This is a genomic window from Nocardia ignorata NBRC 108230, assembly GCF_001612905.1.
Taxonomy (GTDB): Bacteria; Actinomycetota; Actinomycetes; order Mycobacteriales; family Mycobacteriaceae; genus Nocardia; species Nocardia ignorata.
This window is the reverse complement of sequence record NZ_BDBI01000005.1, coordinates 1-57,671: the sequence shown is the minus strand read 5'-3', so window position 1 is coordinate 57,671 and position 57,671 is coordinate 1. Positions and strand designations below refer to the sequence as shown.

Genomic DNA, 57,671 nt, shown 5'->3' with positions numbered 1-57,671 from the left:
ATCGAACGACGCAGCCGGACTCTGTCCTCGACGGACGAGGTCAACGGCTATTTCGCCGCCGATCCGATGGTGCTGCGGCTGCGCACGGCGATCAGCGACTTGCGCACCGCCGGCGAGGTGGTCGCCGCGGAAGAGCTCGACGGCCGGATCAAGACGGCGCGGCAGGAAGCCGGTCGGGTGCTGCGCGACCGGCACGACCTCTACTCCGACGGCGGTCGGACGATCCGCCTCGGCAGGCATCGGTTCGCGGTCACCACCGCGGAACCCGAGCTCGCGCTGGTCCCGCACGGTGACTCGCTGGTCTTCGCTGTCAACGGCACCGACTACCGGGAGCCGCTGGCCGCGGGTGAATTCGGGGCGGACGCCGCGGGTCTGTGGTCGCAGCTGCTGATGTCGGAGAACACACAGATGTATCGGGGCGAGTTCCTCGCGACCTCGATCCTGGCCGACGTGGAGGGAGCGCCGGCCTGGCTCGAGCGGCTACACGACGCGGCGGCGGGGGGCACCCTCGACGCGCTCGTGCGTGCGGTGGCGCGGCAACGCTATGACGAGGGCTACCAGCTCGGTGTGCACGATCACGACGCCACACTGATCCTGGACGCGCTGCTGCGGATGCGTGCGGGCGCGGGTCTGTTGCATTACCGGCCGGTCGACCGGGCCGCGGCGCAGTTGTGGTGGCAGTTCGGCGGCCCCGACTGGCAACCACACGATCCGCAGGCGCACGCGGGCTGGACAACCCGCATCCGCTCGACTGCACGTGCCGCCGAGTACTTCGCGGACCCGCGCGCACGAGCCGACACGATCGAGGAATTGGCCTGTGCCGTCGGCGAATTCGTGGAGCGACTCGCACTGGTCGACGTCGACCCGTCGCTGGCGGCCGGCTACCTGTTCCAGGAAATCGCCCGGACCCCCGCCGGCATCGTCACCGCCGCTCCCGCGCGACATTTCTGTGCCCGATTCCGGAAGCATCTCGATGCCGCCCATCCCACTGCCTACGCGGACCTACGTCGCGATATCGCGTCCTTCGACGACGACCTGCCGCGCAGATACCACCTCGTCCGCACCTGGCTGCGGGCGTTCGCCGAAAGTCGCGGCGACACAGAGCTGTTCGAGTATCTGGACGAAGCTGTCGCGATCGAGCTCGGTGGCGACGACATGCACCGCTACGACCACGAAGCCGAACTGACCACCAGCGTCGACGGACTGCTGGGCGAACACCCCACCCTCACCGGAGGATCACTACCGGTGCGGCTCGCCGAACTGACCGCGCGGGCACACCGTTTCCGCACCGAGACGGTCCCCGCCTTCCGCGAGCACCTGCGACGACGCGACGCGCTGCTCGCCGCCCAGCGGCAGCGGTTGCGCCTCGACGACTACAAACCGGCCGTGCTGAGCGGGTTCGTGCGCAACCGTTTGCTCGACGAGGTCTATCTGCCGTTGATCGGCGACAACCTGGCCCGCCAGCTCGGCACCCCGGCCGAGGTGGGTGGCGCGGTCCAGTCCGGGCTGCTGCTGCTCATCTCGCCGCCCGGCTACGGCAAGACCACGCTCATGGAGTACGTCGCCGCACGACTCGGCCTGATCTTCGTCAAGGTCGACGGGCCGGCCCTGGGTCATGCGGTGCGATCGCTCGATCCTGCGGCCGCCCCGAACGCCACCGCCCGGCGTGAGGTCGAGAAGATCGACTTCGCCCTCGAACTCGGCAACAACGTGCTGCTCTACCTGGACGATATCCAGCACACCTCGCCCGAACTCCTGCAGAAGTTCATTTCCCTCTGCGATGCCCAACGGCGCATGGAAGGCGTGTGGAACGGGGAGGCACGCACCTACGATCTGCGCGGCAAACGGTTCGCGGTCTGCATGGCCGGTAACCCCTACACCGAACAGGGCAAACGCTTCCGCGTTCCGGACATGCTCGCCAACCGTGCCGATGTCTGGAACCTCGGCGAGGTGCTGTCGGGCCGCGACGACCTGTTCGCGCTCAGCTACGTCGAGAACGCGCTCACGACCAATCCCGTCCTGGCGCCGCTGGCCGCGCGCGAACGCACCGATCTCGAACTGCTCATGCGTCTGGCCTCCGGTGACGACACCGCGCGGACCGACCAGCTCACCCACCCATACTCGCCCGCCGAATTGGCCGACATCCATTCGGTGCTGCGCAAAGTGCTGCACGTGCGTGCGGTCGTCCTGGCCGTCAACCGGGCCTACATCGCCTCGGCCGCCACCACCGACACCGCCCGCACCGAGCCGCCGTTCCGACTGCAGGGCTCCTACCGCGATATGAACGGACTCACCAGCCGCATCGTCTCGGTGATGAACGACGAAGAACTCGAGACCCTGATCGACGACCACTACCGCGGCGAGGCCCAAACCCTCGCCGCGGGTGCGGAGGCCAATCTGCTCAAACTGGCCGAACTCCGCGGTCGCTTCACGCCCGAGCAAGCCGTTCGCTGGGAGCAGGTCAAGTCCGCCTACGTGCGCGAGCTGGCACTCGGTGGCAGCGACGACGACCCCCTCGTACGGGCTGTCGGTGGCCTCGGCCTGCTGGCCGACCGCCTCGGCGCCGTGGAAACCGCCATCCGGGGAATCGCGGACAGCCAGCCGACGGGCAACCACGCAGCCCCCTGATCCTGGCACCGATCGTGATCGCCTTCGCTCGATCCGGATCGCTCGATGATGGCGGACATTCGCGACCCCTGCCGGGGTGGCTGTCGTGCGTCTCGCCGGTATGCCCCGGTTTGCGGTGGCAGCGGCTCTTGCGGCATCTTTACGGGTAGGTGCGCCGGGAAGTCTGGTCGGCAACCCGGTTCGAGCTCCGTCGAGTCGGGTTCGATCGGCGACGGGTAATGGTCTTGCTACGACTGCGCACCACGCACGACACCTCCGCACAGGTCATCGGCCACGGGTTTCCGGTAGGCGACCGATGAGTCCGTCGACACGACGTACCGTCCTGTCTCGCGGCAGCTGGCCGGAGTCACGCCGGATCGCCTCGGTACTGCGCAGCGAGACGGTCGGCGGCGTGTTGTTGATGGTTGCCGCCGTCATCGCGATCATCTGGGCCAACACGCCCTGGGCCGACGCCTACACTGCGTTGCGCGACTTCCACTTCGGTCCTTCGGCGCTGCATCTGAACCTGTCGGTGAGCGAATGGGCCGCCGATGGACTGCTGGCGATCTTCTTCTTCGTCGTCGGCCTCGAACTCAAACGCGAGTTCGTCGCGGGCGACCTACGTGACCCGCGCCGGGCGGCGCTCCCAGTAGTTGCCGCAGTCGGTGGCATGGCCGTCCCCGCGATCATCTACGTCATGATCAACCGGGGCGGCGCGCAAGGCGCACTCGACGGTTGGGCCATCCCCACCGCGACCGACATCGCCTTCGCCCTCGCCGTACTCGCGGTGATCACCACCCACCTGCCTACCGCGCTACGCACCTTCTTACTCACGCTCGCCGTGGTCGACGACCTGCTCGCCGTCACCGTGATCGCCGTCTTCTACACCAGTGAACTCGACCTGCCGTTCCTGCTGCTCGCGCTCGTACCGATCGCCCTGTTCGCACTGGCCGTGCAACGGCGCATCAGCTCACCGCTCCTGCTGATTCCACTCGCGCTGCTCGCATGGTGGCTGGTGCACCTGTCCGGTGTGCACGCCACGGTCGCCGGTGTGCTGCTCGGCTTCACCGTGCCGGTGCTGGCCCGATCCGGCACACCCGACGAACACGGACCGGCCGAACGATTCGAACACCGCATCCGGCCGCTGTCCGCCGGATTCGCCGTTCCCGTATTCGCGTTCTTCGCCGCCGGAGTCACCATCGGCGGACTGAATGGTCTCACCGACTCCCTGGGCGATCGGGTGACTATCGGCATCGTCGTCGGCTTGGTCGCGGGCAAGCTCATCGGAATCACGGGCACGACGTACCTCACCGCGAAATTCACCCGGGCCGAACTCGATTCCGAACTGTCCTGGATCGACGTCGCAGGCGTCGCGTTGCTGGGCGGAATCGGGTTCACGGTCTCGCTGCTCGTCGGCGAACTCGCGTTCGCGGGTGATCATCTGCGTGGTGATCATGTCCGCATCGGCGTGCTGTTCGGCACGGTCATCGCCGCCATACTCGCCACCATCGTATTGCGCGCGCGAAACCGGGTGTACCGCACGCTCGCCGAAGCGGAGGCACGAGACGAAGACGGCGACGGGATCCCCGACGTCTACCAACGGCCCCCGACCACCGACGCATAGTCCGGCCCGCCCGTCCGCCCGTCGACCGCTCACCGAGGAGCATCGTATGACCGGAGCACTCACCCTTGCCCTGCGAGAGCCGTTGCGCCACATCACCATCGGATTGGGCTGGGACACCGCCGCCGTGTCCGACCTACCTGGCTCCTCCGGCCAGGACATCAATGCCGCAGCGCTGTCCTATGTCGGGCACCGTTTCGTCGACGTCGCCTTCCGCGAACAACCGACATCACGTGACGGAGCGATCCGGCACCTCGACAACGACGTGACGGGCGACAAAGAGGCCATCGTTGTCGACCTGACCCGGCTGAAACCGATGGTCACCACAGTCATGTTCATCGTCACCTGTTACTCCGGTCAGGGATTCCATCGAATCGACAACGGCTTCTGTCGGGTCGTCGACACCCTCGCCGACCACGAACTGGCCCGCATCGAGTTGGCCAGCGCCCGCTCGCATACAGGTCTGATTCTCGGAAAGCTGTGCCGAGAGAACGAACAATGGGCGTTCCGCTGGATCGACGAACCGATCTGGGCCCAGCACGTTGTCACCGCTATCCCACAGCTCACCGGACATCTCGGCTGATGCGCCGCAACCTCTTCGACACCGCAGAGCGCACACCTGGTCAGGTCGTGAAGCTGGTGATGTGGCCGTTGGCCTTCATCACGGCGGCGGACATGGTCTTCACCAAGGCGCTACCGGGCCACCACACCAACGACTTCAAGCCGGTCTACGCCGCTATCGCCGCGTTCCTGCGCGGCGAACCCGTCTACACAGCGAACCTGTCTTCGGTGGATCCGCACTACCTGTATCCGCCCGGAGGCACCCTGCTCTTGACGCCGATCGGGCTGCTCGACGAGCCGACCGGCCGCACCATGTTCATATTCCTCAACCTGCTCGCGGCGATCGCGGCAGTCCATCTGCTGCTGCGAATGTTCGGCTACAGCTGGCACTCACCGCTGACACCGGTCGCGTACTTCGCCCTGTTCCTGTCGGAAGCGCTCGTCAATACCCTCACATTCGGCAACGTCAACGGTCTGTTCTTCTTCGCCGAAGTCGTCTTTCTGTTTCTGCTACTACGGCGTCGTGACATCCCAGCGGGGGTGGTTCTCGGCTTGACGATCGCGATCAAACCGATCCTCGTGCCGCTGCTGCTTCTGCCCGCTGTTCGCCGACAGTGGTCGACCGTCGCGATCGCGCTGGTGATGCCGGTGCTCACCACCGCGATCGCATGGCCGCTCGCCGCCGACCCCGGCCGCTACTTCGTGCACAACCTCCCCTACAGCCTGCAGGTTCGCGACTACTACAACTCCTCGATCTCCGGCTTCGGCGCCTACTACGGGCTGCCACCGACCGCGGTCCTGCTGACACGTGGGCTGCTCGCGGCCCTGGTCGCGATCAGTCTGTGGCTGTTGTGGCGCTACTACAGAAACCAGGAACTGCTCTTCGTCACCACCGCTTCCGGGGTCTTGCTCACCGCCGAGTACTCGCTCAGTTCGCTGGGCCAGCAGTACTATTCGATGTTCCTGTTTCCGTTCCTGTTCACCGTCGTCCTCGCCGGCTCCGTGCTTCGGAACTGGGTCGCCTGGCTCGCCATCTTCGGATTCACCAGCTACGAAACCTGGTTGCTGTTCCGATTGCCCGCCTTCGGGCGCAACCTCGAATACTCGCGGGCCACCTTCAGCTGGGCGCTGCTACTGATCGTCGTGTTCTGCGTTCTCGGTGACCGCTACCTGGCCGCACGACGCGAGAACCGGCTCGCTCACGGGATCGACCCGATCCGGTCGGCCCCGGACTTTCCGGTACCGGACATCGAACGGGCGGGCGCACCGGACGTCCACCGATAGGCGCGTCCGGTACTCGGCGATGCCAGAGCCGGTGGTGACGAACAACCGGCCAATCAATATCGGTGTCGACGGCCTTATTCGGGTAGTTGGTGAAGACATTCAGGGCGACACCGGCGATGACTTCGGCGATCTCACCGTCGGTCAGGCCCGCGGCCCTGGCAACTTTCACATCGGCCTCGTGGACGCCTCAACACTGCGTTGTGCGGGTCCGAGCCGTTCACCGACACGGAGAATGAGTAGCCCGGTCAGGCTCCCCCGCCCCTCCCGTTAACTCAGCCGTGAAGCAACATATCCGGGCTCTACCGCCCTTCTATCAGCTTGAAACCAAGTTGCGCTATCGCATTAAGGATAATTATATAGATAGCCATCGCGACCAGAACCGGCAGGGCAACATCATCGTTCTCGCGCGTTACGTAAGCCAAGTACGCTACCCACGGAAGATTCAGCGAGCAAACCGCAATAGACCACATAGCGGAAGATCGGTGAGCAGCTTTCACCCGACCAAGGTCGGAATCCGCCTCCCCCATCGCGGGCGCGTTGCCAGGCTGGTCGCCGGTTCTCGCAGCCCACAAATGTTGAACCGATTTGAATGCATAGGCAGCTGCTATCGAAGAAAAAACGATAAGGAGAATCATTTCTCTACTCACCGACGTTTCCCTCCTTCAACGAGTGACAGCGCAGTACTACCGCCGACCACGTAACACGGCGTCAAGAGTACGCGCATCTACTCTCCATCCTCGCTTTGATTTGCGCCCGCTATAGAGGCGCCAACGATCGAAGCAATAGCCGTATTTCGCGCATTTTTCGACAGAGCAGTCCACGCGGACCCGACACCCGCCCCGGACACGCATCCGAAAACGGCATCCTCCAGATAAGCCGGCGGCTCACCACCGTTGCGGAGTTGTTTATACAGGTCTACCGACAGGCCGGCCGTAGCGCCCTGAACACAGAGCACGATGCCATCGTTTACAAATTTTTTGATAGCGTCGGAACTTTCTTTCAGCTTCTGCGCCAGCTTCACTGTCAGATCCTTGATGCGGCTGATGGTTTGTTTTGTCTTCGCAGTGGCACGCGTGACGGTAACTGCGGTCTTCAGCTTCGCCGCTTTGATCGCGACCTTCATCAGGTCGACGAACTTGTCGATTATCTTGGCGACGGCAACTGCAGTTCTCGCAGCGACTGCGGCACCACCGACACCGAAGCTGACCGCAGAAGCAACCACAGTCAGGGTGAGGCTGACCGCAACCTCGATCGCGATCTCTTTGGCGAGCTCGTCACATAGCTGCCGCAGGTTTTCCCTCAGGTCTTCAATAGCTTTTTTCTGATCGCGGCAGGCTTGAGCGAGTTCCCCATAGGCGCCCGCGAGATCGCTCGCGGCGGCCTTGAGTTCACGGAGGTCTTCATCGATGTGGTTCGCATCAGGAGAGGTCACTTGCGTAAACAGAGCAGCCGCACGTTCAAGCTCACTCGGGGCGGCAATCACCGAAGCATTTTTGGACATGTTGTCCCACACATCGGCGGAACGTTGGAGCTTTTCTGTGTCGCCGTCGGGAATCGGTAGTCCGATTTTTGCGGCAAGCTCGAGCCCGTCGTCAGTGAGTCCGCGATTTTCCCCGCCGGCCGACGGTGGCACCAGGAGGGAGACCAGTTCTTGCGGCGACAGACTGAACGACGGGTTCATGTTGGGAACATCGGGCTCTGGCGTGCCACTGCCCGGGTCGTGATCGGCGAGCGCATGGTTATACCCGGCTTGTTTGAGCACCTGGGCGTAGCTGTCAAGAGCCAGCACCATGTCGATCGACATGTTGTAGACGTCAGTGCACTGCTGGTCATACGACTCAGCCCATTGTTTACCCTCGCCGACGCTACCGGCCATGTTGGTGGTGTCGCCGAATGACTGCATTCCGGTTTTAAACGCTTCGAAATACGCAGACGATGCTGCCCCGCATATCTCGGCCGCGTCATAGTAGGTCTGTGTGGATACATCGAGCACGGTCACGAGGGGTTCCCCGTCGTACGGCCGAGCATCTGCAGGTTCGTGGCGACAGCGGCGTTGTAGCGGTCCTTCGCGGACAACGCTGCGGTGCGCATCGTTTCGATTCCGTCGGCCACATCCTGGGCGCCAGCCAACCATTTGGTAAAGGCATCGTTCGCAGCGCTTGCCGACTCACCTGACCACTGGGATTGCAGTGCGCTCGTGCGTTGCTGTATGTTTGCGATGCTCTCGGTCAGAAATTGAACGAAGCCCTTGAGTTGAGCCGAAACGTCGTCCAGTTCGTCGAGATCTACTCGATATGAGTCAGTCACTTCATTCCCCCCGCCCTATGTCTACGGCAGATCCAGCGAGCTGGTCTCTGCGGCTCGCTCGGTGTCGAAATTGGTGTGGGTGTCGGCAACAACGCCGAGCAGTTCCGCCAAGGTTGCCAAAGAACTCAGGACGGCTTCCCCACCCTTGCGTGCTTCATCCCACCCTGAGCGATACCACGTAGCCGAATTACCGGTCCAGGTCTGCAACAGATTGTTCACATCGGAGTCGATTGCGCTGAGCCCGCTCGCCAATTCCTGGGCAGTCAACTGGATATAGCGGCCCGCGTCGGTGACCTCAGTGGGGACGACGTCAAATTTTCCATCCCATGACTGCACCAAAATCTCTCCTAGAAAATCAGATATCGCCGTAGAGCGTACCGCACCGGCACCGTTCTCTCTCGGGACGGTCGAGCCGACACGCGCTCAGTCGCTGAAACTGCCTGCTGTGCTGCATTTTTCGAAGATGCGTCAAATCCTCGGCACCGATGAATTCGGGATCTCGGGCGATCTCACGGGCCTCGGAGTGCGGGTGATTGTGGGCGAGCATGCCGCGATCCATCCCAGCTTGCCGAATCGATACACCGATCACCATCTGAACCGGCGTCGACCATCTCTACACCGGTTTCATCAAGCCGAGTTCGCCTGGCGTCTCAAGGAAGTATCCGGCCGCGAGACTTGGTATCTCAGTTGTCCTGGTCCGGGCCGAAGAGGTCGGCGACCGGGGTTTGGGCGTCTACGGCTACGCCGATGTCGGCCATGGTGACGGCGATCGTGTTGACGATCCAGCGTTGCAGGACGCGTGACAGTTCGTCGGCGGTGAGTGGTTGCATGCCGCGGCTGAGCCAGCGGTTGACCGAGTTGTCGACCATTCCGACGAGACCGAAGGCCAAGGGCTCGGCGACCTCGGTTGTGCCGCCGTGGCGGGCGATGCTGATCGCGAAGAGGCGTGCGGTCTGCACCGCGACGGCGGTGCGGGCGTCGGAGACCGACGGGGAGCTGCCGACGACCCGTTTCGACCCGGCGGCCAGGAATCGATGCAGGTGAGGATTGGTGACGATCCAGCCGATATAGGTTTCGACCGCCCTGGTGACCGCGTCGCCGACGGTGCCCTCCGGGCTGAGCACGGGGGTCAGTCGGGTCATCAGCTCGGAGATGATCCGGGTGCGGACCTGTTCGTCGAGGTCGTCGCGGTCGCCGAAGAGGCGATAAACCACCGAGCGTGGGACGCCTGCGCGTGCGGCGATGTCCTTGACGCCGACCCGCGCGCCGTCCTCGCGAATGGCGACGACGGCGGCGGCCAGGATCTGGTCGCGCCGTTCGGCCTTGTGCCCGTCCCACCGCTGCGATCGACCATCGGACGAGGTAGCGGGCGCGGCGGATTCCAGATTCGGCACAGTCGGACCCTACACCGCGAGGTCGGACGTGGATTTGCCCGCAAACAGGGCATCGATGCAGCGCGGGTGCTGCCCGGCCGTCACGTGATGACAGCCGGACAGCAGACCGATCGACATGGTTACGCGCTCGGCGCCGCGTCGCGCGGCAGCCCGAGCATGCGCTCGCCGATGACATTGAGCTGCACCTCGGTCGTGCCACCGTAGATGGTGGTGGCGCGACCGGCGATGAGCTGCTCCATCGCGTGATCGCTACGCTCGCCCGGCACCGAGACGACACCGGCGACACCGAGTTCGGCGACGATGAACTCCGAGATGGCTTGTCCCAGACCCATACCGAGCAGCTTGCCGACGCTCGAGGTGGTGGAGACATCGATGCCGGACAGCTGCTTGAGCACCACCCGGGAACCGATCACGTCCACCGCCCGGCTCTCGGCCATCAGCTCGCCGACCCGGTAGCGGGCCACCGGCGACAGGTCGCGGCCGATCGCGAACCGCAGCAGGTCGGTGTCGGTGGCGTAGGCCTCCATCTTCTGGCTCAGCGCCACCCGCTCGCCCGCCAGGGTCGTGCGGGCCACGTGCCAGCCGTCGTCGACGGCGCCGACCACGTTCTCGTCCGGGATGAACACGTCGTCGAGGAACACCTCGTTGAACAGCGCCGACCCGGTCATCTCCCGCAGCGGACGCACCGTGATACCCGGGCTCGACATGTCGAGCACGAAATAGGTGATGCCCTCGTGCTTCGGCTTGTCCGGGCTGGTGCGGGCGATCAGCATCGCCCACTGCGCGAACTGCGCGACCGTGGTCCAGATCTTCTGGCCGGTGACCCGCCAACCACCGTCGACCTTGACGGCCTTCGTGGTCAGGCTCGCCAGGTCGGACCCGGCGCCCGGTTCGCTGAACAACTGGCACCACACGAATTCACCGCGCAGCGTCGGCACGACCAGTTCGCGCTTCTGCCGTTCGTCACCGTGGGGCACGATGGCACCGACCGCCCAGGTGCCCATCAGCAACTGCGGCATCGCGATACCGGAGGCCTTGATCTCCTGCGAGATCACCACCTGCTCGAGCGGCGAGGCCGAACGGCCGTACGGGCGGGGCAGGTGCGGCAGGTTCCAGCCGCCGTCACCGAGGGCGACGAGCTGGTCGTCCTCGTCCTCGATCGCCGCGATCTCGGCCAGCTCGGCCCGGATACCCGCCCGGATCTGCTCGGCTTCCTCGGGCAATTCGAGTTCGTTGGAGAGCGTGACCCCCGACAGCGCGTACCCGGCGACAGCCTCGGCCCGTTCGTCGCGCCCGCCGAGCTGACCACGCAACGCGAGCGCGCGCCGGTAGTACAGGTGCGCGTCGTGTTCCCAGGTGAAGCCGATGCCGCCGTGCACCTGGATGCAGTCCTGGGCCACCTCGACGGCGGCGTCGGGAATGATCAGCGCGGCGATCGCGGCCGCGTAGTCGGCGGTGTCGTCGTCGCGATCCAGCGCATAGGCGGCGTCCCACAGCACGGCGCGCGCCTTCTCGAGCGCGATGCCCATGTGCGCGCACTTGTGCTTCACACCTTGGAACTGCCCGATCGGGCGACCGAACTGCACGCGGGTCTTGGCGTACTCCGCCGCGGTCGAGACACACCACGACATCACGCCGACGGCCTCGGCGCCGAGCACGACCGCCGCCACCGAGCGCACCCGGGTCGAGGTCACCGTGAGCACCCGCTCGGCGGGCACCTCGACGGCGTCCGCCTGCAACCGCCCGGCACCGCGCAGCACGTCGACGTTGTCCTGGGTGCTCACGCTCAGCTCGACATTGTCGAACGCGACCCACTGGCGGTCACCGTCGACGGTGACCGGTGCGATGAGCACATCCGCCGACAACGCCCCGATCACACCGTCGGCCGTGCCGTCGACGATCAGCACGCCGTCGCGCAGCACACCCGTCAGCGACGACGACAGCGCCACCGCACCGGTCCGCGAGCCGTCGGCGAGACCGGGCAGCTGGGCACGCGCCCACGCTCCCCCGTCCTGCGCGAGCACCGCGCTCGCCAGTGCCGTCGGCACGAACGGTCCGGTGTGCAGGCCGCGCCCGAGCGGCTCGAGGGCGACAGCCAGCGTCAGCAGGCCCGCGCCCTGTCCACCGAGGTCCTCGGCGATGTGCAGGCTCAGCAGGTCCTGCGCGACGAGGGAGTCCCAGTAGGGCAACTTGCCCGCGTCGGTGGATTCGACTGCCGCACGGACGGTTTCGCTGGTGATGGTGCGCTCGACGAATCCGCTCACCGCGTCGGCGAGGGCCAGGTGGTCCTCGCTGACGCCGACGCCGAGCTCATAGCTGTTGCGCGCCATGACTAGCTGGTCTCCTTCAGCTGTGCGGCGACCCCGTCGATGGTCCACGGGCCGTCGGTCTCGACGGTTCGCACGTCGTGCCAACCGCCGAGTTCGATGATGGCGCCGCCCTGCACCGCGAACACCTTGCCGGTGAGCGGGCAGTCGGCCTCGGCCAGGTGCGCGACCAGCGGGGAGATGTTGGCCGGGGAGAACGGGTCGAACTCGCCCTCGGGCACCTCGGCGGCGAACAGCGCGCCCATGCCGGGGGTGGCCAGGGTGAGCCGGGTTCGGGCGATCGGGGCGATCGCGTTCACCCGCACGCCGTAGCGCTCGAGCTCGTCGGCGGCGACCAGCGTCAGCGCGGCGATACCCGCCTTGGCGGCGCCGTAGTTGCCCTGGCCCGCGTTGGGCATGAAGGTGCCCGACGCCGAGGCGGTGTTGATCACCGACGCCGAGACCGGGTTACCGGCCTTGGTCTGCGCCTTCCAGTACGCGGCGGCGTGGTGCAGGGTGGCGGCGTGGCCCTTGAGGTGCACGGCGATGACCGCGTCCCACTGGGATTCGTCCATGCTCGCGATGAACGCGTCGCGCAGGATGCCCGCGTTGTTCACCAGTACGTCGAGCGAGCCGTACTCGCTGATCGCCTGGTCGACAAGGGCTTTCGCGCCCTCCCAGGTGGCGATGTTGTCGGTGTTGGCCACGGCCTGCCCGCCGGCGGCGACGATCTCGTCGACCACCTGCTGGGCGGGCCCGGCATCGGTGCCGGTGCCGTCGTTGGCGCCGCCGAGATCGTTGACCACGACCTTGGCGCCCTCGCGGGCGAACAGCAGCGCGTGTTCGCGACCGATACCGCGACCGGCACCGGTGATCACCGCGACGCGACCGTCAAGCTTTCCCATAAGTCTTGTCTCCTAATTGAATTCGACGCGGCCGTCGGTGATGGCGATCTGGCCCGCGGCTTCGGTCTCGAAGGCGTAGGCACGCACGCCGGAGTCGGCGGACCCGGTCGGCCAGAAGGTGGTGGTGATCTCCTGGCCCGGCAGGACAGGCTTCGCGAAGCGCACGGCCAGTCGGCGCAGGCGGGCGGTCTCGCTGTCGGCGAGTTCGGTCAGCGCCGCCCAAGAGGTGAAGGCCATGGTGCACAGACCGTGGTTGATGATGCCGGGAAGCCCGGCCATCTGCGCGATCTCGTCGTCGAGGTGGATGGGCATCGGATCGCCGGAGGCCGGCGAGTACCGGAAGGTCTGATCCTTGTCGATCTGCGCGGTGACCTGCGCGGCAGGCTCGCCCGCGCGATCGGCGTCGGTGATGCGGTGCTCCGGTGCGGCCTCGCCTTCGCCGGGGCCCGCGTCGACCTTGCGGAAGAACGCGGTCATCCACTGCTCGTTGACGAGTTCGCCCGCCGCGTCGCGGGTTTCGGCGTAGACGACGACGGTCGACCCGTTGGGCTTGCCGACGTACCCGATCGGCTTGGCGCGCACGACCAGTTCGTCGCCCGGCCGGATCGGGCGGTGGAACAGGAAGTCCTGCTCCCCGTGCACCAGCTTCATCAGCAATTCCACCGGGGCCACGGACAGCGCCGCGGGCGCCATCGAGGTGAACACCGGAACCACCGCGAACACCGGCGGCGCGACTTCACCGTTGCGGTGGGCCGCGATCGGGTCATTGGTGGCGGCAGCGTATTCGGCGATCCGCTCGGCGGTGACCGAGAAACGCTCCTCGTCGGTCCATTCCCCCAGGCCGGAGCCGTCGAAGACGACTCCGGCCGTGGTCGCGTCGGCGCTGCTCACGCCGCGGACCCGACGAGCTCGGTGAACTTGGCCATCGACTCCTTCAGGTCCGCCTCGGCGTTCTTGGCGACGGCCTTGCCGATCGGGCCGACGATCATGGTGCCCTTGAAGGAGGCGTCGAAGGCGGCCGAGGAACCGGTGGCGGTCGGCTCGACCTTCAGCACGAATTCCACGGAGACACCCGCCATGCCGGTGCCGGTGATCTTCAGGTACTTCTGCGGGTCGACCTCGGCCACGGTCCACTCGATCTTGTTGGCCATGTTCATCACCGAGACGACCTCGATGAACCGCGATCCGACGGTCAGCTCGGCGGGCAGGTCCGAACGCCAGCCCTGGTGGATGGTCAGCCACTCCTCCCACGTCGCGAGATCACTCAGCTTCGCCCAGGCGGCTTCGGGGGTGATGGGCAGTTCGGTGGAGACGGACACAGATGCCATGGGGATACTCCTCGGTGAGATTGGTGGAAATCAGCGGTCGGCCGGGCGGTAGGCGGTCACCACGACCGCGCCACCGAGTCCGATGTTGTGTTGCAGGGCGATACGCGCGCCGTCGACCTGACGGGCGTCGGCGGTGCCGCGCAGCTGCCAGGTGAGCTCGCTGCACTGGGCGAGACCGGTCGCACCGAGCGGGTGCCCCTTCGAGATGAGGCCACCGGAGGGGTTGACGACCCACTTGCCGCCGTAGGTGGTGGCGTTGTCGTCGACGAGGCGTCCACCCTCACCGGCCGCGCAGAGGCCGAGCGCCTCGTAGGTGAGCAGTTCGTTGGTGGAGAAGCAGTCGTGCAGCTCGATCACGTCCACGTCCTCGGGCCCGATCCCGGCCTGGGCGTAGACCGCTTCCGCGGCGGTGCGCGACATGTCGGCGCCGACCAGGTTGATCGCGCTCTTGGTGGAGAAGGTGGTCTCGAGGTCGGTGACCATCGACTGCCCGACCATCTCGATCGCCTGGTCGGCGAGGTTGTGCTTGTCGACGAACGACTCGCTCGCCAGGATCACCGCACCCGAACCGTCGGAGGTCGGTGAGCACTGCAGCTTGGTGAGCGGGCCGTAGATCTGCTTGGCCGCCAGCACTTCCTCCAGGCTGTATTCCTTCTGGAACTGCGCGTACGGGTTGTTCACCGAGTGGCGGTGGTTCTTCACGCCGATCTGGGCGAACTGCTCGGCGGTGGTGCCGTAGCGCTCCATGTGCTCCTTGCCCGCGGCGCCGAACATGTACGGCGCGGGCGGCATGGCGAACTCCTGCAGTTCGGCCAGCGCCAGCAGGTGCCGCATCATCGGCTGTTCGCGGTCGTCGTAGGTGGAGCCGAGCGAGCCCTTCTGCATCTTCTCGAAGCCCAGCGCCAGGGTGCAGTCGGCCAGGCCGCCGCGGATCGCCTGGGCGGCGAGGTAGAGCGCGGTCGAGCCGGTGGAACAGTTGTTGTTGACGTTGACCACCGGGATGCCGGTCATGCCGAGCTCGTAGACAGCGCGCTGTCCGGCGGTCGACTCGCCGTAGACGTAACCGACATAGGCCTGCTGGACCTGGTTGTAGTCGATTCCGGCATCGGTGAGCGCCTTGGTGCCCGCCTCGCGGGCCATGTCCGGGTAATCCCACTCCAGCGCGCCCGGCTTCTCGAACTTCGTCATGCCGACGCCGACGACGAACACCTTCTGTGTCATGTACGCACTCCTGTGTGTCGCGTATCCCAAGTACGTGGGACTACGTGTACCAGGAAGATATATTGGACATCGTGTCCCAGTCAATACCTTGACGTACGGAAAATCGCCGGTCACGCAAATATTCGAATCTGGGGAAGTTGCAACCTGTCGTGTAAGTGAGACACGATGTCCAGGTCAGCGCATACACAGTGATGGAGGGAAGACGATGGTCGGTTGGGGCACCGCGGTGCGCAACATCGGCGCCTTGTTCCGGGAGGGGATAGAGCCCTACACCCCGACACCGTCGGTCGACGTGTACAGCCACCCCCATCGGCGGCTGCGGTGCTACCGCCGCACCACACCGGCCGTCGGCAATCCGATCCTGCTTGTCCCGCCGCTGGCGGTCACGATCTCGTGCTACGACCTGCGGCCCGACCAGAGCCTGGTCGAGTTCCTCCTCGGCCTCGGCCGTGCGGTGTACGTCATCGATTACGGCGAGATCACCTACGCCGACCGTGATCTCGGCTTCGAGGAGTGGGTCGACGACATCGTGCCCGACGCGATCCGCCGGGTCAGCGCCGAGCACGCCTACGCCCCGGTCGAGGTGATCGGCTGGTCGTTCGGCGGCACCATCAGCCTGTTGACCACCGCGGCCGACCCCGAACTCCCCGTCGCGTCGGTGACGGCGGTCGGTACCCCCTTCGACCAACGACGCAACGGGCCGATGTCGCTGGCCAGATCGCTCGGCCGCCTCGCACCGACCGAGATCGTCACCACGCCGGTGCGCCTACTCGGCGGCATCCCGAAACAGGCCGTGCGGATCGGTTTCCGCGCCCAATCGCTCGACCGCGAGCTGACCAAACCGCTCTACATCGCGCGCCACGCCAACGATCCCGAATCCCTGGCCAGAATGCAGGCGGTCGACCGATTCATGGACACGATGCCGGGCTACCCGGCGCGCTTCTACTCGCAGGTGTACCGCCAGCTGATCATCCGTAACGAAATGTGCACCGGCACAGTGCATCTCAACGCCCAACACGCCGTCGACCTGACCGCGATCACCGTCCCGGTACTGCTGATCGGCGGAAACCGCGACACCCTCGCCTCCGCCGCGTCGGTGGCCGCCGGAATCGACGTTCTGACCGGAGCCCCCGTTACCTTTGTCGAAGTCGACGGCAGCCACCTCGGCATCATCGCCGGCCCCGACGCCCGCACCACCAGCTGGGCCACGATCGCCGACTTCCTCGCCGACACCACCGTCTACACGGACAAACTCTTGGCACGGAGTGCCACCACACACTGACAATCCGGCCCCCAGTGCCTGCGATGAGCCGGACCGATGCCGTGTCAAGAGCGGGCGACAGGTAATCTTGCCCTCCATGTGGATCATTCTCGCCATCTCTGTGGTCAGCTCGGTCGCCATCGCGATCCTGTTCGCGACGGGGTTCCCCAAGGACTGACAACGATCGGCGAACAACGCCGTTTTCGTCCTGATTCAGGGTTCTGCCGCCTAGAGTTGACTGATTGTGCGGGGCAATGCGGAGGGGGACGCGGGGATTGTTCTCGCGGTGCGCCGACGCAGGTGCCGACGGCGCGCACCAGGTACCGCCGGGGTGTATTGGACCCTGGTCCGGGCGGGTTTCAAGAGACAGGCGCAGTACAAGCTGGCGATGTTCGCCGGGCTGTTCACCAACTGCATCTTCGGGTTCGTCCGCGCCGCGGTGATGGTCGCGGCCGTGCGATCGGCCGGGGATTTCGGCGGGTACGACGAGGCGACCATCGCCGCGTACGTGTGGTTGTCACAGGCCCTGCTCGGGGCGACACAGTTCATGGGCCCGCCGATCGATCTGGTCGAGCGCATCAAGACCGGTGACGTCGCCATCGATTTCCTGCGCCCGGTCGACGTGCAACTCGGCTACCTCGCCACCGATATGGGCCGGGCGGCGTGCACGTTTCTTCCCCGCGCGGTGCCGAGCATCCTGATCGGTGCGACGATCTTCGGCCTGTCGATGCCGGACTCACCGCAGGCGTACCTGCTCGGCCTGCTGAGCGTGCTGCTCGCGGTCGCGCTGTCGTTCCTGTGCCTGTTCGCGGTCGCGCTGTGCGGTTTCTGGGTGGTGGAGATCCGGGGCATCCGGATGCTGTACCAGATCGTCGGCACGTTCCTCGCGGGCCTTTTCGTGCCGGTCCACATGTTTCCCGAGTGGTTGCGTCTGCTCGCGCACGCTACCCCGTTTCCCTCCATCCTCCAGTCCCCGATCGATACGCTGTCAGGGCGGGTCGTCGGAATGGAAGCCTTGTCAGTCGTTGCGGGACAAGCTTTCTGGGTACTGGCGATCGGACTGCTCGGCAGGGTGTTGTTGCGAGCGGGACAACGCAGGTTGGAGGTACAGGGTGGCTGAACCGGAGACCGCGCGCATTGTGTCCGGGACCTGGTTCACCCCCTACCTCGCAGTATTGCGTTCGCGTGTCAAAGCTCAGCGGGTCTACCGGGTTTCCTTCGCCATCGAGGTGTTCAGCGCGTTCCTGATCGGCCTGGTGGAGTTCGCCGAGGTGTGGGTGATCTTCCACAACGTCGGTACCCTCGGCGGGCTCGACGTCGACGCGGCACTGTTGCTGTTCGGCCTGTCCAACACCGCTTTCGCACTCGCCCAGGTGCTGGTCGGCCACCTCGACTCGCTCCCGGCGATGATCCGCATGGGCACCCTCGACGCGTATCACCTTCGCCCGCAACCACTGCTGCTCCAGTTGATCACCAGCGACATCTCGCTGCGCCGGATCGCCCGTGCCGCCGTCGCGGTGGTCGTGCTCGGCATCGGGCTGTGGCGCAACGAAATCGACTGGGGCATCGTCCCGGTTACCTTGATCGTGATCACCCTGCTGAGTGGAATCGCGCTGTTCTGTGGCCTTTTCGTATGTGCGGCGGGGCTACAGTTCTTCTTGATAGACGGTGCCGAGCTCACCAACAGCTTCACCTACGGCGGCTCGTTCGCCGCGATGCAGCCGGCCTCGGTGTTCCCGACACCGCTGAAACTGTTGTTCGGGTTCGCGATTCCGGTCGCGTTCACGGCGTACGTGCCGACCATCGCGCTGCTCGGCCTGCAGGGTCCGCCGCTGCTGCCCGCGTGGTCGGCGTGGCTGACCCCGCTGGCCGCCGCCTGGGTGTGGTTGCTCGCGGCGGCGGCGTGGCGGGTCGGGACGAGGCACTATCAGGGAGGAGGCGGATAACGATGGACGACAACGCCACATCGGATCCGATCATCGACATCGACGACCTCACCCGGCAATTCAGCGTGTACCGCAAGAACGGCAGCCGCTGGCGCAGACATCGCGACATCATCACCGCCGTCGACCGGATGAGTTTCCGGGTCGAACGCGGCTCGGCTGTGGGCTATATCGGCGCCAACGGCGCGGGCAAGTCGACCACGATCAAGATGCTCACCGGCATCCTCGTCCCCACCAAGGGCACGGTCCGCACGTGCGGTCTCGAACCCGTGCGCCAGCGGCGGGAACTGGCCTCGCGCATCGGTGTGGTGTTCGGGCAGCGGTCGCAGCTGTGGTGGGATCTGCCGCTGCACGAGTCGTTCTCGATCCTCGCCGCGATCCACCGGCTCGATCCGGAGGTCGCGGGCAAACGGACACACGAGCTCGTCGAGCAGCTGGAGATGGCCGACACCCTCGACACGCCGGTGCGTCAGCTCTCGCTCGGTCAGCGGATGCGTGCCGAGGTGGCCGCCGCCCTGCTGCATTCGCCGGAGCTGGTGATTCTCGACGAGCCGACGATCGGTCTCGACGTGTTGTCCAAGCAGCGATTACGCGAGTTCCTGCGCGCCGAGCGCATGGAACGCGGAACCACGTTGCTCCTCACCACCCACGACATGGGCGATATCGAACGACTCTGCGAACGGGTGCTCGTAGTGGATCACGGCACGCTCGTCTACGACGGTTCGCTCACCGGCCTCGGCGCCACCGTCGGCGCGCGCCGGGTGCTCGTCGTCGACCTGGCCGAGCCGACACCGGATCTCGACGATCTGCCGTGCGGCGCGCAACTGCTGTCGAGCGCGGCGGGCGGCATGCGTCAGCGCCTGGCCTTCGACGCCGAACACACCACCGCCGCGGCGTTGCTCGCGGCGGTCTCGGATCGGGCGAAGGTGCGCGATCTGTCCATCGAGGAACCGGGCATCGAAGACGTGGTGCGCCGAATCTACGAGTCCGCGCGCTGAATTCAAGCGTTCGGGTTACCGGAGTACATACTCACCTCGCCGCCCTCGCCGATGAAGGCGTTGACCAGCATGATCCGCTGCGCGCGCAACTCGTCGGCATCGGGGGCGGTGGTGGTGATGGCGATCTGCGGGATGGCGGCCCAGTTCACCACATAGCGCTGCGGTGGCCCTTCGTCGTCGGACAGCCGGGCGAGCCGGAACACCGACACCGCGCGGCGTTCCATCAGGTCGCGGACCACATCGGCGATTCGCTGCGGGTCTTCCAGCGCGAAGAGAAAGCCGAAGGTCAGCTCGGGCGAGGACACGTAAGCCGGCACATCTACCGAGGCTAGTGCATACGCGGGTCTTGTCGTCGGCGAGATTGCCATGAATGTGCCGCAGCGGTTTTCCCGGTCACCGCCCGGTGACCCGCCCGTCATCGGCACATAACAATTTCTGCCGACCCGGAGTTTTGTACACCATACTATTGCGCGTCGATCCCGGATCGCGCTTTCCTGAAAGGGTCCCGATATTTCCCGGGCCGTCATCCTCACCGCAGCGTCGCGGAATACGTCGGCGCCTGGGCGGGGCTACGCCGGTGCCGGGGCGCGTCCCGGCGATTCCCCGGCCCCGGCGTATCCACCCTCGCGAGCTTTTTCAGGGGCGTGCACCATGCCGATCGACTCCGGCCACCTGACACAACCACCGTCACCGTCGGCCTTGTTACGGGCATTCGTCCGGCCGATCGATCGGAACCGTCCCCATCACCGGGTACTCGACGCGGCCGCCGCCCTCGCCGAATGCCACGCACGCAGGCGGGCGGTGATCGAGGAGGCCCGCGACCCGGCCGTCTCGAGCGCGCGGATCCTGCGCCTGATCGACGAGATAGACCGCGAACGCACCACCCAGATGGCGCTCATCGACAACTGGGTGGCCACCAACCTGGCCCATCGCGCGGGGGCCTCGCTGCACACCGAGACCCTCGGCGCGGTGATCGATCGGATGGCACGAAAATGGATCGCCGCCCAGCATGCGCTGGACGGCGATCCGGAGGGTCGAACCCATCTGCACTGGTCCCGGCTGGCCGAACTGGCCGACGGCTACCGCGATCTCATCACCGATGTGATCGAGCACCGGCGCCGGTTGCCGGTGTGGTGATCAGTGCTGCTCGGGCACCGGCTTCGGCGAGACCACCTCGGTCTCGTCGACGATCTCGGCCTCGGTGACAGGCTGCTCGGGCGCCCGCACCTCGTCGTCGGTGGCGTCGTAGGCCGGTTCGGCCGCGGCCGCGTCACGGCGAGCCGCGGCGGCCGCTTCCTTCATCTCGATCGCGTCGGTGATGAACTCACCGATCTCCCGAGCCACCCCCGCGACGGTTCCGGTGATCAGCGCGGCGATATTGCCCACCCGCTGCGCGCCGGAGGTCGTCAATTCCTGGACGAGATCCTTGTTGGTTTCGAATTTGCCGACCATTACACGCCCACTTCGGTTGCCTTCCGATTACGCATAACGATAACACCGGGCTTGGGCGCCCTCTTGATGATGTTGTCGGGCAGCGCGAGCTGGAAGATCTTGACCCACACCGAACCGATCTGCTTGGAGAAACGGCCGGTGTTGTATGGCAGACCGTACTTCTCGCACAGCGCCCTCACCTCGGGCGCCATTTCCGGGTACCGGTTGGCCGGGATATCCGGGAACAGGTGGTGCTCGATCTGGTGCGAGAGGTTGCCCGACATGATGTGGAACAGTCGCGAACCGTTGATGTTGGCCGAGCCGAGCATCTGGCGCACGTACCACTCACCACGAGTCTCCTCCGCGGTCTCCTCCTTGGTGAACGTCTGCACGCCCGCCGGGAAGTGACCACAGAAGATGATGGAGAAGGTCCACAGGTTGCGCACCAGGTTCGCGGCCGCGTTGCCCGCCAGGGTGTGCAGGAACAGCGGGCCGGTCAGCGCCGGGAACACCACGTAGTCCTTGAGGACCTGCCTGCCCGCCTTCTTGAACTGCCCCTTGAGCAGCGGCTTGAGGTCGGACCACTTGCGCTTGCCCTTGATGATGTTGTCGGCCTCGAGGTCGTGCACCATCACGCCCCACTCGAACAGCACCATCAGCAGGAAGGCGTAGACGGGGTTGCCCAGGTAGTAGGGGTTCCACTTCTGGCCCTCGTCGATACGCAGGATGCCGTAACCGATGTCGCGGTCCATGTCGTGGATGTTGGTGTAGGTGTGGTGCATGTAGTTGTGCGAGTGCTTCCACTGATCGGCCGGGCACACGGTGTCCCAGTCGAATTCGCGGGAGTTCACGCCGCGCTCACGCATCCAGTCGTACTGGCCGTGCATCACGTTGTGGCCGATTTCCATGTTGTCGAGAATCTTCGACGCGCCGAGTGCGGCGACACCGGCCAGCCAGAACGGCGGGAGGAAGCCGAGGTACATCAGACCGCGGCCCGCCACCTCGAGACCGCGCTGGGTCTTGATGATCTTGTAGATGTATTCGCGGTCGCGTTCGCCGAGGTCGGCGACGACGCGGGCACGCAGGTCGTCGAGCGCCTTGCCGAGCTCTTCGACCTGGTCGGGGGTCAGGATGACCGGGCCGTCTGCGGTTTCGGTGAGGATCGTCATAGCAGTATCTCCCCTGGGTTGTTTCGCGGTGATCGGTTGACTAGAGGGCGATGTCGACGTCGCCGACGGGTGCGTTCACGCAGATCTGGATCTGCTTGTCGGGGTCGGCGTCGAGTTCGCCGGTGCGCAGGTTGCGGGTGCAGCCGGACACCTTGGTCGCGGTGCAGGAGAAGCAGATCCCCATGCGGCAGCCGTATTCCGGGGTGAGCCCGGCCGATTCGGCCTGTTCGAGCAGCGAGGAACCGTTGTTCTCGGCGGCGACGTCGCTGCCGGAGAAGGTGACGGTGCCGGTGGCCTCGGACGGGTCGACCGGAACGGTGGTGAGGGTGAACTCCTCGCTGTGCACCCGATCCGCGAGACCCTCGGCCTCGAAGATGTTCTTCACGGCGTTCATCAGCGGCGGCGGGCCACACACGAAGGTCTGCGCGTCGGCGAACCAGGGCGCCACGCGCTCGAGCTCGTCGTAGTCGAAAAAGCCGCTGCCGGTGGAGGTCTCACCGTTGACGACCGTGCCCGGCTCCACCGGGAAGCGGTATTCCACCCGGAAGTTGGGGCGCCGGTTGGCGATCGCGGCCAGTTCCGCGCGGTGCGGAATCATCTCCGGCTGACGCGCGTAGTGCAGGAAGGTGACCTCACCGGTGTATGCCTCGGCGTCGAGGGTGCGCAGCATCGACAGCACCGGAGTGATGCCGCTGCCGCCGCTGATGAGCAGCACCTTCGCGGGCCGCTGCTCGGGCAGCGCGAACACGCCGCTCGCCGGCTCGAGGTTGACGACCATGCCCGGTTCGGCGTGATCGTGCAGGTAGTTCGAGACCAGCCCGCCGGGGTGCGCCTTGACGGTGAGCTGCAGGAAACGGTCGCTGCCGCCCTCGGGGTCGATGGGCGAGTAGCAGCGGACGTGGCGCACGCCGTCGATCAGCACCCCGATCTGGATGTACTGCCCGGCCTTGTGTCCACGCCAGCGGCGCGAAGTACGCAGGGTCAGGGTCACCGAGCCGGGTACCGCGCGGGATACATGGGTGACCTCGGCACGCAGTTCCCGCGCGGTCAGCGCCGGGCTGACGAGTTCGAGGTACCGGTCCAGCGGATGCGGCGTCGTCAACGTCTGCACCAGGTCGATCAGTCCCACCATGTGTGTTGCCCCTCTGCGGATGTTCCGTGGACGTGCTGGCGAAAATTTCAGTGCACGCCTGTACACTCACTAGTGTGCCGGATGGACCCGGCCCACTGTCAACCGGCAACGATGTGAGCCGGACTACATTTCCAAGGAAGCGACTATGGTGAACGGATGTATGCTCACCGATGTGACTGAGCAGGCAGGAACCCGGAATGAGCGCAAAGCGCACACTCGGGCGGCTCTCCTCGACGGCACGCTGGCCCTGGCCGCGGAACGCGGTTTCGCCGCACTGAGCCTGCGCGAGGTCGCACGCTCGGCCGGGATCGTGCCGACGGCGTTCTACCGCCACTTCGCGTCGCTGGACGATCTGGGCGCCACCCTCGTCGACGAGGGTGTCACCGCGCTACGGCTGGCATTGCGCGAGGTCAGGCGCAAGCCAGACGCCCACCTCGCCGACACCGTGCGATTCGTCTTCGACCAGGTCGCCGCCAAGCGCGCGCTGTTCGGATTCCTCCTGCGCGAACGGCACGGCGGTTCGGCACCACTGCGTCAGGCCATCGCGATGGAGATGCAGCTGATCGTGCGCGAGATCGTCGCCGACCTGTCGCGGTTGCGTGCGCTCGACTCGTGGAGCACAACGGAACTCGAGATCGCCGCGGATCTGCTGGTCAGCACCGTCACCGATGGCATCGGATCATTCGTGTCGGCGACCCCGCGCGAAGAGGCGGCGGTCGTGGAGCGCACGGTGATGCAGATGCGCTTGATCGCCCTGGGTATCGCCGCATGGCGCACCCGCCTCCCCGAAAATTAAGGCCAGACTCAGGTGCGGTGAAACTTGGGTCGGCGGCCAGACACAGGTTCGTGGTTGCGTTTGTTCGTACCCGGTGAGTTACCCATGTTGTTGCGGATTTGCGGTTGAACCGGTTGGGAGTACATATGTTCACAAATTGGAACGGGGGAAATCGGTGACGCTACACAGGTTTGGCGTCCTGAACGGGTCTCGGTGCACGCACCGGGAGCAGGACCAGTAGACCGATGGTGAGCACGACGAGCAGGCCGATGATTCCGGCGCGGTCGTTGTGGAAGGCCCAGGCGAACAGGCCGAACAGGGCTGGCGCCAGGAACGAGACTGCGCGGCCGGTGGTGGTGTAGAGACCGAACAGCTGACCCTCGCGACCAGGTGGGGCGAGACGGGCCAGGAACGATCGGGCCGAGGCCTGCGCGGGGCCGACGAAGACGGTCAGGGCCAAGCCGAAGATCCAGAACATCAGCGAACCGGTCACCACCAGCAACACCGCGCCGCAGACGATCATCCCGATCAGCGAGCCGACGATCACCCGCTTGGGGCCGAGCCGGTCGTCGAAGCGGCCCGCCGCGATCGCCGCCGCGCCGGCCACCACGTTCGCGGCCACACCGAACAGCAGCACATCGGCGTCGGCGAAGCCGTACACGCCGACCGCGAGCACGGCACCGAAGGTGAACACCCCGGCCAGCCCGTCGCGGAAGATCGCGCTGGCCAGCAGGAACCACACGGTGTGCCGGTCGGTGCGCCACAGGTCGCGCACGTCACGCCACAGCACCCGATAGGAGCCCAGGAATCCGACGCGGTCGGCGCCGGGATCGGCACCGGTGCGTGGCAGTTCGGGCACGGTGAACAGCACCGGCAGCGCGAACACCGTGAACCAGACGGCGGCGAGCACGATCACCAGCCGCACATTGAGGCCCTGATCGGTCGGCATGTCGAGCAGGCCGCGGCGGTCGCCGTCACCGGCGAGGAAGCCCGCGTAGCAGGCGAGAAGCAACACGATGCCACCGAAATAGCCCATCGCCCAACCGAATCCGGACACCCGGCCGACCGTCGCCGGCGTCGACACCTGGCGCATCATCGCGTTGTAGGGCACCGTCGCCAATTCGAAGGTGGCCGAGGCGAAACCGAGCAGGACGAGCCCGAGCCACAGGTCGCGGTAGTCGGCGTGGACGAAGAACATCAACGCCATCGCACCGACGGTGAGCGCGGTCAACGTGGCCAGCGCGCGCTTGCGGGAGCCGACCGCGTCGAAGTACTGCCCGCACACCGGTGCCGTCAGCGCGACGACCAGACCCGCGCCCGCCAGCGCCCAACCGAGCCACGCGCTCGCGGAGATCGTGCCCGGCAGGTCCTTGCCGACCTTGTCGGTGAGATACACCGAGAACACGAAGGTGAGCGTCACGGCCTGGAACGCCGAGGACCCCCAATCCCACAGACCCCACGCCATCACCTGTCCGCGTCCGGCCGCCTCGCCGATGGTCGCGGACGCGCTCACCTCGGTCATGCACCGAGCGTAACGGCGTGTTCGGCGCCCGGCAGGGCATCGACGATCGCCGCGCCGTCAATTCATATGAACCTGGTTGCATAGAACCGTTGGTTGCGCATATCCTCGTCGCATGGCACTCGAGCACGCGCTCCTGGTCTCGCTGAGCGAGCGAGCAGGCTCCGGGTATGAACTCGCCCGCCGGTTCGACAAGTCGATCGGCTACTTCTGGAGCGCCACCCACCAGCAGATCTACCGCGTGCTCAAGCGGATGGAGGAAGCCGGCTGGGTCACCGTGAAATCGGTCGCCCAGCAGGGAAAACCCGACAAGAAGGTGTACTCGGTCGCCCCCGCCGGAGCCGAGGAATTGGCCCGCTGGATCGCCGAGCCCGCCGAATCGGTGCCAACCCGCGACGAACTCGGCGTCAAGGTGCGTGGCGCCGCGCACGGCGATATCGACGCCGTCTGCGCCGAGGTCGACCGCCACCGCGCCGAGCACGCGCAACGCCTCGAGGAGTACCAGCTCAGCGAGAAGAAATTCTTTCCGGCGCCGGACCAGCTCTCCGGCACCGCTCTGCACCAGTACCTGGTGCTGCGCGCGGGTATCCGCGCGGAGACCGGTTACGTCGAATGGTGCGACGAAGTACTGCAGGCCCTGCGACCGCGAAAAGGTGACCATCACCCATGACTGCCTATCCCCATCTGTTCGAGCCCCTCGACCTCGGCCACACCACCCTGCGTAACCGGGTGGTCATGGGTTCCATGCACACCGGCCTGGAAGACCGCGCCTGGGACACCAACAAGCTCGCCGCCTACTTCGCCGAGCGCGCACGCGGCGGTGTCGGGCTCATCATCACCGGCGGGTACGCACCCAACCGCACCGGCTGGCTCCTGCCGTTCGGCGGCAAGCTCACTACCAAGACCGAGGCCTACCGGCACCGGCGCATCACCAAGGCGGTGCACGACGAGGGCGGCAAGATCGCCATCCAGATTCTGCACGCGGGCCGCTATTCCTATATGCCGACCAGTGTTTCGGCCTCGGCGGTGAAGTCGGCGATCAACCCGTTCAAACCGCGTGCCCTCTCGGCCAAGGGCATCGAACGCACCATCGACGACTACGCCCGCTGCGCCGGGCTGGCCAAGTTCGCCGGGTACGACGGTTGCGAGATCATGGCGGGTGAAGGGTATTTCATCAACCAGTTCCTCGCGCCACGGGTGAACAAGCGCACCGACAAGTGGGGCGGTACCCCGGAGAACCGGCGGCGACTGCCCGTGGAGATCGCCCGCCGCATCCGCGCCGAGGTGGGCCCCGATTTCATCATCGTGTTCCGGTTGTCGATGGCCGAGCTCGTGGAAAAGGGTCAGACCTTCGACGAGATCGTCGCGCTCGCACAGGAATTGGAGGCCGTCGGCGTCGACATCCTCAACACCGACATCGGCTGGCACGAGGCTCGGGTGCCGACCATCGTCACCTCGGTGCCGCGTGCGGCGTTCGTGGAGTTCACCGCCAAGATCGCCCGCAAGGTGAACATCCCGGTGTGCGCGTCGAACCGGATCAACATGCCCGAGATCGCCGAGGAGATCCTCACCCGAGGCGACGCGGACCTGATTTCGCTCGCACGCCCCCTGCTCGCCGACGCCGAATGGGCGAACAAGGCGCGCGGCGACCGCGCCGACGAGATCAACACCTGCATCGCCTGCAACCAGGCCTGCCTCGACCACGCCTTCGGCAACAAGAAGGTGTCGTGCCTGGTGAACCCGCGCGCGGGCAGCGAGACCACCCTCAACCTGCTGCCCACCCGACGCACCAAACGCATCGCGGTGGTCGGTGCGGGCCCCGCAGGCCTCTCGGCGGCGGTGAACCTCGCCGAGCGCGGCCATCACGTCGACCTGTTCGAGGCCGACGACAAGATCGGCGGCCAGTTCGACATCGCCCGCCGCATCCCCGGCAAGGAGGAATTCGACGAGTCGATCCGCTACTTCCGCCGCAAGATCGAGCTCACCGGCGTCCGACTGCACCTCGAAAAGCGCGTCAGCGCAACCGAACTCATCGACGGCGGCTACGACTCGGTGGTGCTGGCAACCGGCGTACGTCCTCGCATCCCCAACATTCCCGGCATCGACCATCCGATGGTGCTGTCGTACGCGGAGCTGGTGAAGCAGGAGAAGCCGGTCGGCAAGAAGGTCGCGGTGATCGGTGCGGGCGGTATCGGTTACGACGTGAGCGAATATCTCACCGTCGAAGGGCATCCCACGCTCAAGCTCGACGAGTGGAAGGAAGAGTGGGGCGTCGACTCCGACAACGAGCAGGTCCCCGGCCAGCTCAAGAAGCCCAACCCCTCCCCCGCCGCCCGCGATGTCGTCCTGCTGCAGCGTAAGTCGACTCCGTTCGGCAAGGATCTCGGCAAGACGTCCGGGTGGGTCCACCGTGCTGCGCTCAAGGCCAAGGGGGTCGAGCAGATCGGTGGGGTGAATTACGAGCGCATCGACGATTCGGGTCTGCACATCAGCTTCGGGGAGAAGCGTGAGAACCCCCGGGTCATCGAGGTGGACAACGTGATCGTGTGTGCCGGGCAGGAATCGGTGCGTGAGCTCGAGGAACCGTTGCGGGCGGCCGGGGTCGAGTTGCATCTCATCGGTGGGGCCGAGCTGGCTGCTGAGCTCGATGCGAAGCGGGCCATCGACCAGGGGACGCGACTGGCTGCCCGCCTCTAGACCCGGTCGTCCGACGCGACGGACGGCCGTTGCGACACCCCCATCCACCGAACTCGCATCCGGTGGGTGGGGGTGTTGTCTTTGGCTGGGGGGTGCGGTAGGTGGCCGCTCCGAGTAGTACCGCACAGCTGAAGATGCGCGCAGGTCGGCAGTAAGTCCCTCAGCGGGCGGACAGGTCGTGGAGCAGTGTTCTGAGGTCGTGGCCTTCGGGCGTTTCGTACCAGCGCAGGTGACCCAGAAGCCAGTCGTGGTAGGCGATTTCGGCGTTGCGGGGTTCCTGGGGAATCGTGAGGAAGTAGTCGATTTCGGAGAGTTCGTAGCCGATGTGTGCCAGTGGGAGCAGATCCGGTAACAGTTGGCTTTCCGCGGGGTTCAGCGGACGGATGGACAGGTAGCCCTCGAACAGGGCCGTGATCTGGTCCGTGCGAACGTTGGCGGGGCCACCGTCGCGGAGCGAGATCCAGTCCACGGCAGTGCGTTCCACGGCGGTGGCGAGGTCGAAGACGGCGGTGGTGCGGTCGGACAGGCCGAAATCGATCACCGAGGTCGCCTCGTGGTCGCGCCAGAGGAAATTGGTCGGGTGCCAATCGCCATGCGTCCACAAGGGTTCGACGGTGGTGAGGTCGGCACGGAGGTCGGGGGCTTCTGTGCGCCAATCGCGGTCGGCGAGGAAGGCCGCGAGAGCGGGCCGGCGCGCGATATGCCATTCGAAGGCGCCGATGACGTCGCTGTGCATGCTGGCGAGCAATGGGCGGGCGGGACGTGTGGGTGCGTCGAAACCCTCGGCGGCCGAATGCAATCGGGCCAGCATCGTGCCTGCTGCGGCGGCGTCCTCGATATCGCGGAACGGTGTCCAGGAAAAGTCCGCGCGATACCGATCGTCCCCTTCTCCCGCCTGGTGCACCTCATAGACGAACGCATGACGATGATCGGCGTGGCCGTCACCTGCGCTGTCGAGCACGACGCCGAACCGGTGCTGGCCAAGCTGGTTGCAGGAGGCAGCCGCTCGCAACGCGGACCCGGTGACGGTGCGGACCTCCGGCACCGGAATCCCGCGTGCTCGCAGGTGTGCCATGAACCGGTGCTCCTCCGCCAGGGCACCCAGGTCACGCAGCGCACTCGGCAACCGTTTGACGACTAATCGCTCACTACCGGTACGCACCCCGACCGTCGCGGAAAGTGGTCGCGCACTGCGCCATTCGATCGTGGCCCCATCCAAGCCCCACGTAGCCGCGACGGCCGAGGCGGCTTCGGCTTCGGTGAGCGCGGGCCATGTCGGTGCGGCCAGCGGCTCGTCGCCCATTCCGAAAACGCGGTCCTCATCCATCGCTCGGACTCCGTCCGGCCGCCCGGAGCACCCCGCCGCGCCGCCGAATCACCGTCGCCGACCGACGACCACGACGACACCGGTCGCGGCACCGGCCGCGAGGAACGAGAAGAGCGATGCCGACGTCCACCAGGTCGGATGCACGCCGAGCGCGTCCTGGATCCCGGTCCACCGGTCGGCCCACCACAACACCGAGCCGGGGTTGCACAGCTGGTACACCGTGAAGCCGATCGCCCAGGGCAGCAGCATGATCGGGCGGGCGGGCGAGTTGTCGGACAGGTCCCAGCCGGTTCGGCCGCGCCCGAAGAAGTAGTCCACCACGAGCACGGCGGTGAGGGGAACGAACACCGAACCGATGAGCAGCAGGAAGTTCGCGTAAGAGCTGAAATCGCGCACATTCAGGGCGAAGACGGTGGCGAGCACGCCGACGACGGCGGCCAGGATGCGGCGATCCACGCGCGGCAGCAGGTTCTGCAACGACATGGCCGTGGAATACACGTTGGCGAAGGACTGGTCGGTCTCGCGCAGCACGAGCACCGCGAAGAACACCCAGCCCGCGGTGATCCCGAGGAACGAGTCGAACAGCTGGTTCAGGTCGCCGCCCACGTGCAGCAGGGCGACGATACCCAGCAGGTAGCACCAGATCTGGGCCACCGAATACCCGATCACGGTGGCACCGCCCGCCACCTTCACCGACCGCGAATGCCGCGTGTAGTCCGCGGCCAGCGGCACGAACGACACGGCGACGGCGAGCGCGGTGTCCACGGCGGGAAAGAACCCGGACCAGGACGTCTGTCCCAGATCGGGCAGCGGCTGCCGCAACATCTGCACGGTGAAATACAGCATCGCGATACCGACCGCCACGGTGACGTAGCGCCGCAGGATCCCCACCACGTGCATCGGCCAGATCGCCATCACCGTGCTCAGTACACCGGCCGCGATCACCGCCACCGCGTGCGGCACCCGGTCGCTGGTGAGCGCCGCGATACCCGCCGCGATCACGGTGAGCTCGTACACACCCCAGCCGATGCACTGCACCACATTGGCCACCGTCGGCAGCCCGGACAGCTTGGTGCCGAACAGCCCACGGAAATTGGCCATCGCGGGCGCACCGGTTCCGGCGCCGACCGCACCGGCGGCGGCCACCATCGACGTGCCGACGATCGTGCCGACCACGGTCGCCAGCACCGCCCCGAGCAGCGGCAACCGGTCGTACCCGGGCGGTTGCAGCACGTAGACGGCCCCGGTGAACCCGATCAGGCTCACCCCGAGATTGGTCCAGAAGGCAGCCTGGTCGGCGAACCCGAACGTGCGCGGCGGCTCGGTGGAAAGCAGCAGCGGCGCCTCCTGGGCGCGGGGCGAGGAGTCAGTCGTCATAGCAAGAGCCATGCTATGGCCGGGCGGGCGATCCCCTAAGCTTCGCCGTGTGAGCCTGCCCTCCCCCACTGCTGACAATCGTGCCGTCGTCACCGGCGCGTCCTCCGGTATCGGCACCGCACTGGCCGCCGAACTGGCCGGGCGCGGCTATTCGCTGATCCTGGTCGCCCGGCGCGGAGAGATCCTGACCGAACTGGCGCAGCGGCTGACGCTGGCGCACGGCATCACCGCCGAGGTCCGCGCCGTCGACCTCGCCGACCGCACCCAGCGCGCGAGCCTGGTCGACGAGCTGTCGGTGCGCGATATCGCCATCCTCTGCAACAACGCGGGCATCGCCACCTTCGGCCCTGTCGCCGAACTCGACTTCGCCTACGAACGCGCGCAGATGGAGCTCAACGCCACCGCCGTGCACGACCTGACCCTGGCCGTGCTGCCCGGCATGATCGAGCGCAAGGCGGGCGGGATCCTGATCAGCGGCTCGGCGGCGGGCAATATGCCCATCCCGAACAACGCCACCTACGCGGCGTCGAAGGCGTTCGCCAACACGTTCTCCGAGTCGCTGCGCGGCGAACTCAAGGGCAGCGGGGTCAATGTCACCCTGCTGGCGCCTGGTCCCGTGCGCACGGAAACGCCTGCGCCGGAAGAGGAGTCGATCGTCGACAAGATGGTCCCCGACTTCCTGTGGGTGTCGAGCGAATACACCGCGAAGGTGTCGATCGACGCCCTGGCCCGCAACAAGATGCGCATCGTCCCCGGCCTGATCAGCAAGGGTATGAGCGTCGCGGGCAACTACGGTCCGCGCGCGATGACGGCCCCGATCGCGGGCGCGTTCTACAAGAAGCTCGGCGGCTGACTGCTCACTCGACGGGCAGCAGGGCTTTCGCGGCGGCCGTGATGATGGCGTCGGCGACCGCGTTCAGCGCGGGCGAATCCAGCTTCCACTGCTGCCAGTAGAGCGGCACGTCGATCCGCGCCCGGCCGTTGATGTTCACCAAAGCCCCTGCGGCCCGGTCGGTTTCGGTCTGCAGGTCGGGCAGCATGCCCCAGCCCATGCCGAGCCGCACCGCCTCACGGAACGCGGTGGAGGACGGCACGAAATGTGTCGGCGGATCGGCGGGCTGCTGATTGGCGCCGCGCAGGTGGCGGGCTTGCAGGTCGTCGTTGCGGTCGAACTGGATCATCGGCACGTGGGTGTAGGAACCGGGTCGCGCGCCGTCGGGGAACCAGTAGTGCGCGAAGTCCGGCGTGGCGAGCGCTTGATAGCGCATGGCACCGAGCGGTCGCACCCGGCAGCCCTGCACCGGGGTGGCGGTGGAGGTGATCGCCGCCATCACCGTGCCGTCGCGCAGCAGCCGCGTGGTGTGTTCCTCGTCCTCGCGGTGCAGTTCAAGACAGGCGATGCCGGCGATCCGCGACACGGCGGGCAGCACCCACGTCTCGAGCGAGTCGGCGTTCACCGCGATCGGAATGCGGGCGGGGCGCCCGGCCGGCCGGTCCGGCTCGCCGAGTTCGCGCGCGGTATCGGCGGCGAGCACGTGCACCTGCCTGGCCAGTCGCAGCACGGCGAGTCCCGATTCGGTGGCCCGCACCGGTTTCGACCGCTGCACGAGGATGCGGCCCGCCGCGTCCTCCAGCGCCTTTATCCGCTGGCTGACGGCCGACGGCGTGAGGTTCAATCGGCGGGCCGCCGCGTCGAAGGTGCCTTCGGTGAGCACGGCGTCGAGCGCGCGTAGCTGGTCGAGCTGCAGATCCACATCAGCGATTCTAATGGTTCTGCAGAATTATTAGCTGGACTGAATGTAGCGAGGTTCCTAGCGTCGGGGATATGACGACATCGTCGGCCGCAGTGGCCGCACTCTCCGGGTTGGGTTTCGGGCTCTCGCTCATCGTCGCGATCGGCGCGCAGAACGCGTTCGTCCTGCGACAGGGCGTGCGCGGCCGACACATCCTCCCGGTGGTCGCGGTGTGCGCGCTCTCGGATGTGGTGCTGATCGCGGCCGGGGTGGCCGGGTTCGGCACCGTCGTCGAGTCGTTTCCGGCCGTCGTGACCATCGCGCGGTGGGCCGGGGCGGCCTTCCTGGTCTGCTACGCCCTGTTCGCCGCCCGGCGGGCGTTCGGGTCGTCGGCACTGCAAGCCGACCTCACGGGCACCTCGGCGGCACTGGGCGCCTCGGTGCTCACCTGTCTCGCGCTCACCTGGCTCAACCCACACGTCTACCTGGACACGCTCGTCCTGTTCGGCTCGTTCGCCAGCACCTGGGCGCCCTCGGAACGCTGGTTCCTCGCGGCCGGGGCCATGCTGGCCAGCGTGCTGTGGTTCTTCGGCCTCGGCTACGGCGCGAGCCGACTCGGCCCGCTGTTCGCGAAACCCCTGGCCTGGCGCATTCTCGACTCGCTGATCGCGGTGGTGATGCTCGCACTCGCGATCGGCCTCGTCCTCGGCTGACTCAGGACTGCGACGACCACGGTGTCACCGGTGGCTTGACCCACAGCAGCTTCTCGTCGGCACGGGTGCGGCGCGCGGCCTCGTGATCGGGGTTGCGGGCGGCCCAGGCGTCCTTCTGATCGAGCAGGTCGGCGACCACCCGCCACGTCTCGTCGGTACTCGGCGGATTGGTCTCGGCGGCACGGGCGAGCTTGCGCAGCGTCGGCGCGGGCAGGGCGAGCAATTCGGCGCTGCTGATGTCGCGAGCCCACAGGTAGGCCGCCAAGCGGCGGGCCTTGGCGACGCGGCTGGCTGTCGCCGCGTCGGAATGCGCGTGATCGGGTGCCTGATCGGCGCTGTCTGGCACGAGGGCATTCTAACGGCGAACGCCCGCGCCCCGGTCTTCCCCAAACCGGTGCGCGGGCGTTGCTGTGTTCTCCAGTGCGTATCAGTACGCGCTGTTGACGTTGTCCATCGAGCCGTAGCGGTCGGCGGCGTAGTTGCAGGCCGCGACGATGTTGGCCACAGGGTGCCACACGTCGAAGGGGGTGCCCTCCACGTGGTAGGCGGCGAAGGTCGGGTCGATCACCTGGAGCAGGCCCTTGGAGGGGATGCCCGCGGCGGCGTTGGAGTCCCACAGGTTGATGGCCTGGGGGTTACCGGTCGACTCGCGCATGATGTTGCGCATGATGCCCTCGTAGCTGCCGGGGATGCCCTTGGCGGCCATGATGTCGAGGGCCTCACGGATCCAGCCGTCGAGGTTGTTCGGGTACACCGGCGCCGCGGGGGCGGGCGCGGGCATGGGGGCGGGCGCCGGCTCGGGAGCCGGGGCGGGCAGCACCTCGGGGGCGGGGGCAGGCACGGCCTCCACGGCGGGGGCGGGGACGGCACCGACGGCCGGGATGGCCTCGGCCTGCTCGACGACCATGGCCGCACGCTGCGGGACGCTGTCGTCGGCGAAGGACACCGCCGAGGACGCGGCAACGGCCACCAGGCCGACCGCGGCGACCGCCACGGTGAACGCCTCGCGGCGGTGGCCGATCATGGAGTTGAGCTTGTCTTTGACGATCATGTTCTTCTCTGTTCCTTCATCTCTGTCTGGCGACCGCGAGGCCCCGGTGGGGGCGCGGTGGACCGCGCAGCGCGCGCAGCGGCGCACGCCGGTCAGGCGATGTGTTGTTTCTGTCGGTATGGGAATGTGCGACGCTGTGGTGACGGAGACGCTCGATGGCTGTCCCGCTCGTCGCACGGTGCTCCACAGCTGGCTGCGGGGAGACCACGCGCTGTTCGGTATCCGGGTTCCCGGTGGCTAACCAAACCACAGGTCTGTTTGTGACCTGATGACAGAATGGTCACGGTAGGTTAACGTGAGATGAACGAAATCTGAACGGCAGGTGCTGGCGATCTTGGTCGCTTCTACCGGTGGTTGCAGAATCGTTATGTATGCAGGGGGTTTAGAACCGCGACTACCGTGGTATGGGTCACAGAAAAAGTTTGCCCTAATCAGGTTTCCTGGCTGTTCGCGGTGGCAAAACGGGCGCGCGAGGCCCCGCAGATAACGATCGATGACGGGGCTGGCAGACCGCAAAAAGACCGCATCCCGGCAGTGGTAACTGCCGGGATGCGGTCTGCTGTGCGCCATCAGGGACTCGAACCCCGAACCCGCTGATTAAGAGTCAGCTGCTCTGCCAATTGAGCTAATGGCGCTTGTCTTCGCTCCGCTCCGCGGGGCGTTTGCTCCGCTCTGCGGTGCGGAAGAAACATTAACAGGCCCGAGGGCGAAAAGTGAAATCGGGCTCTGACCAGCGCCGATGCCGGACGGTTCGCAGTGTTAACAGATCGGGCCCCGGCACGTATCTAACGATTGCCCACTCGGGTCGTGTCGCCGCGCTTTCGACGTTGGTGGCGACCGGGCGGGCTGGCAGAATGGCGGGGCGTCGGTATGGAAACGGGGTTGGACATGGGTAAGAAGCGGGGGAAACCTCGGTCATTGCGGATGATCGTTCCGGTGGCACTGTTGGCGGTTTTCGCCCTCGGTGCTTCCGCGTGCTCGTCGGCCGAGGGTGCCGGGGTCGAGGTGGCGATCGACCGTAACCCGATCACCGAACTCATCAAGCCGAAACTGGTCTCCGAGATCAAGGACGGCCAGGTCGGCGTCTCGCCGGGGATGCCGCTGAAGTTCCAGGTGCAGGACGGCAAGTTCACCGAGGTGAAGCTGACCAACCAGCAGGGCACGCAGGTGTCGGGTCAGCTCGCGCCCGACGGGCGTTCGTGGGCCACCACCGAGGTGCTCGGTTACGGCAAGACCTATCAGCTCTCGGCCGCCGCGATCGGCCTCGGCGGCGCGAACTCCTCCACTCTGAGCTTCACCACGAGCTCACCGAACAACCAGACCAAGCCGTACCTGATGCCCGGCGAGGGCGAGGTGGTCGGTATCGGCCAGCCGGTGGCGATCCAGTTCGACGAGAACATCCCGGACCGTCGCGCCGCGCAGGACGCCATCAAGGTGACCACCGATCCGCCGGTGGAGGGCGCGTTCTACTGGGTGAACAATCGCGAAGTCCGATGGCGCCCAGAGCATTTCTGGAAGCCGGGTACGCGGGTGAACGTGGAGGTGAACGTCTACGGCAAGGACCTCGGCAAGGGTCTGTACGGCCAGGACAACATCACCTCGCACTTCACCATCGGTGACGCGGTGATCTTCACCGCCGACGACAACACCAAGCAGGTGACCGTCGAGCGCAACGGCGAGGTGATCATGACCATGCCGACCTCGATGGGCAAGGATTCCACGCCCACCGACAACGGCATCTACATCGTCGCCGACAAGCACGAGAAGATCATCATGGACTCGTCCACTTACGGTGTCGCGGTGAACTCCGCCGACGGCTACCGCACGCCGGTGGACTACGCCACGCGGATCTCCTACAGCGGCATCTTCTTCCACTCGGCGCCGTGGTCGGTGGGTCAGCAGGGTTACTCGAACGCCAGCCACGGCTGCCTGAACCTGAGCCCCGCCAATGCGCGCTGGGTGTACGAGAACGCCAAGCGCGGTGACATCACGATCATCAAGAACACGGTCGGCGGGACGCTGTCGGGCGTCGACGGGCTCGGTGACTGGAACATTCCGTGGGCGGAGTGGAAGGCGGGCAACGCCGACGTCTCCTGACCCATACAGCCCTAAAAGGCCGCCGGATGTCTCCGGCGGCCTTTTTCGTGTCCTGATCAGACCGGGGTGGGCAGATCGGCGCAGTCCATCATGGCCTCGCCCGCCACGGCCATGGCGCTGCCGAGGGCCCCGCAGAGGATGCGTCCACCGAACAGCAGGCGATCGAGGTTGGGCAGGCCTGCCGAGCCGGTGCCGGAGGAGCCGGTGGTCTCGAGGCCGCCGGTCGATCCGCTCTGCGCCGATCCCGTTTCGGGCGGTCCCGGCAGTTCCATGCCGCCCGACGGGGTGGCCGTGAAGTCGGTGAGGGGCAGGCCGGGGGTCTGCGCCGCCGAGGTGCCTGCGACGGGGCCGAGCACGGTGGCGGCCGCGAGGGCCACGACGACGGTGGAACGCTTCATCAAGGGTCTTTCCGGTCGAACGAGGATATGGCGACCCACACATTTGGGCAGCCGTCCAGAGTGTAGCGGTTCAAACGTGACCTGCGTCATGAAGCGGATGTGGGCTCCGACAACGAAGAAGGCCCCAATCCACAGGATCGGGGCCTTCTCTTCGGGGTGACCGACGGGACTCGAACCCGCGACAGCCAGGATCACAACCTGGTGCTCTACCAACTGAACTACGGTCACCATCACCGGCTTGCACCGGCGCGGTAAATACTAGCCTGTACCGGCCCCGATGCCCTAATCCGCTGGTCGGGACCCTGTTCCGGTGACGTCGACGGCCTCGGTGACCGCCGCCGCGATGCTCGCGATGTCGGCCGAGGACGGGCCGGGCGGCGCCACGAAGGCGGTGCGCCGGTAGTACTCCAGCTCGCGGATGGACTCCTTGATGTCGGCCAGCGCGCGGTGCGCGAGGCCCTTCTCCGGCTGACCGAAATAGATGCGCGGGTACCAGCGGCGGCACAGCTCCTTGATCGAGCTCACGTCGACCATCCGGTAGTGCAGGTGCGCGTCCAGCTCGGGCATATCGCGCGCGATGAAGCCGCGATCGGTGGCGATGGAGTTGCCGCACAGCGGCACCGTGCGCGCGGCGGGCGCGTACTGGCGCACGTAGTCGAGCACCTGCTCCTGGGCCTGCTCGAGGGTGACCGTCGAGCGCCGGACCTCCTCCGTGAGACCGGATTTCGCGTGCATGTCGGCGACGACGGGTGGCATGCAGGCCAGGGCGGCGTCATCGGCGTGGATGACGATGTCGACACCGTCACCGAGAATGTTCAGGTCGCTGTCGGTTACGAGCGCGGCGATCTCGATCAGCTTGTCGCTGTCGAGACGGAGCCCCGTCATCTCGCAATCCATCCAGACCAAGAGTTTGTCGGACACCCGAGCCACCCTAATGGGGTATCGGCGCGCCTCGCCGACAGGTGTGTCGCGCGGGCGCGGCGGAGGTGTTTGCCGACGACACCCGCCGAAGGCCACCACAGGGGTGACCGGCACGGATACAGTTTGCCTGAGATTGTCCGTTCATGCTCTTGCGATCGAGACGGAGGACGCGATGACCACCCCTCAGGAGAAGGCGGCAGCGGCTCGCCTGGCAGCCGAAGAGGCGGCGCGCGTCGCCGCCGAGGCAGCCGCCGCGGCGGAGGCCGCCGAGCGGGAGGCGGCGCAATCGGCTTCGGCGGCAACGTCACCCGACGCCTCGGCCGGGTCGGGCGCCGCCGCACAGATCGCGGCCGGTTACGCCTTCGACGGTCAGGCTCTGGAGCTGGGCACCGTTGTCGTCGACGGAACCACCGATCCCGCTGCGCGCGTGCGTATTCCGTTGCGCATGATGAACCGCCACGGGCTCGTCGCGGGGGCGACCGGCACGGGCAAGACCAAAACCCTGCAGGGCATCGCCGAACAGCTCTCGCGGGTGGGCGTTCCCGTGGTGCTCGCCGATGTGAAGGGCGATCTGTCGGGTCTGCGCGACCCCGGTGCCGACAACGACAAGATCCGCGCTCGCGCCGCCGAGACCGGCGCGAGCGACTGGGCGCCGAGCGGTTTCCCCACCGAGTTCGTCTCGCTCGGCACCGAGGGCATCGGCGTGCCGATCCGCGCCACGATCACCTCCTTCGGCCCGATCCTGCTCAGCAAGGTCCTCGGCCTCAACGACACCCAGGAGTCGACCCTCGGGCTGATCTTCCACTGGGCCGATCAGCGGGGCCTTGCCCTGCTCGACCTGAAGGACCTGCGGGCGGTCATCACTCACCTGACCAGCCCCGAGGGCAAGGAAGACCTCGAGGGAATCGGTGGGGTGTCCAGCCAGACCGCCGGGGTGATCCTGCGTTCGCTGGTGAATCTCGAGGCCGAGGGCGGTGACACGTTCTTCGGCGAGCCCGAACTCGATCCCGCCGATCTGGCCCGGGTCGTCGACGGGCAGGGCGTCATCACGCTGGTCGAACTGGGTCAGCAGGCGGCGCGGCCCGCGCTGTTCTCGACGTTCCTGATGTGGGTGCTCGCCGAGCTGTTCCAGACGCTGCCCGAAGTGGGTGACGTCGACAAACCCAAGCTCGTCTTCGTCTTCGACGAGGCGCATCTGCTCTTCGCCGACGCCTCCAAGGCGTTCCTGCGGCAGATCGAGCAGACCGTGAAGCTGATCCGCTCCAAGGGCGTCGGTGTGTTCTTCTGCACCCAGCTGCCCACCGACATCCCGAACGCGGTGCTGTCGCAGCTCGGCGCCCGCGTCCAGCACGCGCTGCGCGCCTTCACCCCCGACGATCAGAAGGCGCTGGCGAAAACGGTTCGCACGTATCCGAAGTCGGAGGTCTACGACCTCGAGGAGGCGCTCACCAGCCTCGGTACCGGTGAGGCGATCGTCACAGTGTTGTCGGAGAAGGGTGCCCCGACCCCGGTCGCCTGGACCAAGATCGTGCCGCCGCGGTCGCTGATGGACACCATCGGCGACGACGCCATCCGCTCCGCCGCGGGGTCGAGCTCGTTGCAGGGCAAGTACGGGCAGAGCATCGACCGCGAATCGGCCTACGAGATGCTGCTGGCCAGCGTGGCTGCCGCACCCGCACCGGAAACAGCCCCGCCGCCCGCCGGACCGGACGCGGATTCGGCGGCCGAACGGATCATGAAGAACCCGGCCGTGAAGAGCTTCCTGCGCTCGGCGGCCAGTGCGGCGGGGCGCGAGATCAGCCGCAGCCTGTTCGGCACCCGGCGACGCCGGTAGTCAGCTCTGCTCGACCGCCGAGGCCACCTTCTCCGAAAGCGACCGCAATGCCGCTGCTTCCTGACGGGTCATGTTGTCCACGAACAGCTTTCGCACCAGATCGACATGTTCGGGCGCGGCGGCGCGCAAGACCTCGCGCCCGTGGTCGGTCAGCGTGACGACGATGCCGCGTGCGTCGTCGGCGGCCGCGGCCCGGTCGACCAGCCCTCGCGCCGCCATCCTGGCCAGTTGCTTGGACAGCCGCGACTTGTCCCAGCACACCTCGGCGGCCAGATCCCTGGCACGCAGACAGCCCTCCGGCGCGGCCGAGAGCGGAACCATCAGCTCGTAGTCGGCCATCGACAGCCCGTGCCCGGCCAGCCCGGCCGACAGCGCCGCGTCCAGCCGCTGCCGCATCCGGATGAAGGCCTGCCAGGTCTGCTGCTCTTGCTCGGACAACCATCGGGTCACGGGAATGATCCTAGAGCCACATTGGTTGACATGGAAACCAAACAGGTTCCACTCCAGGAGGCGCTTCCCATGCCCGCGATCACCGTCGACGACATCATGGTGCTGCCCCGGCTCCCCCGCCCGGACGTCACCGAAACCCAGCGGCCGGTACGTCAGATCGTCACCGCCCACCGTCAGCGCGAGGGGGCGGGCTTCGAGGTGACGCGCCCGTTCCCCAGCGTCGACCTGCGCGCGGCCGACCCCTTCATCCTGCTCGACCAGATGGGCCCCGTGGCCTATGAGCCCTACGAGGCCAAGGGCGCGCCTTGGCATCCGCATCGCGGCTTCGAAACCGTCACCTACATGCTCGACGGCACCATGGTCCACCACGACTCCCAGGGTGGCGGCGGCGTGATCGGCGAGGGCGACACCCAGTGGATGACAGCGGGCTCGGGCATGCTGCACGACGAACTGCCCGAGGAGAAACTGGTGATCTCGGGCGGCCGGTTCCACGGCATCCAGCTGTGGGTGAACCTGCCACGCGCCCAGAAGTTCGCCACCCCGCGCTACCAGGACCTGCGCGGCAGCGAGCTCACCCTGGTCAGCTCGCACGACGGCGGCGCCCTGGTTCGGCTCATCGCGGGCGAGGTCGGCGGCTTCGCCGGGCCGGGTTCCACCTACACCCCGATCGCCTACGCGCACGCCTCGATCAGCCCCGGCGCGCAGCTGGAAACACCGTGGCCGCAGGACTTCACGGCCATGGCCTACGTGCTGTCGGGCAGCGGCACGGCGGGCACCGACCGTCGGCCGATCCACACCGGACAGCTGGTGATGTTCGGCAAGGGCGAGGCCATCACGCTCACCGCCGACACCACACAGGACTACGGCGACCTCGAAGTGCTGCTGCTCGGCGGAAAACCGTTGCGCGAACCCGTGATCCAGTACGGACCGTTCGTCATGAACACCCGCGCCGAGATCATCGAGGCACTCGAGGACTTCCAGGCCGGACGGATGGGCACCGTGCCCGCCGAGCACCTCACCGGGCGCAGGCTCGGCGAGTAACAGTCGAGGCACACGCGGTGCGGTTGACAAGCGGGGGCCCCGTCATGAAGGTTGACTTCGCCGCCCGAGGCGTGTGTCCGGGCCAACATCCGAACCGCAGCAGACATAGAGGAATTCATGAACGTTCGTCGGCTCACTGTCAGCCTCGCCGCCGTAGGCCTCGGCCTGCTCGTCGCCCCCGCCGCTCAGGCGAATCCGTTGGTGACGGGCTCCGCGGGCACCGGCTCGTCCAGCTTCGACTCCCTGCTCGGCGCCACCGGCTCGGCCAACCTGGTCCAGTCCGGTTCGGCCGGCGGTGCGTTCCGCAGCTGCGACGAGGCGATGGCCGCCGGTCGCGCCCCGCTGTTCCGCGGCGAGGCGGGCTACTCCCCCCACCTCGACCCCGACGGCGACGGCCTCGCCTGCCCCACGCAGTAGTTTTGGAGCGCTGGCGCGCTCGAGTTGGTGCGTTTGAATACAGAAACACCCGATGTGGCTTATGCCGCATCGGGTGTTCTGTGTTTGTGGACCGCTCAGCGGCGGAAGAGTTTGACCAGGACCAGGCCCGCTACGAGGGCACCCGCGCCGATCAGCGTGTATTTGACCTTGGGCTCGCTGAACTTGGCGACCACGATCGCCTTCGTGTCGTCGGCGATCCGCTGCGGATCGGCGCGCACCGCCAGTTCGTCGAGCGTGGTCGCCAACCGGGCGCGCGCGATCTCGATCTCGCGTTCGATCCGGTCGGTGTCGTCCTTGGCCACCGTCACCTCCAGGTATGTGTCTGTGCTCGCCCGAGTCTATCCATGCCGTCAGCGGACCCGGTCGGTTACCGTGCGGTGGTGACCGACAACCATCGCCTCTCCCCCGGAGACACCGCACCCGATTTCACGCTGCCCGACGCCGACGGCAAGGACGTGTCACTGTCGGACTACCGTGGCCGCAAGGTGATCGTCTACTTCTACCCGGCCGCCTCGACCCCCGGCTGCACCAAGCAGGCCTGCGACTTCCGCGACAACCTCGCCGAGCTGAACGAGGCCGGGATCGCCGTCCTCGGCATCTCCCCGGACAAGCCGGCCAAACTGGCCAAGTTCCGCGACGCCGAGGGCCTCACCTTCCCGCTGCTGTCCGACCCGGAACGCACCGTGCTGCAACAGTGGGGCGCGTTCGGCGAGAAGAAGATGTACGGCAAGACCGTCACCGGCGTGATCCGCTCGACCTTCCTCGTCGACGAGCAGGGTGCGATCGAGGTGGCCCAGTACAACGTGCGCGCCACCGGCCACGTGGCGAAGCTGCGCCGCGACCTGTCGGTGTAGCTACTCGGCGAAGGTGCGGATGAACACCTCGAAACCGTCGAGCATCCGCGCCAGCCCGAATTCGAAATCGGCACGGGCCCAATCGAAATGGACCTCGCTCTCGCCGTCGAACGCCGAACCCGACATGGCGGCCGTGACCGCGGGGAACCGCTGCGGGTCGAGTACGCGTGCCATCACCGACGCGAAATCGGCACCTTCGGCGGTCTGCAGATCACGCAGCATGCGGCGTTTGCCGATGACGTAGACCGACACATTCATCACCAGCTCCAGCTTCGTCGGCTCCGGCACGCCGGTCCCGGCGAGCGCGCCCAGCGCCACCTCGAGCCAGGCCATATTGTTCGGGCCCATCGGCGGGCGGGCCAGCGGGATGTCGATCCACCACGGATGCCTGCCGATCCGGTCGAACTCGGCGAACGCCCATTGCTCGAGACCTGCGCGCCAGGAGGTTCCGGCGGGGATATCCGGTGGCGCGCCGACCACGCGGTCCATCAGCAGGTCGAGCAGGGTGTCCTTGCTGTCGACGTAGCGGTACAGCGACATGGCGGTGAAGCCGAGCTGCTTGGCCACCCTGCTCATCGACAGCGCGGCGACGCCTTCCGCGTCGGCGACCTCGATCGCGGCATCGATGATCTGGTCGATGGTGAGCGCCCGCTTCGGTCCGCGACCGGCCGGCTGGGCCAGCCCCCACATCAGTTCCACCGCTCTGGGTAACGCCGCTTCGCCGGTCGTCATCGACTCGTCCGCCTCCTTCGCTCTGCCATGACTGTAACCGGCGGCCCACTTGTGCCGAATAACTGTTTAGCCTATAAACAATATAGGCCATAAACAGTGGCATCGATCGGAGAGAATCCCATGGCACCCGAACCACCCGCACTCTCGGTGCGGCAGCTACACAAGTCATTCGGCGCCCACGTCGTCCTCGACGACCTCGACCTCGAGGTCCGCGCGGGTACCGTCTTCGCCCTGCTCGGCCCCAACGGCGCGGGCAAGACCACCCTGGTCCGCATCCTCGCCACCCTCACCCGCCCGGATCGCGGCGAACTGCGCGTCCTCGGCCACGACCCGGTCACCGAGGCCGACGACGTGCGCGCGCTGATCGGCGTCACCGGCCAGTTCGCGGCCGTCGACGGTGTGCTCACCGGCCACGAGAACCTGCGCCTCACCGGCAAGCTGCTGCATCTGGACAAGCCTGAAATCGCCCGCCGCAGTGCCGCATTGCTCGACCGGTTCGATCTCGTCGATGCCGCGGCCAAACCGGTCGACACCTACTCGGGCGGCATGCGACGCCGACTCGACCTGGCCATGAGCCTGATGGGCCGCCCCCGGCTGGTCTTCCTCGACGAACCGACCACCGGCCTGGACCCACGCAGCCGCCGTGACCTGTGGACCGCCATCCGCGAACTCGCCGCCGAGGGCACCACCGTCTTCCTCACCACGCAATACCTGGAGGAGGCCGACCAACTCGCCGATCGCATCGCCGTCCTCGACGGCGGGCGCATCGTCGCCGACGGCACCCCGGAGGAACTCAAGCGGCTCGTCCCCGGCGGCCACCTCCGGTTCCGGTTCGCCGATCACCTTCTGCTCACCGCGGCGGCGAAGGCGGTGCCGAGCGCGCAGGTCGACGCCGAACAACTGAGCATGCAGGTGTCCTCGACAGGCAGCGCGGTGGAGATCAAACTGCTGCTCGACCGGTTCGCCGAACTCGGCATCGCCATCGAACAGCTCACCGTGCACACCCCCGACCTCGACGATGTGTTCTTCGCGTTGACCGGCCGGACGGCGGTGGCGGCATGAGCGCCCTGACCACCGTGCAGGATTCGGTCACCATGCTCGACCGCAATATCCGTCACACCCTGCGCAGCCCGGACACCATGATCATGACCATCGCGCTGCCGGTGATGATCCTGCTGATGTTCGTCTACGTCTTCGGCGGCGCGATGCGGGTCGACGGCGCCTACATCGAGTATGTGGTGCCCGGAATCATCCTGCTATGTGCGGGGTTCGGCGCCTCGACCACGGCGGTGGCACTGTCGACGGATCTGGCCGAGGGCATTGTCGACCGGTTCCGGGCGATGGCGATCGCCCGCTCGGCGGTCCTCACCGGGCATGTCGTGGAGAGCGTGTTGCGCAATCTGGTCACCTCGGCCGTCGTGATCGGCGTGGCCGTGGTGCTCGGCTTCCGGCCGACGACAGATCCGGTGCGCTGGCTCGGCGTGGCAGGCGTGCTGGCGATGTTCGTGTTCGCGTTGTCGTGGTTGTCGGCGGCACTGGGAATGGTGGCCCGTAATCCGGAGGCGGCCAACGGATTCACGTTCTTCTTCATGTTCCTGCCGTATGTGAGCAGCGCGTTCGTGCCGACCTCGACCATGCCGACCTGGCTGCACACTTTCGCCGAGAACCAGCCGGTGACGCCGGTGATCGAGACGATGCGCGGGCTGCTGATGGGCACGCCCATCGGCGACAGCGGGCTGCTCGCGGTGCTGTGGTGCGGCGGCATCGCGGTGGCCGGTTATCTGGCCGCACGGTGGATGTTCCAGCGCCGCACCAGTTCCTGAGTGGAAACGGCACGGGCCGCGCGATCATCTCGCGCGGCCCGTGTGCGGCTCAGTCGGCCGACTGTGACATTCCGCCCGGCGGCGTCATCGCCTGGGCGGGTTGCATGCTGAGCGGGATGCCGGTGCCCGGCACGGTCTGCACGGCGACCGGGATCTCCGGGACGACCGGCTGTACCGGCTCCAGCGGAAGCGGCTCGTCCTCGGCCGCGTCGCCGTAGAGCTGAGTCGGGTAATCCAACGGGAATACCCCGGGATTCACCAGTTGCGGGTTCGGTGACACCTTCTCGTAGGGCCAGATGTCGGTGGGCGGTGTCGGGTCGACCGCGAGGCCGCTACCCGAGCCGATCCCACCGGCCGAACCGGAATCGGCGGCGTCCTGCGCGTGCGGCGCCGGGGCCGGATGTGCCGGTGCCAGGCCGGGTTCGGACGACACGGCGGTGTTGTCGACCGCAGGCGTGCCACCGTCCATCAGCGCGTAGGAACCACCGACCACGAGCCCACCCGCCAGCACACTCGCCGCCGCGGCGGCCACCGCGGTGCCGCGACGGGAACGCGCGGGCCCGGTGATCGGCACTACCTTGGTGTCACCGAGCGCGACCAGTGCGGCACCGGCGGCGGGCGCGTAGCCGGCCAGCCGACACGGCAGCACCGGCACCCCGAAGCCCGCGGCGGCCTCGCGCACGGCGGGCGCGTCGGCCGACGAGCCGATGAGCACCACCGCGCCCGGGCGCACCGACGCCGCATCGAGCTGGTCGCCTGCCGCCGCCACCCCGGCACGCAGCGCCTCGGGTGTGGACGGACCGGTGTGTGAGCACGCGGCGAGCACGCGGTGCCTGCCCGGATCGAGCAGGGTCATCGCCTGGTAACCCGGCACCGCCTCGTAGACGAGCAGGGTGTCGAATTCGTCGAGCCAGGTCATCACACCGCCGACGAACAGGTGCGCCGACTTGGCCGACACCAGCGACGCCGTGCTCCACGACGTGGTCGCAAGATGGGTGACGATGGCGCGGCGATCGGCGGCGTCGCGGTATCCGACAGCCGCACCGGCGATCTCGTAGTCGTCGCCGAGTTCGGAGGCGAGGGCGTCGAGCGCCACACGCACCGCTTCGGCCGTCTCCGGTCTGCTGTCACCGGCGGTACGGACGGTGCGCCGCAGCACCATCCGGTCGGTGAGGGTACTGCCCGTCTCGGCGAGCGCGACCGCGTGCACGGCTCCACGCTCGGTGCTCACGCCGAGGGTTACCACTGATACTGCTGCCACCAGTCTTGCCTTCCCCTGTAGCGAAACGATGCCCCTGTGCGACGCGGTGCGGTACCAACCGCGAATCAGCGTGCGGATGCACGCACGCTCATCTGATGATTCGTCACCGGTCACGGGACGGATGGGTGGGAATCACACCGGTTCCTGACACGCTTCGGGTATGCGGATGTCGTATAGGTCCCTCTAGCGCTAGCCTGGATGGGTGGAAGTACATGCGCAGGCCCGGTCCAAGCAGCACCGCCCGGACCCCGCGCTGGAATTGCAGGACGATCCACAGGAATTGATGCCGCGCAAGCGGCCCACCCAGGAGCGCAGCAAGCGCAAGTTCGACGCATTGCTGCAGGCCTCGCGAGAACTGCTGGTCGAGGTGGGTTTCGAATCGTTCACCTGTGAAGAGGTCGCCCAGCGCGCCGAGGTGCCGATCGGCACGCTCTATCAGTTCTTCGCCAACAAGTACGTGATCGTCTGTGAGCTGAATCGGCAAGACCTCGTCGCGGTTTCGCGCGAGCTCGCCGATTTCCACGGCGAGGTGCCGTCGCTGGACTGGTTGCGGCACATGAACCAGTTCGTCGATCACCTGGCGAATCTGTGGACCACCGACCCGTCGCGGCGCGAGGTGTGGCTGGCGATGCAGTCCACCCCGTCCACCCGGGCGACGGGCGCGTTGCACGAGAAGGAGTTCGCCGAGGTCGTGTCGCAGATGCTGCGGCCGCTCACCCCGCGCACCCCGCGCGCCCGGCGCACGATGATGGCCGAGGTGCTGGTGCACGTCGTCTATTCGATGCTCAACTTCTCGGTGCAGGACGAGCAGTCCAACGCCGACGCCGTCGCCGAACTCAAGCGGCTGATGGTGGCGTATCTGCTCGTCGCCGAAAAAGAGTCCAGGCACGCGAAAGGACCCGGGTCGAAGGAGTGACCTCGACCCGGGCCCGGAACGTCTGTAGCGCTAGGAGTTTCCTACCCGCCCCTCGATGAGGTCGGCGAGCTCGCCCGGATCCTCGAGGACGACCATGGCCGCCGCGGTGTCGCCGTCGTGGGTCAGCGACAGGTGCACGCGCACGCGGGGCAGGAACTCCGCGGCCAAGCCGTGCAGTTTGATACTCGGCCTGCCCCACGCGTCGTTGACCACTTCGATCAGCGGATACGGGTTGTCCCCGATCTGCGGGCTGCGCGCGAAACGCGACGACGCCCAGGCTTTGAGCACCGCCTCCTTCGCGGCCCAGCGGGCGGCGAAGCTGCGGGCCGGGTCGGTCTGCTTGCTCTGGCAGTAGCGGCGTTCACCGGCGGTGAACGTCTCCCTGAGCATGGCCGACCCGGGCCGCTGCAGCTGTTCGGCGAACTCGGAAATGGTGACCAGGTCCAAGCCGATACCGAGAATCGTCACGAAGCGGCAGCCTACGACGCTTCGCTGGTCTGCGGAGCGGAACCGAGCAGCCCGGCCTCGCAACCGATTCCGTTGGCCCGGTACAGCCCCTGGTCGAGGCGGGCCGTCGGCGAGAGCAGCATGTCGGCCTCGAGCTGCCGGACCTGCTTGGCCGGGGTGCCGTCGGCGCCGAGGCGACGATCGGCCGGCTTCTCGTACAGTGCCGCGCCGCCGCACATGGCCTCGGCGAAACGCTGCCTGCCCGCCAGCTGACGCGCCTGCGCCCGCTCCTGGTACTCCGCGCGCGCACCCGGTTCGATCGCGGCCAGGAACGCCTGCGGATGCACCACCGCGAGCAGACCCGATACGTGCCCGAAGCCGAGCGAGGTCACCAGACCGGCCTTGAGCGCGAACTTCTCGCCGAAGCGCAGCGGTTCGCGGACCCACACCAGGTGCGGGTAGGCCCGCATCTTCTCGTCGACACAGTCCAGGCTCCGGTTCGGCGGCACCACACCGTTTTCCAGCACCTGGCACAGGCCGATGAGCTGGAAGGCCGCCGCGCCGCCCTTGGCGTGGCCGGTGAGGCTCTTCTGCGACACCACGAACAGCGGTGCGCCCTCGCTGCGACCCAGTGCGCCCGCGAGCCGCTCGTGCAGCTCGGACTCGTTGGGATCGTTGGCGGCGGTTGAGGTGTCGTGCTTGGAGATCACCGCGATGTCGTCCGGGGTGACACCGAGCTTGCGCAACTCGGCGGCGAGTCGCGAACCGCTGCCGCCACGCCCCGCACCCAGCGCACCGAGACCCGGTGCCGGGATGGAGGTGTGCACGCCGTCGGCGAAGGACTGCGCGAAGGCCAGTACGCCCAGCACCGGCAGACCCATCTCCACGGCCACGTCACCGCGGGCCAGCAGCACGGTGCCGCCACCCTGGGATTCCACGAAGCCGCCGCGACGGCGGTCGTTGGCGCGGGAGAAGTACCGGTCGCTGATGCCCTTGGCGCGCATGGCCGCCGAGTCGGCGGTGGCCGACATGTCACCGAAGCCGACGATGCCCTCGATACCGAGATCGTCGTAACCACCGGCGACCACGACCTCGGCCTTGCCGAGCCGGATCTTGTCGACGCCTTCCTCCACCGACACCGCCGCCGTGGCGCACGCCGCGACCGGGTGCACCATGGCGCCGTAGCTGCCGACGTAGGACTGGACCACATGCGCCAGTGCGACGTTGGGCAGCGCCTCCTGCAGGATGTCGTTCGGGCGCGGCTCGCCGAGCAGGTTGTCGACGTAGAGCGAGCGCATCGAGGACATGCCGCCCATGCCGGTGCCCTGGGTGTTGGCCACCAGGCTCGGGTGCACCCAGCTCATCAGCTCGTCGGGGCTGAAGCCCGCCGAGACGAACGCGTCGACGGTGCAGACGATGTTCCACAGCGCCACCCGGTCGATCGAGGCCGCCATGTCGGCGGAGATGCCCCAGATGGTCGGGTCCCAGCCGGTGGGGATCTGACCGCCGACCACGCGCGACAGCTTCGCCTTACGCGGCACCCGGATCTCGGTGCCCGCCTTGCGGGTGACGGTCCAGTCGCCGGAATCGGCGACCGGGGTGATCACCGTGTGCTCGGGATCGGCGGTGTGGAACGCGCGGGCCTCGGCCTCGCTCGCCACCGTGAACGACAGGTCCTGGTCGAGGAACACCGAGGTGAGCAGCGGCGCGGCATTGTCGAGCATGGCGCCGTCGTCTTCATAGCGGCGCACACCGCAGCGTTCCACGACGGTGTCGTGGTAGCGCTCGGCCACCTCTTCCTCGGGCACGAAATCACCGGATTCGGTGTCGTACCAGCCCGGCTTCGGCTCGTTCTCCCAGCGGATCAGACCGGTGGTCCAGGCCAGCTCGAGCACGCCGGCGGCCGACAGCTCGTCCTCGACCTCCATCTCGAAACGCGTGCGCGCGGAGCCGTACGGACCGAGCTCGCCCGCGCCGACGATGACGACCATCTCGCTGAGATCGGCGGTCACCTCGCCCCATTCGGGCACCGGCAGCGCCGAGCTCATGGTCGGCGGTGCGGGCAGCGCGGCGATGGTCGCGGCGATGGTCGCTTCCTCCTCGGCCGCGGCGGCCGCTTCCTGTGCCTGCTTGGCCAGCGCGGGCAGGTCGAGCTTGGCGCGGGCCAGGCCGCCGGTCAGGTCGATCTGCTGCGGGCCGGTGACCGTCACCTGACGGGCACGCGAGGTGCACCACTTCAGCAGTTCGTCGGCCATCTCGGCGGTCGACCAAGTGTGCACGCCCGCCGCCTCGACGGCCTCGACCATCGGGTCGTTGTGCCCCATCAGCCCGGTGCCGCGCACCCAGCCGATCAGCGCGTGCACCAGGGTGACCCGCGCGGCCCACGACTTCTCGGCCCGCCACTTGGCGACCACGGCGTCGAGCGCGGCCTTGGACTCGCCGTAGGCACCGTCACCGCCGAAGAGGCCACGGTTGGGCGAACCCGGAAGCACCACATGCAGTTTCGCGTCGACATCGTGGTCGGCGCCGAGGGCGGACAGGCCGCCGATCAGCCGCTCCACCGACCACAGCAGCACCCGCATCTCCATCTCGGCACGCGCACCGGCGTCGGCGAGATCGCCCGCGACGCGCGGCGCCGCGAACGGCAGCAGCAGCGTCGGGGTCATGGCGTCCTTGACCTTGATCTTGGCGCCACCGGCGTTGTCGACCTGCTCGGACCCGACCCACTCGATGAGTGCGTCCAGGTCCTGGTAGGAGGCCATGTTCGCGGGCACCACCCACAGCGCCGCGCCGTGGCGGGCGTTGTCGCGGTACAGCGAACGGTAGAACCGCAGCCGTTCGTCGTTCAGGCTCGAGGTGGTCACCACCACGGTGGCACCGCCGGCGAGCAGCTTGCCGGTGACGGCGGCGGCGATGGAACCCTTGCTGGCACCGGTGATCACGGCGACGTCGTCGGACCACAACCCTGGTTCGCTGGTGTCGAGGGCGACCTGCGCGATCTGCGCGTACACCCCGGCCAGCACCGAACGGGCCTCGTGCATGGCCCGCTGACGCCACCAGTTCGCCTGTGCGGCAACCGCTTCCCCGGCACCGTAGTAGCCGTCGATCGACAGCTGGGCGGTCTCGGCGTCGTTGCCGAGCCACATCTTGGCGAGGTCCTCGCGGGCGGTGGCCCAGCGATCGTCGATGAGGACGGCCTTGCGGGCGTCGAACGCGGGAGCGACCAGACGCGGCCAGTCCGAACCCAGTTCGGCCGACACGAGCTCGACGAGGGTGTCGGGGGTGGCTTCGGGCGCGCTCACCTGCTCGCTGAGGCCGAGCTGCTCGAGCACCACCCGGGCCGCCGTGGCGAGCACGCCGTCGCGGCCGGTGATCTGCTCGGTGAACTCACCGAGCGCGGCCGCGTCGACGGTACCGCCGGACGCGCCACCGGCCGAGGGCAGCGAGACCGCGACCCCGCGCCGGGCGGCGACGGCCTGCACGGCCGCGTCGATGGCGGCATCGACGGAGGCGGCGTCGGTGAGAGCGCCACCGACGAGTCCGCCGAGGTCCCCGCCGCGCACGCTGGCACCCTCGCGGGTGCCGAGCGAGACCTCGGCGGTGACGTGGCTGGCCCAGCCGTCACCCAGTTCCCAGACCTTCTTGACCCGGTCCGCGATGGCGGCGGGCCGCTTGCCCGACGGCCCGAAGACCTTGCGCAGGTGGTCACCGATGGCGTCGGTGAGCACGGTGCCGAACGGCTTGTAGGTGCGGGCCAGGCGTTCGACGGTGGCCGCGAGCGCGCCCATGTCGGCGTCGGCGGCGCCGTCGATGGCACCGAGCGAGAGCTCCGCGCCGAGGTCGACCAGCAGCTGGTTGCGTCGCGAGGACACACCGTCGCAGAGGCCCTCGATGGTGTCGACCGGACCGATCTGGTCCAGGCGCAGCTTGGTCCACAGCGCGATGAGCACGCGGGTGGCGTCGGCGGCGGTGAAGGCGATGTCGTCGGGGCGCGGTCCGCCGGTCGCCACCGGTGCGGCGGCCACGGCAGCGGGTGCGGCAGCGGGGGTTTCGGCGGCCGGGGTCTCCTCGATGTCGTCCTCGACCGGCGCGGGATCGGTGTCGGTGGAGTAGACGACCGCGGCGTCGCGCTCGACATTGACCACCTCGACGGTCGCCCCACCGAACGCGGGCAGCTTCAGCGTCTGGCTCGCCAGGTTCGCCACGGTCGGCGTGGCACCGAGACCGATCTCGACGAAACGCTCCACGCCCAGACCACCGTGGGCGGTGTCGGTGAACAGCAGATCCTGGGTCTCGATCCAGCGGACCGGGCTGGCGAACTGCCAGGCCAGCAGCTCGATCAGCACCACGCGGCACAGTTCGGCATCGCGCTCGGCCCAACTGTCGAAGTCGGCGAGCACCGCTTGCAGCGGCTCCGACGGCACGAGTTCGGCGATCTCGGTGAGGAATTCCCGCTCCAGCGAGAACGGCCGCGGCACCAGGTTCGGGATGTAGCGCCCGACCAGCACCTCCGGGTGCACCTCGGTGGGCAGCAGCTGTTCGAGCTTGTGCCGGAACTCCGGCACGCCGTCGCGCAGCACCGAGGAGTGGAACGGCACGTCGATACCGGGGACCAGGATGAACGCCCGCTTGCCACCGAACTCGGCGCGGCGACGGTCGATCTCGGTCTCCAGGGCCTCGAGCCCGGCGACTGTGCCCGCGATGGCGTACTGCGAGCCGCGCAGGTTCAGGTTCACGACCTCGAGGAACTCGCCGGTCGCTTCGCCGATGCCGGTGACGAAGTCGATGACCTCGTCGTCGGGCAGGCCGATCTGCGACGGGCGGATGGCGGCCATCCGGTAGTCGCTGCGGCCCTGCGCGTCACGCGGGACCAGCTCGTGCATGGCCGAACCACGCTGGAACACCACCTCGAGCACGGCTTCCAGCGGCAGCACACCGGCGACGGCGGCCAGCGCGTTGTACTCACCGACCGAGTGCCCGGCCAGCATGGCGCCTTCCACGAAGGCACCGGCCTCGCGCAGCTCGGCGACCTGGGCGACGCCGAGGGTCGCCATGGCGACCTGGGTGAACTGGGTCAGGTGCAGCACACCGTCGGGGTGGCGGTGTTCGACACCACGCGCCTTGAGGTAGGTGGGGTTGTCGCGCACCACCGCCAGGATCGAGAAACCGAGTGCTTCGCGGGTGTGCGCGTCGGCACGCTCCCACACCTGCTTGGCCGCCTTCGAGCGGGTCAGTGCGTCCAGGCCCATCCCCTTGCGCTGGATGCCCTGCCCGGGGAAGGCGTACACGGTCTTCGGGGCGGCGGTGCGCCCGGTCGCGGTCATGACCAGGTCACCCTCGACGCGGCAGGAGACCTCGACGATCTCGGCGCCCGCGTCCACCGCGATCCGCTCCACCCGCACGTCCACGGTCGCGCCGGGGCGCACCATGCCGAGGAACCGGGTGGTCCATGCCGTGAGAGTGCGTGCGGGAACGGAGCTTTCGGGATCCACCGCCACCACGGCGTGCTGGGCGGCGGCCGAGAGCCACATGCCGTGCACGATCGGGCTGCCCAGGCCGGCCAGCTTGGCGGCGGCCTCACTGGTGTGGATCGGGTTGTGGTCGCCCGAGACGGCGGCGAAGGCGTGCATGGCGCGCGGGGCGGCCATGCTCACATCGCGACGGCGGCGACGCGGGGTGTCGGTGGCCGCGCCGGACACGGAACCGGCGGCCCGCGGCGGGTCGGTGAGCTCACCGGCGCCGTTGCGGCCACGGATGGCGAACCGTTCGACCAACCGGGCCAGCGGAGTCGCGTCGAGGCCCTGATCGAGGATGACGCCGATACTCACGGCCACCTCGACCACGCGGCCCATATCGGTGTCGACCACCTCGCCGCCGTCGGCGCGGACGACGAGAATCGCTGTCTCCGAGGGAAGTTCGGCGAGCAGTTCGATCTGGTGGTCCAGGTGGACCAGATCCAGCATGCCCTCGATCACCGAACCACCGGCGGGCGTGCGGGCGGCGCCGAGCACCGCGAAGACGGCGGGCCAGCAGGCGCCGACGAGCACGTCGGGCGCGGTCCGGCCGAGGGTGCTGAGCGTCTCGGGCAGGCCCGAGCCGGTGACGCCCGCGTGGTCGGCGATCAGATCCGGCCGCCAGGCCAGGTTCAGGTGCGCCACACCGGATTTCACCTCGGGCAGCGACGCACCGGCGGCCACGCCGAGCAGTGCGGACATGGCGGCTTCGGCATCAGCTTCGGTGATGACCGGTGCCCCACCGGAATACACGCTCGTCGGGACGGTGATCCGGATGCGCACCGCGTCCTTGCCGAGCAACGGAACGACCAGTTCGACGTAGCTGAATTCGGCTTCCGGGCCGGTCGTTTCGGTCAGGGTGGCACCGGTACCGGTGTGCACCGCGCTGCCCTGCTCGACGACCCACTCCGACACCGCGCCGAGGCGATGCACCGGGTTGACGGTGGTGCGCCCGGCCCACTGCACATCGGGGGCCGCCAGCACCGTGTCGATCGGACCCGCGACCACACCGGCCACCCGACGCGCGTCGACCGGCGCCGGGGTGACACCCGAACGGACCAGGCTGAACGCGGCGTCCTGCTCGAAGCGGTCGAGCAGTTCGCCCACCGGCTCGTCGACCCGGGTGATGCCCGCGACGGCGACGGTGCCGGGGATCACGCACACCTGGTCGGCCGAGTAGCGCGGATCATGTGCCTGCCACAGCGAATCCGAGCGCCACCAGCGGCGCACGTCGGCGTCGATGACGGGCACGAAGTTCACCGGCTTGCCCGGCGTCTTGCACAGCGACACGAAGAACGGCACGTCGGCCGGGTGCAGCACGGTCTCGGCGACGGCCGGGTACTGCTTCTTCAGCGCGCACAGCGCCTGCACGGGGTGTTCGAAGTCGGCGTCGTCGGCGAAGAGGGTTTCGATCTCACCGCGGTCGGCCGGGTGCAGCCGGGCCTCGGTGCGGCGCATCATCTCCGCGAACCGGTCGCGCCAGCTGATGTCGAGCCAGTCCGAGCGGGTGGCGTCGCGAATGGCGTCACCGATATCACTGCCGCAATCGAAGGAGATCGGGACATCGCTGGAAACGGCCAGGGAGACATAACGTTCCAGCCACTGCTGGTAGGTCATGGTCGCCACGTCGCCGAAGTACGGCTTGGCGGTGGCATCGAGCGCGGCGATGATCTCGTCGCGGCGCGCGGCCACGGCGTCGGCGTCACCGGCGACCTCGTCGAGCAGGCGGCCGGTGCGCGAGGCGGCGTTGTCGATCTCGTGGATGTCGGCGCCGAGCTGGCTGCGGCCCGAGGCCATGCCGCCGCTCGCGGTGCCCGCACCCACCCAGTCGGGGGTGCCGGGGGTGTCGACGAGGAGCTGCTTCACCTCGGGTGCGGTGGTCGCCTCGAGGGTGGCCATCGCCGCGGTGCCGACCAGCACGCCGTCGAGCGGCATCACCGGGTAGCCGTGGTCGGTGGCCCAGGTGCCCGTGAGGTAGTCGGTGGCGCGCTCGGGGGTGCCGATGCCGCCGCCGACGCAGACGACCACGTTGGCGCGGGCGCGCAGTTCGGCGTAGGTGGCCAGCAGCAGGTCGTCCAGGTCTTCCCAGGAGTGGTGCCCGCCCGCTTTGCCACCTTCGATGTGCATGATCACCGGGTAGTACGGCACCTCGTCGGCGATCCGCAGCACGGCCCGGATCTGCGCGACGGTGCCCGGCTTGAAGGCGACGTGGCTGATACCGACCTCGGTGAGTTCGGCGATGAGCGCGACGGCTTCGTCGAGTTCGGGGATACCAGCGGTGACGATCACGCCGTCCAGCGGCGCACCGGCCGCACGTGCCTTCTGGACGAGCCGCTTGCCACCGAGCTGCAGCTTCCACAGGTACGGGTCGAGGAACAGCGAGTTGAACTGCACCGCGCGACCCGGCTGCAGCAGCTGACGCAGCTCGGTCATCCGGTCGGCGAAGATCTGTTCGGTGACCTGTCCACCACCGGCCAGCTCCGCCCAGTGCCCCGCATTGGCCGCCGCCGCGACGATTTTCGCGTCGACCGTGGTCGGCGTCATCCCGGCGAGCAGGATCGGCGAACGGCCGGTGAGGCGGGTGAACGCGGTCTCCACGACGATGCGGCCGTTGGGCAGGCGCACCGGCTTGGGCGCGAACGCCGACCACGGCACCGACGGTTCGGGTGCCGCACCCGGGGTGAGCAGGCTGCGCTGACCCGCGCGCGTGGCCGCAGCGACGACACCGACACCGGTGCCCTTGAGCGAACCACCGGTGAGGCGCGAGAGCAGGTCGCCGGGGCCGAGGTCGAGGATCCACTGGGTGCCCGCCTCGACGGCGGAGTCGACGATGGCGACCCAGTCGATCGGGTCGACCAGGATCTGCTGGGCGAGGGAGGCGGCGAGGTCCACGTCGAGCTCGCACTGACGGGCCCAGCCCGCGACCACGTCGACGGTCTCGGCCAGTGCCGGATGATGGAAGGCGACGTCGACGGTCACGTCTTCGAAGACGGGCGAGAACACCGCGCCACCACGGATCTTCGCCTCGCGCTCACGGTTCTGTTCCTCGTGCAGCTGCGCGCAGCGCGCCCGCACCCGGTCGATCTGCGCGGGCGCACCCGACAGCACAACGCGCCTGCGGCCGTTGCGGATCGACACCACCGCGGCCTGCGCCGGGTCGACCCCTTCGCTCACCTCGGCGACGATCGCGCGCAACTGCTCCGGATCGACATTCGACACCGCGACCATCGGCGAGCGCTCCCCTACCGGCATCAGCCCGCGCCTGCGCGCGATCAGACCGGCGGCCGCACCGACGAGCTGGGCAATCGCCAGCAGCTCCGCGTCGCGGGCCCCACCGGCGCGCACGGCCTCGGCGGCGAACAGCCCCTGGGAGTGCCCGATGACGGCGACCGGCGCGTGCTCGGCCGGGTCGAGACCCTGCAACCGCAGTGCGCGAATCGCCGCGAGCTGGGTGAGCAGCACGCCGGGCATCGATACGGCCGCCGACCGCAGTACCGCGTCGGCCGGCGCCGAGGACGGCTCCTCCGGTTCGTCGAGTTCGCTCTCGAGTACCCAGCCCATCGGGTCGAACCCACCGGGTCGCACCATCAGCAACTGGGTGGCAACCGGCTCGACCAACGCCGCGGCCTCACCCACCAGCGCCGTGAGCTCCGATTCCAGGGCGCTGTCGCGCCCGATCTCCTCGAGCTCACGCAACCACTGCGCGCCCTGCCCACCGAAGGCCAACGCGTACCCCGCGCCACCGCGCAACTGCTCGAGCAGCGACACCCGGACACCCGTTGCCCGGCCACGACCTTCGGCTTTCGCGGTCGATCCCGTGCCCATCTCGGTGCTCTCGTTGATCGTCAAGTCGCTCGACTTCCTTCTCCTGGCGCTCCGCCCACCGACGGCACGCACACGTATCCGGCAGCCCCTCGGGCCTGTTAGAAGCCACGATCGCACAAAATCATGAGGAAAGCCTCACGTTTGCCGCCCCCACGGCAGCTACCACCCAGTATTTCCGCACGCCCGTACCACTTTATTCTGAAACATGACCCCGCCTCATGTTTGAACGCGCAGGTGAGGCCCTACTGTCCGTTTGCAAAACATGAGTGCCCCTCATATTGACCTTTATCGAATCGTTATAATCCCAGGTCGTGTTACCCACCAGTACGCCACGCCGCCCCAACGCTTGGGAGAGCCCGATTCGCCCGGTAGAGTTTGGACGGTCGTACACATCCAGCGCGAGTGGCGAAATTGGCAGACGCGCCAGATTTAGGTTCTGGTGTCCACGGACGTAGGGGTTC

At 67.4% G+C, this 57,671-nt stretch carries 50 protein-coding genes and 2 tRNA genes (1 of these 52 running past the window's edge); 22 read left to right on the top strand and 30 right to left on the bottom strand.

Features of this window, described 5'->3' with window-relative positions; translation table 11 throughout:
• The 4 genes from NI2_RS04005 to NI2_RS03990 form a co-directional block, all read left to right on the top strand.
• A protein-coding gene (locus NI2_RS04005) for a DNA repair ATPase (protein ID WP_243749886.1) crosses the window boundary here: on the top strand, nucleotides 1-2,628 show its 3' portion. Its footprint begins 2,385 nt before the window's first position; only the last 2,628 of its 5,013 coding nucleotides appear in the window; its start codon lies beyond the left edge, outside the window; its stop codon occupies nucleotides 2,626-2,628.
• Between the two features lie 295 nt (nucleotides 2,629-2,923).
• A complete protein-coding gene (nhaA, locus tag NI2_RS04000) occupies nucleotides 2,924-4,231 on the top strand; it encodes a Na+/H+ antiporter NhaA (protein WP_067486132.1) in 1,308 nt (435 codons plus the stop codon).
• 46 nt (nucleotides 4,232-4,277) lie between these two features.
• Nucleotides 4,278-4,811: a TerD family protein gene (locus NI2_RS03995; RefSeq protein WP_067486130.1), complete on the top strand. Its 534-nt coding sequence runs from the start codon at nucleotides 4,278-4,280 to the stop codon at nucleotides 4,809-4,811.
• Nucleotides 4,811-6,073: a glycosyltransferase family 87 protein gene (locus tag NI2_RS03990; RefSeq protein ID WP_084475880.1), complete on the top strand. Its 1,263-nt coding sequence runs from the start codon at nucleotides 4,811-4,813 to the stop codon at nucleotides 6,071-6,073. The genes NI2_RS03995 and NI2_RS03990 overlap by 1 nt, the downstream gene beginning before the upstream one ends.
• Before the next feature lie 299 nt (nucleotides 6,074-6,372).
• Here the strand turns inward: NI2_RS03990 and NI2_RS33515 are convergent, their stop codons facing one another.
• From NI2_RS33515 to NI2_RS03945, 10 genes are all read right to left on the bottom strand, one after another.
• The gene (locus NI2_RS33515; protein ID WP_133734011.1) at nucleotides 6,373-6,720 is read right to left on the bottom strand and encodes a hypothetical protein; all 348 of its coding nucleotides are present in this window, start codon (nucleotides 6,718-6,720) and stop codon (nucleotides 6,373-6,375) included.
• Nucleotides 6,721-6,797: 77 nt separating this feature from the next.
• Entirely contained in the window at nucleotides 6,798-8,072 is a 1,275-nt protein-coding gene (locus NI2_RS03985; protein WP_133734010.1) for a WXG100-like domain-containing protein, read from the bottom strand.
• Nucleotides 8,069-8,380: a WXG100 family type VII secretion target gene (locus tag NI2_RS32730; RefSeq protein WP_084475878.1), complete on the bottom strand. Its 312-nt coding sequence runs from the start codon at nucleotides 8,378-8,380 to the stop codon at nucleotides 8,069-8,071. The genes NI2_RS03985 and NI2_RS32730 overlap by 4 nt, the downstream gene beginning before the upstream one ends.
• Nucleotides 8,381-8,401: 21 nt before the next feature.
• Nucleotides 8,402-8,716 (bottom strand): WXG100 family type VII secretion target, encoded by a 315-nt coding sequence (locus NI2_RS03980; RefSeq protein WP_166655767.1) that lies wholly within the window; start codon nucleotides 8,714-8,716, stop codon nucleotides 8,402-8,404.
• Nucleotides 8,717-9,063: 347 nt separating this feature from the next.
• Nucleotides 9,064-9,774, bottom strand: coding sequence for a TetR/AcrR family transcriptional regulator (locus NI2_RS03970; protein ID WP_243749884.1), 711 nt, complete (start codon nucleotides 9,772-9,774; stop codon nucleotides 9,064-9,066).
• A 119-nt stretch (nucleotides 9,775-9,893) separates the two neighbouring features.
• Nucleotides 9,894-12,104, bottom strand: a complete 2,211-nt coding sequence (locus NI2_RS03965; protein ID WP_067486122.1) for an acyl-CoA dehydrogenase family protein — start codon at nucleotides 12,102-12,104, stop codon at nucleotides 9,894-9,896.
• A gap of 2 nt (nucleotides 12,105-12,106) precedes the next feature.
• Complete coding sequence (locus NI2_RS03960; RefSeq protein WP_067486121.1) at nucleotides 12,107-12,985, bottom strand: SDR family oxidoreductase; 879 nt, start codon at nucleotides 12,983-12,985, stop codon at nucleotides 12,107-12,109.
• Nucleotides 12,986-12,997: 12 nt separating this feature from the next.
• Nucleotides 12,998-13,876: a MaoC/PaaZ C-terminal domain-containing protein gene (locus tag NI2_RS03955; RefSeq protein WP_067486119.1), complete on the bottom strand. Its 879-nt coding sequence runs from the start codon at nucleotides 13,874-13,876 to the stop codon at nucleotides 12,998-13,000.
• Nucleotides 13,873-14,313, bottom strand: a complete 441-nt coding sequence (locus tag NI2_RS03950; RefSeq protein ID WP_067486118.1) for a type II toxin-antitoxin system Rv0910 family toxin — start codon at nucleotides 14,311-14,313, stop codon at nucleotides 13,873-13,875. The genes NI2_RS03955 and NI2_RS03950 overlap by 4 nt, the downstream gene beginning before the upstream one ends.
• A 30-nt stretch (nucleotides 14,314-14,343) precedes the next feature.
• On the bottom strand, nucleotides 14,344-15,534 hold the full coding sequence (locus NI2_RS03945) for a lipid-transfer protein (RefSeq protein ID WP_067486117.1): 1,191 nt from the start codon (nucleotides 15,532-15,534) through the stop codon (nucleotides 14,344-14,346).
• Between the two features lie 205 nt (nucleotides 15,535-15,739).
• Here NI2_RS03945 and NI2_RS03940 point away from each other — a divergent pair, with 205 nt between their 5' ends.
• From NI2_RS03940 to NI2_RS03925, 4 genes are all read left to right on the top strand, one after another.
• Nucleotides 15,740-16,816 (top strand): serine aminopeptidase domain-containing protein, encoded by a 1,077-nt coding sequence (locus NI2_RS03940; protein ID WP_067486116.1) that lies wholly within the window; start codon nucleotides 15,740-15,742, stop codon nucleotides 16,814-16,816.
• 310 nt (nucleotides 16,817-17,126) lie between these two features.
• Nucleotides 17,127-17,915: an ABC transporter permease gene (locus NI2_RS03935; RefSeq protein ID WP_084475874.1), complete on the top strand. Its 789-nt coding sequence runs from the start codon at nucleotides 17,127-17,129 to the stop codon at nucleotides 17,913-17,915.
• Nucleotides 17,908-18,741: an ABC transporter permease gene (locus NI2_RS03930; RefSeq protein ID WP_067486112.1), complete on the top strand. Its 834-nt coding sequence runs from the start codon at nucleotides 17,908-17,910 to the stop codon at nucleotides 18,739-18,741. The genes NI2_RS03935 and NI2_RS03930 overlap by 8 nt, the downstream gene beginning before the upstream one ends.
• A gap of 2 nt (nucleotides 18,742-18,743) precedes the next feature.
• Nucleotides 18,744-19,736: an ABC transporter ATP-binding protein gene (locus NI2_RS03925; RefSeq protein ID WP_067486110.1), complete on the top strand. Its 993-nt coding sequence runs from the start codon at nucleotides 18,744-18,746 to the stop codon at nucleotides 19,734-19,736.
• 2 nt (nucleotides 19,737-19,738) lie between these two features.
• On the opposite strand, the gene NI2_RS03920 is transcribed toward NI2_RS03925, so the two are convergent.
• On the bottom strand, nucleotides 19,739-20,053 hold the full coding sequence (locus NI2_RS03920) for a hypothetical protein (protein ID WP_067486108.1): 315 nt from the start codon (nucleotides 20,051-20,053) through the stop codon (nucleotides 19,739-19,741).
• Nucleotides 20,054-20,387: 334 nt separating this feature from the next.
• On the opposite strand from NI2_RS03920, the gene NI2_RS03915 reads away from it, so the two are divergent.
• A complete protein-coding gene (locus NI2_RS03915; protein ID WP_084457441.1) occupies nucleotides 20,388-20,873 on the top strand; it encodes a DUF4254 domain-containing protein in 486 nt (161 codons plus the stop codon).
• On the opposite strand, the gene NI2_RS03910 is transcribed toward NI2_RS03915, so the two are convergent.
• The 3 genes from NI2_RS03910 to NI2_RS03900 are packed head-to-tail and all read right to left on the bottom strand — an operon-like array spanning nucleotide 20,874 to nucleotide 23,468.
• A complete protein-coding gene (locus tag NI2_RS03910) occupies nucleotides 20,874-21,188 on the bottom strand; it encodes a hypothetical protein (protein WP_067486107.1) in 315 nt (104 codons plus the stop codon).
• Nucleotides 21,188-22,336, bottom strand: coding sequence for a fatty acid desaturase family protein (locus tag NI2_RS03905; RefSeq protein ID WP_067486106.1), 1,149 nt, complete (start codon nucleotides 22,334-22,336; stop codon nucleotides 21,188-21,190). The genes NI2_RS03910 and NI2_RS03905 overlap by 1 nt, the downstream gene beginning before the upstream one ends.
• Nucleotides 22,337-22,376: 40 nt before the next feature.
• A complete protein-coding gene (locus tag NI2_RS03900) occupies nucleotides 22,377-23,468 on the bottom strand; it encodes a ferredoxin reductase (protein WP_067486105.1) in 1,092 nt (363 codons plus the stop codon).
• Between the two features lie 145 nt (nucleotides 23,469-23,613).
• On the opposite strand from NI2_RS03900, the gene NI2_RS03895 reads away from it, so the two are divergent.
• Nucleotides 23,614-24,264 (top strand): TetR family transcriptional regulator, encoded by a 651-nt coding sequence (locus tag NI2_RS03895; protein ID WP_067486103.1) that lies wholly within the window; start codon nucleotides 23,614-23,616, stop codon nucleotides 24,262-24,264.
• A 160-nt stretch (nucleotides 24,265-24,424) separates the two neighbouring features.
• Here the strand turns inward: NI2_RS03895 and NI2_RS03890 are convergent, their stop codons facing one another.
• Nucleotides 24,425-25,765 carry an MFS transporter gene (locus NI2_RS03890; RefSeq protein ID WP_067486101.1) on the bottom strand — a complete coding sequence of 447 codons (1,341 nt, stop codon included), beginning with the start codon at nucleotides 25,763-25,765 and terminating at the stop codon, nucleotides 24,425-24,427.
• Between the two features lie 112 nt (nucleotides 25,766-25,877).
• On the opposite strand from NI2_RS03890, the gene NI2_RS03885 reads away from it, so the two are divergent.
• Both NI2_RS03885 and NI2_RS03880 read left to right on the top strand, forming a co-directional pair.
• Nucleotides 25,878-26,432, top strand: coding sequence for a PadR family transcriptional regulator (locus tag NI2_RS03885; protein ID WP_067486099.1), 555 nt, complete (start codon nucleotides 25,878-25,880; stop codon nucleotides 26,430-26,432).
• A complete protein-coding gene (locus NI2_RS03880; protein WP_067486098.1) occupies nucleotides 26,429-28,459 on the top strand; it encodes an NADPH-dependent 2,4-dienoyl-CoA reductase in 2,031 nt (676 codons plus the stop codon). Before NI2_RS03885 ends, NI2_RS03880 begins: the two co-directional genes overlap by 4 nt.
• Before the next feature lie 160 nt (nucleotides 28,460-28,619).
• Here NI2_RS03880 and NI2_RS03875 read toward each other — a convergent pair whose 3' ends face one another.
• Both NI2_RS03875 and NI2_RS03870 read right to left on the bottom strand, forming a co-directional pair.
• A complete protein-coding gene (locus NI2_RS03875) occupies nucleotides 28,620-29,786 on the bottom strand; it encodes a phosphotransferase enzyme family protein (protein ID WP_208115346.1) in 1,167 nt (388 codons plus the stop codon).
• Between the two features lie 48 nt (nucleotides 29,787-29,834).
• Entirely contained in the window at nucleotides 29,835-31,163 is a 1,329-nt protein-coding gene (locus NI2_RS03870; RefSeq protein ID WP_067486093.1) for a purine-cytosine permease family protein, read from the bottom strand.
• A 49-nt stretch (nucleotides 31,164-31,212) separates the two neighbouring features.
• Here NI2_RS03870 and cmrA point away from each other — a divergent pair, with 49 nt between their 5' ends.
• A complete protein-coding gene (gene cmrA / locus NI2_RS03865) occupies nucleotides 31,213-32,016 on the top strand; it encodes a mycolate reductase (RefSeq protein ID WP_067486092.1) in 804 nt (267 codons plus the stop codon).
• Between the two features lie 4 nt (nucleotides 32,017-32,020).
• Here the strand turns inward: cmrA and NI2_RS03860 are convergent, their stop codons facing one another.
• The gene (locus tag NI2_RS03860) at nucleotides 32,021-32,917 is read right to left on the bottom strand and encodes a LysR family transcriptional regulator ArgP (RefSeq protein WP_067486091.1); all 897 of its coding nucleotides are present in this window, start codon (nucleotides 32,915-32,917) and stop codon (nucleotides 32,021-32,023) included.
• Nucleotides 32,918-32,988: 71 nt separating this feature from the next.
• Between NI2_RS03860 and NI2_RS03855 the strand changes: the two genes are divergently transcribed.
• Entirely contained in the window at nucleotides 32,989-33,609 is a 621-nt protein-coding gene (locus NI2_RS03855; RefSeq protein WP_067486088.1) for a LysE/ArgO family amino acid transporter, read from the top strand.
• A 1-nt stretch (nucleotide 33,610) separates the two neighbouring features.
• On the opposite strand, the gene NI2_RS03850 is transcribed toward NI2_RS03855, so the two are convergent.
• The 3 genes from NI2_RS03850 to NI2_RS03840 all read right to left on the bottom strand — a co-directional run bounded on the left by NI2_RS03850 (nucleotide 33,611) and on the right by NI2_RS03840 (nucleotide 35,295).
• A complete protein-coding gene (locus NI2_RS03850) occupies nucleotides 33,611-33,955 on the bottom strand; it encodes a hypothetical protein (protein WP_067486086.1) in 345 nt (114 codons plus the stop codon).
• 81 nt (nucleotides 33,956-34,036) lie between these two features.
• Nucleotides 34,037-34,660, bottom strand: a complete 624-nt coding sequence (locus NI2_RS03845) for a transglycosylase SLT domain-containing protein (RefSeq protein WP_067486084.1) — start codon at nucleotides 34,658-34,660, stop codon at nucleotides 34,037-34,039.
• Between the two features lie 562 nt (nucleotides 34,661-35,222).
• Nucleotides 35,223-35,295: transfer RNA gene (locus NI2_RS03840), tRNA-Lys, on the bottom strand.
• A gap of 253 nt (nucleotides 35,296-35,548) precedes the next feature.
• Between NI2_RS03840 and NI2_RS03835 the strand changes: the two genes are divergently transcribed.
• The gene (locus tag NI2_RS03835) at nucleotides 35,549-36,757 is read left to right on the top strand and encodes a L,D-transpeptidase (protein WP_067486082.1); all 1,209 of its coding nucleotides are present in this window, start codon (nucleotides 35,549-35,551) and stop codon (nucleotides 36,755-36,757) included.
• A gap of 56 nt (nucleotides 36,758-36,813) precedes the next feature.
• Here NI2_RS03835 and NI2_RS03830 read toward each other — a convergent pair whose 3' ends face one another.
• The 3 genes from NI2_RS03830 to orn all read right to left on the bottom strand — a co-directional run bounded on the left by NI2_RS03830 (nucleotide 36,814) and on the right by orn (nucleotide 38,076).
• Entirely contained in the window at nucleotides 36,814-37,155 is a 342-nt protein-coding gene (locus NI2_RS03830) for a hypothetical protein (protein WP_067486076.1), read from the bottom strand.
• A 155-nt stretch (nucleotides 37,156-37,310) separates the two neighbouring features.
• Nucleotides 37,311-37,383, bottom strand: a tRNA-His gene (locus NI2_RS03825).
• A 54-nt stretch (nucleotides 37,384-37,437) separates the two neighbouring features.
• Complete coding sequence (orn, locus tag NI2_RS03820) at nucleotides 37,438-38,076, bottom strand: oligoribonuclease (protein ID WP_067486075.1); 639 nt, start codon at nucleotides 38,074-38,076, stop codon at nucleotides 37,438-37,440.
• Between the two features lie 172 nt (nucleotides 38,077-38,248).
• On the opposite strand from orn, the gene NI2_RS03815 reads away from it, so the two are divergent.
• Nucleotides 38,249-39,910: a helicase HerA-like domain-containing protein gene (locus tag NI2_RS03815; protein ID WP_067486074.1), complete on the top strand. Its 1,662-nt coding sequence runs from the start codon at nucleotides 38,249-38,251 to the stop codon at nucleotides 39,908-39,910.
• On the opposite strand, the gene NI2_RS03810 is transcribed toward NI2_RS03815, so the two are convergent.
• The gene (locus NI2_RS03810; RefSeq protein WP_067486072.1) at nucleotides 39,911-40,360 is read right to left on the bottom strand and encodes a MarR family winged helix-turn-helix transcriptional regulator; all 450 of its coding nucleotides are present in this window, start codon (nucleotides 40,358-40,360) and stop codon (nucleotides 39,911-39,913) included.
• Between the two features lie 69 nt (nucleotides 40,361-40,429).
• Between NI2_RS03810 and NI2_RS03805 the strand changes: the two genes are divergently transcribed.
• Nucleotides 40,430-41,401: a pirin family protein gene (locus NI2_RS03805; RefSeq protein ID WP_067486934.1), complete on the top strand. Its 972-nt coding sequence runs from the start codon at nucleotides 40,430-40,432 to the stop codon at nucleotides 41,399-41,401.
• A gap of 117 nt (nucleotides 41,402-41,518) precedes the next feature.
• Nucleotides 41,519-41,818, top strand: a complete 300-nt coding sequence (locus NI2_RS03800) for an excalibur calcium-binding domain-containing protein (RefSeq protein ID WP_067486070.1) — start codon at nucleotides 41,519-41,521, stop codon at nucleotides 41,816-41,818.
• 95 nt (nucleotides 41,819-41,913) lie between these two features.
• Here the strand turns inward: NI2_RS03800 and NI2_RS03795 are convergent, their stop codons facing one another.
• Nucleotides 41,914-42,147: a DUF3618 domain-containing protein gene (locus NI2_RS03795; RefSeq protein WP_084457445.1), complete on the bottom strand. Its 234-nt coding sequence runs from the start codon at nucleotides 42,145-42,147 to the stop codon at nucleotides 41,914-41,916.
• A gap of 72 nt (nucleotides 42,148-42,219) precedes the next feature.
• Between NI2_RS03795 and bcp the strand changes: the two genes are divergently transcribed.
• Nucleotides 42,220-42,693: a thioredoxin-dependent thiol peroxidase gene (bcp, locus tag NI2_RS03790; protein WP_067486928.1), complete on the top strand. Its 474-nt coding sequence runs from the start codon at nucleotides 42,220-42,222 to the stop codon at nucleotides 42,691-42,693.
• On the opposite strand, the gene NI2_RS03785 is transcribed toward bcp, so the two are convergent.
• Nucleotides 42,694-43,425 (bottom strand): TetR/AcrR family transcriptional regulator, encoded by a 732-nt coding sequence (locus NI2_RS03785; RefSeq protein WP_067486068.1) that lies wholly within the window; start codon nucleotides 43,423-43,425, stop codon nucleotides 42,694-42,696.
• A gap of 120 nt (nucleotides 43,426-43,545) precedes the next feature.
• Here NI2_RS03785 and NI2_RS03780 point away from each other — a divergent pair, with 120 nt between their 5' ends.
• Nucleotides 43,546-44,487 carry an ABC transporter ATP-binding protein gene (locus NI2_RS03780; RefSeq protein WP_067486066.1) on the top strand — a complete coding sequence of 314 codons (942 nt, stop codon included), beginning with the start codon at nucleotides 43,546-43,548 and terminating at the stop codon, nucleotides 44,485-44,487.
• Nucleotides 44,484-45,248, top strand: a complete 765-nt coding sequence (locus NI2_RS03775; RefSeq protein ID WP_067486064.1) for an ABC transporter permease — start codon at nucleotides 44,484-44,486, stop codon at nucleotides 45,246-45,248. Before NI2_RS03780 ends, NI2_RS03775 begins: the two co-directional genes overlap by 4 nt.
• Nucleotides 45,249-45,297: 49 nt before the next feature.
• Here the strand turns inward: NI2_RS03775 and NI2_RS03770 are convergent, their stop codons facing one another.
• A complete protein-coding gene (locus NI2_RS03770) occupies nucleotides 45,298-46,509 on the bottom strand; it encodes a hypothetical protein (protein WP_133734008.1) in 1,212 nt (403 codons plus the stop codon).
• Nucleotides 46,510-46,792: 283 nt separating this feature from the next.
• Between NI2_RS03770 and NI2_RS03765 the strand changes: the two genes are divergently transcribed.
• The gene (locus NI2_RS03765; protein ID WP_084475957.1) at nucleotides 46,793-47,425 is read left to right on the top strand and encodes a TetR/AcrR family transcriptional regulator; all 633 of its coding nucleotides are present in this window, start codon (nucleotides 46,793-46,795) and stop codon (nucleotides 47,423-47,425) included.
• Between the two features lie 30 nt (nucleotides 47,426-47,455).
• Here NI2_RS03765 and acpS read toward each other — a convergent pair whose 3' ends face one another.
• Both acpS and NI2_RS03755 read right to left on the bottom strand, forming a co-directional pair.
• The gene (gene acpS, locus NI2_RS03760; RefSeq protein WP_067486057.1) at nucleotides 47,456-47,893 is read right to left on the bottom strand and encodes a holo-ACP synthase AcpS; all 438 of its coding nucleotides are present in this window, start codon (nucleotides 47,891-47,893) and stop codon (nucleotides 47,456-47,458) included.
• 11 nt (nucleotides 47,894-47,904) lie between these two features.
• The gene (locus NI2_RS03755) at nucleotides 47,905-57,234 is read right to left on the bottom strand and encodes a type I polyketide synthase (RefSeq protein ID WP_067486055.1); all 9,330 of its coding nucleotides are present in this window, start codon (nucleotides 57,232-57,234) and stop codon (nucleotides 47,905-47,907) included.
• Nucleotides 57,235-57,671: the final 437 nt, after the last annotated feature.

Coding starts and splice junctions, on each gene's coding strand:
- nhaA (WP_067486132.1), top strand. CDS start 2,924: ATGAGTCCGTCGACACGACGTACCGTCCTGTCTCGCGGCAGCTGGCCG.
- NI2_RS03995 (WP_067486130.1), top strand. CDS start 4,278: ATGACCGGAGCACTCACCCTTGCCCTGCGAGAGCCGTTGCGCCACATC.
- NI2_RS03990 (WP_084475880.1), top strand. CDS start 4,811: ATGCGCCGCAACCTCTTCGACACCGCAGAGCGCACACCTGGTCAGGTC.
- NI2_RS03965 (WP_067486122.1), bottom strand. CDS start 12,104: ATGGCGCGCAACAGCTATGAGCTCGGCGTCGGCGTCAGCGAGGACCAC.
- NI2_RS03960 (WP_067486121.1), bottom strand. CDS start 12,985: ATGGGAAAGCTTGACGGTCGCGTCGCGGTGATCACCGGTGCCGGTCGC.
- NI2_RS03950 (WP_067486118.1), bottom strand. CDS start 14,313: ATGGCATCTGTGTCCGTCTCCACCGAACTGCCCATCACCCCCGAAGCC.
- NI2_RS03945 (WP_067486117.1), bottom strand. CDS start 15,534: ATGACACAGAAGGTGTTCGTCGTCGGCGTCGGCATGACGAAGTTCGAG.
- NI2_RS03940 (WP_067486116.1), top strand. CDS start 15,740: ATGGTCGGTTGGGGCACCGCGGTGCGCAACATCGGCGCCTTGTTCCGG.
- NI2_RS03925 (WP_067486110.1), top strand. CDS start 18,744: ATGGACGACAACGCCACATCGGATCCGATCATCGACATCGACGACCTC.
- NI2_RS03915 (WP_084457441.1), top strand. CDS start 20,388: ATGCCGATCGACTCCGGCCACCTGACACAACCACCGTCACCGTCGGCC.
- NI2_RS03910 (WP_067486107.1), bottom strand. CDS start 21,188: ATGGTCGGCAAATTCGAAACCAACAAGGATCTCGTCCAGGAATTGACG.
- NI2_RS03905 (WP_067486106.1), bottom strand. CDS start 22,336: ATGACGATCCTCACCGAAACCGCAGACGGCCCGGTCATCCTGACCCCC.
- NI2_RS03900 (WP_067486105.1), bottom strand. CDS start 23,468: ATGGTGGGACTGATCGACCTGGTGCAGACGTTGACGACGCCGCATCCG.
- NI2_RS03895 (WP_067486103.1), top strand. CDS start 23,614: ATGGTGAACGGATGTATGCTCACCGATGTGACTGAGCAGGCAGGAACC.
- NI2_RS03890 (WP_067486101.1), bottom strand. CDS start 25,765: ATGACCGAGGTGAGCGCGTCCGCGACCATCGGCGAGGCGGCCGGACGC.
- NI2_RS03885 (WP_067486099.1), top strand. CDS start 25,878: ATGGCACTCGAGCACGCGCTCCTGGTCTCGCTGAGCGAGCGAGCAGGC.
- NI2_RS03880 (WP_067486098.1), top strand. CDS start 26,429: ATGACTGCCTATCCCCATCTGTTCGAGCCCCTCGACCTCGGCCACACC.
- NI2_RS03875 (WP_208115346.1), bottom strand. CDS start 29,786: ATGGATGAGGACCGCGTTTTCGGAATGGGCGACGAGCCGCTGGCCGCA.
- NI2_RS03870 (WP_067486093.1), bottom strand. CDS start 31,163: ATGACGACTGACTCCTCGCCCCGCGCCCAGGAGGCGCCGCTGCTGCTT.
- NI2_RS03855 (WP_067486088.1), top strand. CDS start 32,989: ATGACGACATCGTCGGCCGCAGTGGCCGCACTCTCCGGGTTGGGTTTC.
- NI2_RS03845 (WP_067486084.1), bottom strand. CDS start 34,660: ATGATCGTCAAAGACAAGCTCAACTCCATGATCGGCCACCGCCGCGAG.
- NI2_RS03835 (WP_067486082.1), top strand. CDS start 35,549: ATGGGTAAGAAGCGGGGGAAACCTCGGTCATTGCGGATGATCGTTCCG.
- NI2_RS03830 (WP_067486076.1), bottom strand. CDS start 37,155: ATGAAGCGTTCCACCGTCGTCGTGGCCCTCGCGGCCGCCACCGTGCTC.
- NI2_RS03815 (WP_067486074.1), top strand. CDS start 38,249: ATGACCACCCCTCAGGAGAAGGCGGCAGCGGCTCGCCTGGCAGCCGAA.
- NI2_RS03805 (WP_067486934.1), top strand. CDS start 40,430: ATGCCCGCGATCACCGTCGACGACATCATGGTGCTGCCCCGGCTCCCC.
- NI2_RS03800 (WP_067486070.1), top strand. CDS start 41,519: ATGAACGTTCGTCGGCTCACTGTCAGCCTCGCCGCCGTAGGCCTCGGC.
- NI2_RS03785 (WP_067486068.1), bottom strand. CDS start 43,425: ATGACGACCGGCGAAGCGGCGTTACCCAGAGCGGTGGAACTGATGTGG.
- NI2_RS03780 (WP_067486066.1), top strand. CDS start 43,546: ATGGCACCCGAACCACCCGCACTCTCGGTGCGGCAGCTACACAAGTCA.
- NI2_RS03775 (WP_067486064.1), top strand. CDS start 44,484: ATGAGCGCCCTGACCACCGTGCAGGATTCGGTCACCATGCTCGACCGC.
- NI2_RS03765 (WP_084475957.1), top strand. CDS start 46,793: ATGCCGCGCAAGCGGCCCACCCAGGAGCGCAGCAAGCGCAAGTTCGAC.